56 protein-coding genes, 15 tRNA genes, 1 rRNA gene, 1 other RNA gene and 2 riboswitches (2 of these 75 running past the window's edge) are annotated in these 56,029 nt (G+C 48.6%); of the genes, 20 read left to right on the plus strand and 53 right to left on the minus strand.

From position 1 onward, the window contains the following. Window positions 1-532: the 3' portion of a class II fructose-1,6-bisphosphate aldolase gene (gene fba / locus SPTER_RS12210; protein WP_144350659.1), read on the plus strand. The gene continues 398 nt to the left of window position 1, outside the view; 532 of the gene's 930 nt are visible here — the last part of the coding sequence; its start codon lies off the left edge, out of view; its stop codon occupies window positions 530-532. A 74-nt stretch (window positions 533-606) separates the two neighbouring features. After that, window positions 607-738, plus strand: a complete 132-nt coding sequence (locus SPTER_RS25660) for a hypothetical protein (RefSeq protein WP_281289440.1) — start codon at window positions 607-609, stop codon at window positions 736-738. Window positions 739-881: 143 nt separating this feature from the next. Here the strand turns inward: SPTER_RS25660 and SPTER_RS12215 are convergent, their stop codons facing one another. From SPTER_RS12215 to SPTER_RS12225, 3 genes are all read right to left on the minus strand, one after another. Beyond that, complete coding sequence (locus SPTER_RS12215; protein ID WP_144350660.1) at window positions 882-1,943, minus strand: SIR2 family protein; 1,062 nt, start codon at window positions 1,941-1,943, stop codon at window positions 882-884. Window positions 1,944-2,009: 66 nt separating this feature from the next. Further along, entirely contained in the window at window positions 2,010-3,500 is a 1,491-nt protein-coding gene (locus tag SPTER_RS12220; RefSeq protein WP_144350661.1) for an AAA family ATPase, read from the minus strand. After that, complete coding sequence (locus SPTER_RS12225) at window positions 3,501-4,046, minus strand: hypothetical protein (protein WP_144350662.1); 546 nt, start codon at window positions 4,044-4,046, stop codon at window positions 3,501-3,503. It lies immediately after the preceding gene. A 210-nt stretch (window positions 4,047-4,256) separates the two neighbouring features. On the opposite strand from SPTER_RS12225, the gene SPTER_RS12230 reads away from it, so the two are divergent. After that, window positions 4,257-4,457: a DUF378 domain-containing protein gene (locus SPTER_RS12230; RefSeq protein ID WP_144350663.1), complete on the plus strand. Its 201-nt coding sequence runs from the start codon at window positions 4,257-4,259 to the stop codon at window positions 4,455-4,457. Between the two features lie 104 nt (window positions 4,458-4,561). Here SPTER_RS12230 and SPTER_RS12235 read toward each other — a convergent pair. The 14 genes from SPTER_RS12235 to SPTER_RS12300 form a co-directional block, all read right to left on the minus strand. Further along, window positions 4,562-4,638, minus strand: a tRNA-Pro gene (locus SPTER_RS12235). Between the two features lie 15 nt (window positions 4,639-4,653). Further along, window positions 4,654-4,727: transfer RNA gene (locus SPTER_RS12240), tRNA-Gly, on the minus strand. A 10-nt stretch (window positions 4,728-4,737) separates the two neighbouring features. Next, window positions 4,738-4,814 (minus strand) — tRNA-Met (locus tag SPTER_RS12245). A gap of 9 nt (window positions 4,815-4,823) precedes the next feature. Further along, window positions 4,824-4,899 (minus strand) — tRNA-Thr (locus SPTER_RS12250). Window positions 4,900-5,147: 248 nt separating this feature from the next. Then, window positions 5,148-5,223, minus strand: a tRNA-Met gene (locus SPTER_RS12255). An 18-nt stretch (window positions 5,224-5,241) separates the two neighbouring features. Continuing rightward, a tRNA-Tyr gene (locus SPTER_RS12260) sits at window positions 5,242-5,326 on the minus strand. Between the two features lie 9 nt (window positions 5,327-5,335). Continuing rightward, window positions 5,336-5,411, minus strand: a tRNA-Thr gene (locus SPTER_RS12265). A 7-nt stretch (window positions 5,412-5,418) separates the two neighbouring features. Further along, a tRNA-Phe gene (locus tag SPTER_RS12270) sits at window positions 5,419-5,494 on the minus strand. A gap of 143 nt (window positions 5,495-5,637) precedes the next feature. Continuing rightward, window positions 5,638-5,714, minus strand: a tRNA-Arg gene (locus SPTER_RS12275). A 27-nt stretch (window positions 5,715-5,741) separates the two neighbouring features. Next, window positions 5,742-6,070: RNase P RNA component class B (gene rnpB, locus SPTER_RS12280), an RNA gene on the minus strand. Window positions 6,071-6,090: 20 nt separating this feature from the next. After that, window positions 6,091-6,167: transfer RNA gene (locus SPTER_RS12285), tRNA-Asp, on the minus strand. 200 nt (window positions 6,168-6,367) lie between these two features. Then, window positions 6,368-6,443: transfer RNA gene (locus SPTER_RS12290), tRNA-Val, on the minus strand. An 80-nt stretch (window positions 6,444-6,523) separates the two neighbouring features. Beyond that, a tRNA-Glu gene (locus tag SPTER_RS12295) sits at window positions 6,524-6,598 on the minus strand. An 89-nt stretch (window positions 6,599-6,687) separates the two neighbouring features. Beyond that, window positions 6,688-6,763 (minus strand) — tRNA-Lys (locus SPTER_RS12300). Window positions 6,764-7,271: 508 nt separating this feature from the next. Here SPTER_RS12300 and SPTER_RS12305 point away from each other — a divergent pair. Next, window positions 7,272-7,622 carry an ASCH domain-containing protein gene (locus SPTER_RS12305; RefSeq protein ID WP_144350664.1) on the plus strand — a complete coding sequence of 117 codons (351 nt, stop codon included), beginning with the start codon at window positions 7,272-7,274 and terminating at the stop codon, window positions 7,620-7,622. Window positions 7,623-7,847: 225 nt separating this feature from the next. On the opposite strand, the gene SPTER_RS12310 is transcribed toward SPTER_RS12305, so the two are convergent. From SPTER_RS12310 to SPTER_RS12330, 6 genes are all read right to left on the minus strand, one after another. Next, a tRNA-Ala gene (locus SPTER_RS12310) sits at window positions 7,848-7,923 on the minus strand. A gap of 82 nt (window positions 7,924-8,005) precedes the next feature. Continuing rightward, a tRNA-Ile gene (locus SPTER_RS12315) sits at window positions 8,006-8,082 on the minus strand. Window positions 8,083-8,497: 415 nt separating this feature from the next. Then, window positions 8,498-10,138, minus strand: a 16S ribosomal RNA gene (locus tag SPTER_RS12320). 499 nt (window positions 10,139-10,637) lie between these two features. Continuing rightward, complete coding sequence (locus tag SPTER_RS24730) at window positions 10,638-10,793, minus strand: hypothetical protein (protein ID WP_170233243.1); 156 nt, start codon at window positions 10,791-10,793, stop codon at window positions 10,638-10,640. Between the two features lie 117 nt (window positions 10,794-10,910). Continuing rightward, window positions 10,911-11,876: a tRNA modification radical SAM protein MnmL/YtqA gene (mnmL, locus tag SPTER_RS12325; RefSeq protein ID WP_144352884.1), complete on the minus strand. Its 966-nt coding sequence runs from the start codon at window positions 11,874-11,876 to the stop codon at window positions 10,911-10,913. Then, the gene (locus tag SPTER_RS12330) at window positions 11,860-13,623 is read right to left on the minus strand and encodes a B12-binding domain-containing radical SAM protein (protein WP_144350665.1); all 1,764 of its coding nucleotides are present in this window, start codon (window positions 13,621-13,623) and stop codon (window positions 11,860-11,862) included. Before SPTER_RS12330 ends, mnmL begins: the two co-directional genes overlap by 17 nt. A gap of 178 nt (window positions 13,624-13,801) precedes the next feature. Here SPTER_RS12330 and SPTER_RS12335 point away from each other — a divergent pair, with 178 nt between their 5' ends. The 6 genes from SPTER_RS12335 (at window position 13,802) to ligD (SPTER_RS12360) (ending at window position 19,816) form a co-directional block, all read left to right on the plus strand. After that, window positions 13,802-14,584, plus strand: coding sequence for an N-acetylmuramoyl-L-alanine amidase family protein (locus SPTER_RS12335; RefSeq protein ID WP_144350666.1), 783 nt, complete (start codon window positions 13,802-13,804; stop codon window positions 14,582-14,584). Between the two features lie 96 nt (window positions 14,585-14,680). Continuing rightward, complete coding sequence (gene pepF / locus SPTER_RS12340) at window positions 14,681-16,492, plus strand: oligoendopeptidase F (protein ID WP_144350667.1); 1,812 nt, start codon at window positions 14,681-14,683, stop codon at window positions 16,490-16,492. Between the two features lie 131 nt (window positions 16,493-16,623). Beyond that, window positions 16,624-16,923: a zinc-ribbon domain containing protein gene (locus SPTER_RS12345; protein WP_144350668.1), complete on the plus strand. Its 300-nt coding sequence runs from the start codon at window positions 16,624-16,626 to the stop codon at window positions 16,921-16,923. 109 nt (window positions 16,924-17,032) lie between these two features. Beyond that, window positions 17,033-18,019 carry a non-homologous end-joining DNA ligase gene (ligD, locus tag SPTER_RS12350; protein ID WP_144350669.1) on the plus strand — a complete coding sequence of 329 codons (987 nt, stop codon included), beginning with the start codon at window positions 17,033-17,035 and terminating at the stop codon, window positions 18,017-18,019. Between the two features lie 17 nt (window positions 18,020-18,036). Then, window positions 18,037-18,903, plus strand: coding sequence for a non-homologous end joining protein Ku (gene ku / locus SPTER_RS12355; RefSeq protein WP_144350670.1), 867 nt, complete (start codon window positions 18,037-18,039; stop codon window positions 18,901-18,903). Then, entirely contained in the window at window positions 18,893-19,816 is a 924-nt protein-coding gene (ligD, locus tag SPTER_RS12360) for a non-homologous end-joining DNA ligase (RefSeq protein ID WP_246105283.1), read from the plus strand. Before ku ends, ligD (SPTER_RS12360) begins: the two co-directional genes overlap by 11 nt. A gap of 124 nt (window positions 19,817-19,940) precedes the next feature. Here the strand turns inward: ligD (SPTER_RS12360) and pckA are convergent, their stop codons facing one another. The 5 genes from pckA to SPTER_RS12385 all read right to left on the minus strand — a co-directional run bounded on the left by pckA (window position 19,941) and on the right by SPTER_RS12385 (window position 24,852). Beyond that, window positions 19,941-21,476, minus strand: coding sequence for a phosphoenolpyruvate carboxykinase (ATP) (gene pckA / locus SPTER_RS12365; protein WP_246105284.1), 1,536 nt, complete (start codon window positions 21,474-21,476; stop codon window positions 19,941-19,943). A 203-nt stretch (window positions 21,477-21,679) separates the two neighbouring features. Next, entirely contained in the window at window positions 21,680-23,179 is a 1,500-nt protein-coding gene (thrC, locus tag SPTER_RS12370) for a threonine synthase (protein ID WP_144350672.1), read from the minus strand. Window positions 23,180-23,216: 37 nt separating this feature from the next. Continuing rightward, a complete protein-coding gene (locus SPTER_RS12375; protein ID WP_144350673.1) occupies window positions 23,217-23,888 on the minus strand; it encodes a B3/B4 domain-containing protein in 672 nt (223 codons plus the stop codon). A gap of 44 nt (window positions 23,889-23,932) precedes the next feature. After that, window positions 23,933-24,403: a Cys-tRNA(Pro) deacylase gene (gene ybaK, locus SPTER_RS12380; RefSeq protein ID WP_144350674.1), complete on the minus strand. Its 471-nt coding sequence runs from the start codon at window positions 24,401-24,403 to the stop codon at window positions 23,933-23,935. A 191-nt stretch (window positions 24,404-24,594) separates the two neighbouring features. Next, window positions 24,595-24,852, minus strand: a complete 258-nt coding sequence (locus SPTER_RS12385) for a CPF_0552 family protein (protein ID WP_246105285.1) — start codon at window positions 24,850-24,852, stop codon at window positions 24,595-24,597. A gap of 264 nt (window positions 24,853-25,116) precedes the next feature. Between SPTER_RS12385 and SPTER_RS12390 the strand changes: the two genes are divergently transcribed. Both SPTER_RS12390 and nadE read left to right on the plus strand, forming a co-directional pair. After that, a complete protein-coding gene (locus tag SPTER_RS12390) occupies window positions 25,117-26,193 on the plus strand; it encodes an HD-GYP domain-containing protein (protein WP_144350676.1) in 1,077 nt (358 codons plus the stop codon). Between the two features lie 175 nt (window positions 26,194-26,368). Next, window positions 26,369-28,258 carry an NAD(+) synthase gene (gene nadE, locus SPTER_RS12395; protein ID WP_144350677.1) on the plus strand — a complete coding sequence of 630 codons (1,890 nt, stop codon included), beginning with the start codon at window positions 26,369-26,371 and terminating at the stop codon, window positions 28,256-28,258. A gap of 629 nt (window positions 28,259-28,887) precedes the next feature. Here nadE and SPTER_RS12400 read toward each other — a convergent pair. From SPTER_RS12400 to SPTER_RS12410, 3 genes are read right to left on the minus strand one after another with little or no spacing between them, the layout of a single operon-like run. After that, window positions 28,888-29,250, minus strand: a complete 363-nt coding sequence (locus SPTER_RS12400; protein ID WP_144350678.1) for a TFIIB-type zinc ribbon-containing protein — start codon at window positions 29,248-29,250, stop codon at window positions 28,888-28,890. A gap of 17 nt (window positions 29,251-29,267) precedes the next feature. Continuing rightward, entirely contained in the window at window positions 29,268-30,854 is a 1,587-nt protein-coding gene (locus SPTER_RS12405; protein ID WP_144350679.1) for a hypothetical protein, read from the minus strand. Between the two features lie 34 nt (window positions 30,855-30,888). Next, window positions 30,889-31,116: a hypothetical protein gene (locus SPTER_RS12410; RefSeq protein WP_170233244.1), complete on the minus strand. Its 228-nt coding sequence runs from the start codon at window positions 31,114-31,116 to the stop codon at window positions 30,889-30,891. A gap of 174 nt (window positions 31,117-31,290) precedes the next feature. On the opposite strand from SPTER_RS12410, the gene SPTER_RS12415 reads away from it, so the two are divergent. Next, entirely contained in the window at window positions 31,291-31,497 is a 207-nt protein-coding gene (locus SPTER_RS12415; RefSeq protein ID WP_246105286.1) for a hypothetical protein, read from the plus strand. Window positions 31,498-31,606: 109 nt separating this feature from the next. Here the strand turns inward: SPTER_RS12415 and SPTER_RS12420 are convergent, their stop codons facing one another. Then, entirely contained in the window at window positions 31,607-32,053 is a 447-nt protein-coding gene (locus SPTER_RS12420) for a hypothetical protein (protein ID WP_144350681.1), read from the minus strand. A 32-nt stretch (window positions 32,054-32,085) separates the two neighbouring features. On the opposite strand from SPTER_RS12420, the gene SPTER_RS24735 reads away from it, so the two are divergent. Then, window positions 32,086-32,295, plus strand: coding sequence for a hypothetical protein (locus SPTER_RS24735; RefSeq protein ID WP_170233245.1), 210 nt, complete (start codon window positions 32,086-32,088; stop codon window positions 32,293-32,295). 298 nt (window positions 32,296-32,593) lie between these two features. On the opposite strand, the gene SPTER_RS12430 is transcribed toward SPTER_RS24735, so the two are convergent. The 12 genes from SPTER_RS12430 to SPTER_RS12485 form a co-directional block, all read right to left on the minus strand. Beyond that, window positions 32,594-33,718: an ABC transporter permease gene (locus tag SPTER_RS12430; protein WP_144350682.1), complete on the minus strand. Its 1,125-nt coding sequence runs from the start codon at window positions 33,716-33,718 to the stop codon at window positions 32,594-32,596. Further along, window positions 33,715-34,620 (minus strand): ABC transporter ATP-binding protein, encoded by a 906-nt coding sequence (locus SPTER_RS12435; RefSeq protein WP_144350683.1) that lies wholly within the window; start codon window positions 34,618-34,620, stop codon window positions 33,715-33,717. Before SPTER_RS12435 ends, SPTER_RS12430 begins: the two co-directional genes overlap by 4 nt. Further along, complete coding sequence (locus SPTER_RS12440) at window positions 34,608-35,522, minus strand: ABC transporter ATP-binding protein (protein WP_144350684.1); 915 nt, start codon at window positions 35,520-35,522, stop codon at window positions 34,608-34,610. The genes SPTER_RS12435 and SPTER_RS12440 overlap by 13 nt, the downstream gene beginning before the upstream one ends. Then, complete coding sequence (locus SPTER_RS12445; protein ID WP_246105287.1) at window positions 35,519-36,502, minus strand: HlyD family secretion protein; 984 nt, start codon at window positions 36,500-36,502, stop codon at window positions 35,519-35,521. The genes SPTER_RS12440 and SPTER_RS12445 overlap by 4 nt, the downstream gene beginning before the upstream one ends. Continuing rightward, window positions 36,489-37,091, minus strand: a complete 603-nt coding sequence (locus tag SPTER_RS12450) for a TetR/AcrR family transcriptional regulator (protein WP_170233246.1) — start codon at window positions 37,089-37,091, stop codon at window positions 36,489-36,491. The genes SPTER_RS12445 and SPTER_RS12450 overlap by 14 nt, the downstream gene beginning before the upstream one ends. Window positions 37,092-37,375: 284 nt before the next feature. Next, window positions 37,376-38,362, minus strand: a complete 987-nt coding sequence (locus SPTER_RS12455; RefSeq protein ID WP_144350686.1) for an ADP-ribosylglycohydrolase family protein — start codon at window positions 38,360-38,362, stop codon at window positions 37,376-37,378. 5 nt (window positions 38,363-38,367) lie between these two features. Further along, the gene (locus SPTER_RS12460) at window positions 38,368-39,312 is read right to left on the minus strand and encodes a carbohydrate kinase family protein (protein ID WP_144350687.1); all 945 of its coding nucleotides are present in this window, start codon (window positions 39,310-39,312) and stop codon (window positions 38,368-38,370) included. 8 nt (window positions 39,313-39,320) lie between these two features. Continuing rightward, window positions 39,321-40,397, minus strand: a complete 1,077-nt coding sequence (locus SPTER_RS12465) for an ABC transporter ATP-binding protein (RefSeq protein WP_144350688.1) — start codon at window positions 40,395-40,397, stop codon at window positions 39,321-39,323. 6 nt (window positions 40,398-40,403) lie between these two features. Then, entirely contained in the window at window positions 40,404-41,192 is a 789-nt protein-coding gene (locus SPTER_RS12470; protein ID WP_144350689.1) for an ABC transporter permease, read from the minus strand. A 4-nt stretch (window positions 41,193-41,196) separates the two neighbouring features. Next, window positions 41,197-42,012, minus strand: coding sequence for an ABC transporter permease (locus tag SPTER_RS12475; protein WP_144350690.1), 816 nt, complete (start codon window positions 42,010-42,012; stop codon window positions 41,197-41,199). Between the two features lie 100 nt (window positions 42,013-42,112). After that, window positions 42,113-43,201 (minus strand): ABC transporter substrate-binding protein, encoded by a 1,089-nt coding sequence (locus SPTER_RS12480; protein ID WP_144350691.1) that lies wholly within the window; start codon window positions 43,199-43,201, stop codon window positions 42,113-42,115. A gap of 90 nt (window positions 43,202-43,291) precedes the next feature. Further along, window positions 43,292-44,020 (minus strand): GntR family transcriptional regulator, encoded by a 729-nt coding sequence (locus SPTER_RS12485; protein WP_211367269.1) that lies wholly within the window; start codon window positions 44,018-44,020, stop codon window positions 43,292-43,294. 335 nt (window positions 44,021-44,355) lie between these two features. Here SPTER_RS12485 and SPTER_RS12490 point away from each other — a divergent pair, with 335 nt between their 5' ends. Further along, the gene (locus tag SPTER_RS12490) at window positions 44,356-45,762 is read left to right on the plus strand and encodes a sigma-54 interaction domain-containing protein (protein WP_144350692.1); all 1,407 of its coding nucleotides are present in this window, start codon (window positions 44,356-44,358) and stop codon (window positions 45,760-45,762) included. 162 nt (window positions 45,763-45,924) lie between these two features. Here SPTER_RS12490 and SPTER_RS12495 read toward each other — a convergent pair whose 3' ends face one another. The 3 genes from SPTER_RS12495 to SPTER_RS12500 are packed head-to-tail and all read right to left on the minus strand — an operon-like array spanning window position 45,925 to window position 47,070. Beyond that, complete coding sequence (locus tag SPTER_RS12495; RefSeq protein ID WP_246105288.1) at window positions 45,925-46,509, minus strand: AAA family ATPase; 585 nt, start codon at window positions 46,507-46,509, stop codon at window positions 45,925-45,927. A gap of 38 nt (window positions 46,510-46,547) precedes the next feature. Continuing rightward, window positions 46,548-46,679, minus strand: a complete 132-nt coding sequence (locus SPTER_RS25785) for a hypothetical protein (protein ID WP_342787087.1) — start codon at window positions 46,677-46,679, stop codon at window positions 46,548-46,550. Between the two features lies 1 nt (window position 46,680). Then, window positions 46,681-47,070, minus strand: coding sequence for a secondary thiamine-phosphate synthase enzyme YjbQ (locus tag SPTER_RS12500; protein WP_144350693.1), 390 nt, complete (start codon window positions 47,068-47,070; stop codon window positions 46,681-46,683). 124 nt (window positions 47,071-47,194) lie between these two features. Here SPTER_RS12500 and SPTER_RS12505 point away from each other — a divergent pair, with 124 nt between their 5' ends. The 3 genes from SPTER_RS12505 (at window position 47,195) to SPTER_RS12515 (ending at window position 49,397) form a co-directional block, all read left to right on the plus strand. After that, on the plus strand, window positions 47,195-47,500 hold the full coding sequence (locus SPTER_RS12505) for an MGMT family protein (protein WP_246105289.1): 306 nt from the start codon (window positions 47,195-47,197) through the stop codon (window positions 47,498-47,500). A gap of 245 nt (window positions 47,501-47,745) precedes the next feature. Then, window positions 47,746-48,201 (plus strand): ferritin-like domain-containing protein, encoded by a 456-nt coding sequence (locus SPTER_RS12510; RefSeq protein WP_144350694.1) that lies wholly within the window; start codon window positions 47,746-47,748, stop codon window positions 48,199-48,201. A 253-nt stretch (window positions 48,202-48,454) separates the two neighbouring features. Beyond that, window positions 48,455-48,539: riboswitch (ZMP/ZTP riboswitch) on the plus strand. A gap of 168 nt (window positions 48,540-48,707) precedes the next feature. After that, the gene (locus SPTER_RS12515; protein ID WP_144350695.1) at window positions 48,708-49,397 is read left to right on the plus strand and encodes a redox-sensing transcriptional repressor Rex; all 690 of its coding nucleotides are present in this window, start codon (window positions 48,708-48,710) and stop codon (window positions 49,395-49,397) included. Here SPTER_RS12515 and SPTER_RS12520 read toward each other — a convergent pair. The 5 genes from SPTER_RS12520 to SPTER_RS25055 form a co-directional block, all read right to left on the minus strand. Further along, on the minus strand, window positions 49,392-49,673 hold the full coding sequence (locus tag SPTER_RS12520) for a hypothetical protein (RefSeq protein WP_144350696.1): 282 nt from the start codon (window positions 49,671-49,673) through the stop codon (window positions 49,392-49,394). The two genes, SPTER_RS12515 and SPTER_RS12520, sit on opposite strands and share 6 nt — an antisense overlap. A 166-nt stretch (window positions 49,674-49,839) precedes the next feature. Continuing rightward, window positions 49,840-49,998, minus strand: a complete 159-nt coding sequence (locus tag SPTER_RS24740; RefSeq protein WP_170233247.1) for a hypothetical protein — start codon at window positions 49,996-49,998, stop codon at window positions 49,840-49,842. Between the two features lie 279 nt (window positions 49,999-50,277). Then, complete coding sequence (locus tag SPTER_RS12525) at window positions 50,278-50,481, minus strand: hypothetical protein (protein WP_144350697.1); 204 nt, start codon at window positions 50,479-50,481, stop codon at window positions 50,278-50,280. A gap of 352 nt (window positions 50,482-50,833) precedes the next feature. Beyond that, window positions 50,834-51,016, minus strand: a riboswitch (cobalamin riboswitch). A gap of 131 nt (window positions 51,017-51,147) precedes the next feature. Continuing rightward, window positions 51,148-51,660 carry a GNAT family N-acetyltransferase gene (locus SPTER_RS12530; protein WP_144350698.1) on the minus strand — a complete coding sequence of 171 codons (513 nt, stop codon included), beginning with the start codon at window positions 51,658-51,660 and terminating at the stop codon, window positions 51,148-51,150. A 343-nt stretch (window positions 51,661-52,003) separates the two neighbouring features. Beyond that, on the minus strand, window positions 52,004-53,227 hold the full coding sequence (locus SPTER_RS25055; RefSeq protein ID WP_211367270.1) for a hypothetical protein: 1,224 nt from the start codon (window positions 53,225-53,227) through the stop codon (window positions 52,004-52,006). A gap of 242 nt (window positions 53,228-53,469) precedes the next feature. Between SPTER_RS25055 and SPTER_RS12540 the strand changes: the two genes are divergently transcribed. Together SPTER_RS12540 and SPTER_RS12545 are read left to right on the plus strand one after the other, a co-directional pair. Then, complete coding sequence (locus tag SPTER_RS12540) at window positions 53,470-53,844, plus strand: hypothetical protein (RefSeq protein WP_144350699.1); 375 nt, start codon at window positions 53,470-53,472, stop codon at window positions 53,842-53,844. 114 nt (window positions 53,845-53,958) lie between these two features. After that, window positions 53,959-54,771: a hypothetical protein gene (locus SPTER_RS12545; protein WP_211367271.1), complete on the plus strand. Its 813-nt coding sequence runs from the start codon at window positions 53,959-53,961 to the stop codon at window positions 54,769-54,771. 191 nt (window positions 54,772-54,962) lie between these two features. Here SPTER_RS12545 and SPTER_RS12550 read toward each other — a convergent pair whose 3' ends face one another. Then, window positions 54,963-56,029 carry the 3' portion of a nitrogenase component 1 gene (locus tag SPTER_RS12550; protein ID WP_144350700.1) on the minus strand. It continues 232 nt past the right edge of the window, so only the last 1,067 of its 1,299 coding nucleotides appear in the window; its start codon lies beyond the right edge, outside the window; its stop codon occupies window positions 54,963-54,965.

The following is a 56,029-nucleotide window of genomic DNA, read 5'->3' on the forward strand; positions in this document are numbered from 1 at the left end:
TGAACTTGGCCGCCTGGCGGGTATCGAAGACGCTGTTAATGTCAGTACTAAAGACGCTACATATACCGATCCGGATCAGGCTGTTGAGTTTGTGGAAAGAACCGGTGTGGATTCCTTGGCAATCGCTATCGGCACCAGCCATGGGGCCTATAAATTCAAAGGTGAGAGCAACCTCGATTTTGACCGCTTAGCAACTATCTCCAGACTGCTCCCCGCTTTTCCCCTGGTGCTGCACGGTGCCTCCACCGTACTGCCTGAGTTTGTGGAGAAATGCAATAATTATGGCGGTCAGTTAAAGGGTGCGCAAGGTGTACCTGAAGATATGCTGCGCCGAGCCGGCCAACTGGGCGTATGTAAAATTAATATTGATACTGATCTGCGTTTGGCTATGACGGCGTCAATCAGAGAACACCTGTCCAAGAATCCAGCCGACTTTGATCCTCGTCAGTATCTCAAACCTGCCCGTGCGGCCATTACAGGTATGGTTAAACACAAAATCCGCAATGTCTTAAACTGCAGCGGCCGTCTATAATAAGCACAGGCATATAATTTCTATAATGGGAAAAAGTAATGACAAATCATTCATTATAGAAAGGGGTTATTAGCATGTCTGCTGCCAACAAGGTAAACTTTGCCGCTTTATCTGCCGCGGAGCTTAACACCATTGAAAAATTCGAGAAAGAGTTTGCTGTTAAACATGGCAACAATGTTTTTTTGCTGGCCTTTAACAAAAAATAAGTAAATTCGCCGCAGCTTATGCCCGCATATTGTGCATAAGTCTGCGGCGAATTTTATTCTGTGTGAAAAAATTTGGCTTTCCGCCTGGCTACTGGCTAAAGGCACCAAGGCTTTCGCTGAGGCTCGGCGTAAGCCTTGTTTGCTTAGAGGAAGTTTTCCGGCTGCCTGCAGAAATCTTCAAAGGTATTATCAGTATAGCGGATACCGGTTCCCAAAAACCGGGTATACCGTTTCTGTTCCTCATCGATCTTCTCCTGCTTTTTTCCAGGATAATTATTAATTACCGTGATGCGCAGACGATCAGGGCGATTGGTTTGAATCCGCTTTAAGAGATATTTAATATGCATGTCTGCGTCAGGGAAGGAATAACCGCAGAAAATGATATGACTGACATCACGCAGGCAGGTTTCAGTTTTATGCCAGACTATATTTATGAAATTATTGGACATATTTTTAAAAAATGTCGGTGGTACAATCACCGGCATTTTTATGGACTGGCAGTTTGCACACAGCGCCTGTGACGGCTCTGTATGCAAGCGCAGAAGTCCCTGCTGGCAGTTAAGTAACTTTAATGTATTGCAAGTGGGGCAATAGGACCAATTAAGTGAACCATGTACTTTATACAGGTTAATAACAGGTTTATGCTGGTGGGCGGAGCAGGCCGGACTTTGATAATTACTAAAGTCTATACCATAATCAACCGCAATATCATTTCTGCCGATCAGCGCCTGATCGATTAATACATCATAATTAGTAGATAGAAATACGGTGTCCGCCAGACAGCCAAGTTCGCTCAGCCGGTCTACTAAAACACGGTGCAGCCCCTTTACGGCTGCGGTCCTATCTTCCAGTACCTCAGCCATTAACAACACCAGATATTGCCTAATAAACCCGATGCGATTACTGCTCTTGGCAATGTTTTCAAGATCAAACTCTTTAAAAGACTGCCGTTTCCGAACCGCTAAGTCCAAGAGGCCAATCGCCTCTTCAAAGGTTGGAAACTCAATGGCATCCAGATCATCCTGAAGCACATCAATAAAAAACATTTGCTTAAAATAGTCACAAAGCTCGCTTACCCGCTTGCGATCGCTGTAGTTTTTCTTTTCCCGGAGGGCTTTAAAATATTTCTTAAACAGCAGGTTTTGTACCGGTGCGCCCTCGGCGGCAGATGCACCACCGCCTAATAGAATTGTTGTGTTTATCATATCAAAGATTATTCTCCCCAAGGGGCAGGAATATGCAGAAAAAAGCACCCCGCCGGCGGCGGCCGTCTATGCAGCTTGTTCATCCCCCTGTATAAAAGCCCGAACCTCCGCCCCGGAGATGACTTCTTTAGCAAGCAAGGTATCTACAATCCGGGTAAAAGGTGTCTGCTGATCAGTCAGTACAGTTCTTACCTCCGCTTCAACCTGCTTAAAAATAGCAGTGATTGTATTATGCAGTAATTCCTGGGGTATATCAGCAGGTGATACAATGCCAAGCTCAGACATACCGCCAAATACTATTTGTTTAGCCATATCGGCAGCCTGCTTAAAGTCATTGGCCGCCCCGGTGCTGCGCGTGCCAAGAAAAAGCTCTTCAGCAAGCGCACCGGCTATAGCAACTGCTATTTTGCTATTAATATAATCAGCAGTATATAAATAGATGTCATCCTGCTGAGTCTGCCTGACATAGCCCAGGGCATTGCCACGAGCGGCCACATTGACGCTGGCTACTGAGCCTGGCAAAGTATACTCACTCACCAGGGCATGCCCAGCCTCATGAATGGCTATCCGCTTTTTTTCCTCTGCATTTGGTATTCGGTCAAGCTTCTCGCCCATAATTACTTTTTCCACAGCGCTGCGCAAATGTTGAGCAGTAATAACCCCGGAGCTTTCCCTAAAAGCCAGAATAGCCGCTTCATTAGTCACACTTTCCAGATGAGCACCGGAAAAGCCAAAGGTGTCATTAGCCACATCGGCAAGGGAGACATCGTCAGCCAGCGGTTTGTTGCGGGTATGCAATTGGAGAACCTTTAGCCGGCCTTTTTTATCAGGTAAGTCAACCTTAACCTGACGATCAAAGCGCCCCGGTCGCAGAAGCGCCGAGTCAAGAATATCAATTCGATTCGTTGCGCCAATCACTAAAACGCGTATGGCATCATTCTCCGATATACCGTCCATTTGTACCAAAAGCTCATTTAAAGTCTGGTCATATTCCATGTGCCCGGCATTTTGACCGCGTTTGCCGCCTAATACTTCAATCTCATCAATAAAAATAACCGCATTGGTCTTATCGTTACGTTTGGCGACATCACGGGCCTGCTTAAATAGCTGACGCACCCGCTGGGCACCAACACCAACATACATTTCAACAAACTCAGAGCCACTGACTGCTAAAAAAGCTGAGCCGGTAAACTGGGCTGCTGCTTTGGCAAGCAGCGTTTTGCCTGTGCCTGGCGGGCCATTAAGTAAGATACCTTTAAGCGGACGAATTCCTAATGTCTTAATACGTTCAACATCTTTAACAAATTCCAGAGCTTCACAAAGTTCACCTTTGGCCATATCTTGCCCGCCAATATCATCAAAGCTTACCAGTTGTTCTTCCGCCGTCCTTTTGGCAGCGCTGATAAAAGATTTATTGCCGGTACGCCTGTTATGCACGATCCAAAATGCAGCCGCTAAGCCGGCCAAAAAAAATACCGGTAACAGATCAATCCCTTGTATTGCCAGGAATATCAGGATAGCAGCACCTATGCCACAAATTATCTCAGGATATTGCATTTATTGCACCCCCGCTCTATTACTGTCACGGGTAACCACCACATACATTTCATTTGTTCCTTTGGTCATTTGTAAGTAAATATTTTTGGTGTCTACATAGGTCTGCGCTTCTACACCGGCACTGCCTGCCTTAGCTGCAATACTCCCGGCCATTGCTGTAAAATTGCCGGTAAAAACAGCTTCCTGCACCGAATAATGAATAGAATGGTAAAATTGCTCCAGCTCCGGTGTCCGGCTATCCTGGATAACAAGCTCATATCGCTGGGGCCTGTGTACCTGTTTTAATGCCTCCTCCAACTCAGCATACAACTTCTGTAAATTCGCTACCTGAGCAAGTTTTACATATATTTTAATATTTTTACTATCTCCCTGTTCATTTAGACGGCTTACAGCAACAGATTCAACGCCCTTAATACTTTGCACTGCATTGTTAATTGGATTAACTACCGCATATTTATTCCATAACAATTGTCCGCCAAACAAGCTAGCAAGGGTGAGCATCAGTGTCAGACCACCAACAACCCAGTTAATATTTTTTCTCGCCATTTCCTAATGCGCCCTTTCTTATTTATTTTTATATATATTTTTATACTTTATTTCAATACTATTATAGAATAAAATTATATCATAATTCAGCTATATGGTACAGCGTAAAAAAAAGGCAAACTCACCAGCATTTGTGGGATGTATTATTAAATAATTTGGTCATAATAGGTATAGAAGACTATAATTCGAGCTTTAAAAAGGAGGAGTTATATGGATAGGATTGCCTTAATCCTTGTCATTGTCGGAGCATTGAACTGGCTGCTAGTCGGCTTATTCAGTTTTGATCTGGTAGCAACCATTTTTGGTGGACAGCAATCTTTCTTAAGCCGCATTGTGTACAGCCTTGTCGGCCTAGCCGGTATTTACTCTATGTCGCTCCTATTCCGGGACCGCAGCCGCTCTCAGCAATAAATAAACCATCAACAACCAAACCCCCTGCACAGCTCACCGGCTGTACAGGGGGTTTGGCCATACCAAACAATGTAAACGACGCGCGCAGGGATGCGCTAGTGAACTGGTCGGAGCGGCAGGATTCGAACCTGCGACCCCCTGGTCCCAAGCCAGGTACTCTACCAAACTGAGCCACGCCCCGAAAAAAATAAATAAATGGAGCGGGTGAAGGGAATCGAACCCTCGTAGCTAGCTTGGAAGGCTAGTGCTCTACCATTGAGCTACACCCGCATACTAGAGTTGGTGGCGGCGCAGGGATTTGAACCCCGGACACTTCGGGTATGAACCGAATGCTCTAGCCAGCTGAGCTACGCCGCCATATTAAGCTGGAGCTAGTGACCGGGATTGAACCGGTGGCCTTATCCTTACCAAGGATACGCTCTACCGACTGAGCTACACCAGCAAATAGCGCAAACGACTTATTAGCGCCCATCTGCTTCGTTGCTCCTCAAAGCGTTTGCTTACGCACTTCCCAGTGCGCCGCGCTGCACGCTTTTCCGGTGCGCCTCGCATCTGGACACTACTAAGCCGTTTGCGGCTGCGTGGCAGATAGTTGGCTTGTCGCAGATGGCGGGGTTAATGGAGTTCGTTTCTTTATAAAGCTGTGCTTTATAAATTCAGGTTAGAACCTATAAAGCACGTAAATTACTTTGGTTGCGGGGACAGGACTTGAACCTGTGACCTTCGGGTTATGAGCCCGACGAGCTACCAACTGCTCCACCCCGCGATGTTATAAGATTGTGATTGGTGGAGGGAGGTGGATTCGAACCACCGAAGTCAAAGACGGCAGATTTACAGTCTGCTCCCTTTAGCCACTCGGGAATCCCTCCATATTTGGATGGAGCTGGCGAGAGGAATTGAACCCCCAACCTGCTGATTACAAGTCAGCTGCTCTACCAATTGAGCTACGCCAGCATAAATATGGTGCCTCAGGACAGAATCGAACTGTCGACACGAGGATTTTCAGTCCTCTGCTCTACCGACTGAGCTACCGAGGCATGTGCAGCTGTCTATAAACGCCCATCTGCGTTGTTGCTCCTGCGATCCGTTGCTCAACGTACTCCGTGTACGCCGCCGCTACGGTTCTCGTCGCGCCTAGCATATGGACATTTCTAGCCACCCGCAGGAGATTAAGGAAAGGTGGCGACCCCGGCAGGATTCGAACCTGCGGCCTTTTGATTCGTAGTCAAACGCTCTATCCAGCTGAGCTACGGAGTCATCTTATATATTACAGCCTTCATTAAAAACCGTAAGCCAGTTTCTGTTTTAGGAAATTATTTATCTAACGCAGCTGCTGCGTTCTTCCCTTCGGTTCAATTCCCTACAGGAAGTTCCCCTACCAAAATTTGGGTTTCTGCCTCGTGGAGTTTACCACTTTTCACTAGACTGTCGCCAGTCTACTCATTCTCTGTGCACTTTATGGCTACTTTCGGCTGCGTGAGTCGATTTCGCCGTCGTCAGAGCTTAGCTCTGCCTCATCTTGCGATGAGCACGAACATTACAACCATCTCAGGTTGTGGCAGTCTGGACTTTCCTCAATACTGCAATAAGCAGTACCGCAATTTCCCGTTTTTAAAAAAGGCTGGAATTGTAATGGCGACCCTGAACGGATTTGAACCGTCGGTCTCCGCCGTGACAGGGCGGCATGTTAGACCGCTACACCACAGGGCCAAAAAGTTGATAATAGGATTGTTGATAACCGGATTTAAGGAGGTTCTTCGCTACCGCTCAGAACTAAGCGATTCACACCAATCAGCCTTCGCCTCACGGCTCGCCTTCTTGGATTCTCTGCTTATCGCTACCGCTCAGAACTAAGCGATTCACCCAATCAGGCTTCGCCTAACAGCTCGCCTTCTTGGGTTCTCTGCTTATGGTGGGCGATGACGGGATCGAACCGCCGACATCCTGCTTGTAAGGCAGGCGCTCTCCCGGCTGAGCTAATCGCCCGTGTTTTGGATTTTGGATAGTAGACGTTGGATTTTAGATGTAGCTTCCACTATCCAACGTCTAACATCTACTATCCAGCATGGTGACCCGTAAGGGAATCGAACCCTTGATACCGCCGTGAAAGGGCGGTGTCTTAACCGCTTGACCAACGGGCCATGAACAATTCTAACAAGGCTCGGAAGTAAGCGACTCACTCAAGTTCTCATTTCGCCTATCGGCTCGTGAGAACTTGGTTCGCTGCTTATGGTGACCCACCCGCGACTCGAACGCGGGACACCCTGATTAAAAGTCAGGTGCTCTACCAACTGAGCTAGTAGGTCGACGTCTAAATAGCTGCTAAATTATTATAATGTTTTGTTTTTGGGACGGAACTATATAATATCATAATTACTCGCTGTTTGCAACTTGTAACTTTTAACAGTTTATTGTACCGAAGGCTTTTGTGCTGGCACTTTACAACAGCCCACAGACGGGCATATCCCGGACGATTCGTTTTGGCACTCGCAGCAGCTTTATACTATTCACACTATCGGGAATTTGACAGCTTTTATATGCTATCATGTTTATCCTATATTGTCAACATAATATTTCATGTTCCTTTGTTGTCGAAAAACTGACAGCTTTACTATAGTATCATTTACTTGATACTACGTCAACAATATTTAAGAAAAACATTGTTAAATATGACTACTCTTAGCACTCAAGTCCAGCAAACAGCTTCTGAAATTAGTTTTTTTTGTCGGTTAATTATTTTTTCTTTGATAAACTCTTAACTAAGGAATATAATGTTATATAAAAGTAATGATTAGCTATCAAGGAGGCGACTCTATGTTTGCACTTAACTTTCAATCACCAAATCATGAAAAGTTATTAATCAGCCGTCAAAAAAACTGTACTATACGCCCGGGAGATATGAGAAATACTTATCCGGAAAATTCTATAGTTTGGATAACTGTGGGTGAAAAATTTAAAACAAAAAGAAAATTATATTCTGCTATGATTGACCGGGTATTAATAAAAAAATTTTCCGACCTCACCACACACGACTTAGATCATCAGAACCCTGAAATAAAAACCAAAGAAGAATTGCTGAATTTTTTTGAGAAAATTTATCAAAAATCAATTCATTCCGATGATATTGTCACTGTAATCTATTTCTCAGAAATAATTGAACAGTAGTTAAATTCCTGTGGGGCTGGCTTGTTCCGTCACTTTTCCCTAGTCCTAGTGCCGTTGCCTCTGACCCTTACCTTTGAACGGCCTAAGCCTTGCCTCCTACATGGCAGAAAAAACACTCACGACAAGTGAGTGTTTTTTCTTTCTACTCTCCCGGGCCGTTTCCAGCCAAGTAGCTTCGGCGTTGTGCGCTTAACTGCTTTCCCACAGCTATCGTCACTGGATATATGGTGGAGACGAGCGGGATCGAACCGCTGACCCCCTGCTTGCAAGGCAGGTGCTCTCCCAGCTGAGCTACGCCCCCGTATTAGATGTTAGATGTTGGATTTAGATATTAGACAGGTTTTTCACTCCAATGTCCAAAGTCTAATATCCAATATCTAAAATGGTGGGCCTAAGTGGACTTGAACCACTGACCTCACGCTTATCAGGCGTGCGCTCTAACCAGCTGAGCTATAGGCCCAAAAAAATTCAGCTGTATAAAAACTCGCCCTCGCTGTGTTGCTTAGCGATACTCGCTTATGACAGCCTCAAGAGAATTATAGCGCTCTCTACCTTTGGACCCCCATCGCGAACGATGCAACCCGTTAACGCGATTTTGCCAAAGAAATATTTAATGAGCATTCCCTCAAAACCAAACAATGTAAATGGTCTGCATCTGCCAGGATGTACCGACCTGGAATTGAGCTCGCTTAGATAATAAGGTTCTTCGCTTGCGCTAAGAACTAAGCGATTCACACCAATCAGACTTCGCCTCGCGGCTCGCCCTCTTGGGTTCTCTGCTTATCGCTTACGCTCAGAACTAAGCGATTCGCACGAGTTTCCGCGTCGCTTTCGCTCCTAAAAACTCGGCTCTCTGCTTATGCTTATATCCCTAGAAAGGAGGTGATCCAGCCGCACCTTCCGATACGGCTACCTTGTTACGACTTCACCCCAATCATCGGCCCCACCTTAGACGGCTAGTTCCTTGCGGTTACCCCACCGGCTTCGGGTGTGACTGACTTTCGTGGTGTGACGGGCGGTGTGTACAAGGCCCGGGAACGTATTCACCGCAGTATGCTGACCTGCGATTACTAGCGATTCCGACTTCACGGAGGCGAGTTGCAGCCTCCGATCCGAACTGAGAGCTTATTTCTGCGTTTTGCTTACCTTCGCAGGCTTGCTTCGCTTTGTTTAAGCCCATTGTAGTACGTGTGTAGCCCAGGACATTAGGGGCATGATGACTTGACGTCATCCCCGCCTTCCTCCGCATTCTCTGCGGCAGTCTCCCTTGAGTTCCCGCCTTTACGCGCTGGCAACAAAGGATAAGGGTTGCGCTCGTTGCGGGACTTAACCCAACATCTCACGACACGAGCTGACGACAGCCATGCACCACCTGTTTTCGCGTATCCGTAGATAGGGATTCATCTCTGAACCTTTCGCTCAATGTCAAGCCCTGGTAAGGTTCTTCGCGTTGCGTCGAATTAAACCACATACTCCACCGCTTGTGCGGGCCCCCGTCAATTCCTTTGAGTTTCAACCTTGCGGCCGTACTCCCCAGGCGGGGTACTTATTGCGTTAACTCCGGCACAGAAGGGGTCGATACCCTCTACACCTAGTACCCATCGTTTACGGCCAGGACTACCGGGGTATCTAATCCCGTTCGCTCCCCTGGCTTTCGCGCCTCAGTGTCAGACACAGTCCAGAAAGTCGCCTTCGCCACTGGTGTTCCTCCCAATATCTACGCATTTCACCGCTACACTGGGAATTCCACTTTCCTCTCCTGCACTCAAGCCTGACAGTTTCCTGCGCCCATACGAAGTTAAGCTTCGCACTTAGACACACGACTTACCAGGCCACCTACACGCCCTTTACGCCCAATAATTCCGGACAACGCTTGCCACCTACGTATTACCGCGGCTGCTGGCACGTAGTTAGCCGTGGCTTCCTCCTTTGGTACCGTCATTAGTCTACATTATTCACATAGACCACGTTCGTCCCAAACGACAGAGCTTTACGACCCGAAGGCCTTCTTCACTCACGCGGCGTTGCTCCGTCAGACTTTCGTCCATTGCGGAAGATTCCCCACTGCTGCCTCCCGTAGGAGTCTGGGCCGTGTCTCAGTCCCAGTGTGGCCGTTCATCCTCTCAGACCGGCTACTGATCGTCGCCTTGGTGAGCCGTTACCTCACCAACCAGCTAATCAGACGCAGACCCATCTCTTAGCGATAGCTTCTTCAGAGTGGCCATCTTTCTTAACTCTGTTATGCAACCGAGTTACCACATTCGGTATTAGCACCACTTTCGCGGTGTTGTCCCCAGCTAAGAGGCAGGTTGTCTACGCGTTACTCACCCGTTCGCCACTAACTTCTGGATGTTGGACTTTAGACGCTGGATTTTGGATAAGCAACCAGGGTTACCCCCGTTCTCTCTTTCCAATTTCCAATATCCAAAGTCCAACATCCAAACCGTCCGTTCGACTTGCATGTGTTAGGCACGCCGCCAGCGTTCGTCCTGAGCCAGGATCAAACTCTCCAATAAAGTGCATAGTCGGTTACGACTATATATATTGAAGCCGTTTTATCGGCTCAATTAAATCAAAATTTGTTTTGCTTGTGCTGCAAGCAGCACACCGCACATCTGGCATTTTGTATGATGCATTTCTTTACATTGTTCAGTTTTCAGGGAACGACGTGCATGGATGCGCTAGTGTCACGGGCGTATCAGGACGATACGCTTTGCCCGGGACCGACGCGCATGGATGCGCTAGGATCACGGGCGTATCATGGCTGCTGTAAGAACAATAGCTCAGTTATGTTAACACATCGTATTTCATGTGTCAATATAACTATTTTTGGAAGTTATTGTCGTTATCTGCATAGCCGACCTTCATATATTAACATGCACAAACGCGGGTGTCAACCATCCTATTGGGTTATTTATCTCAGTATCGCTGTCAGGCGAAAATCAGCAAGCCGCCATACGCTCTGATCCTGGAAAAAAATAAGAAACATCGTATGAAAGCGATGTTTCTTGCTGGTTAGCAGTAGCATTGAATATATTCATCGGTCAGAATATCCAGTTTCTGACGAATTTCATTAACTGTTCCTTTAGTAAGGTTAAGGTCTTTTAAATCATGACTATGAAGTAATGCTGCCAGTTTATCAATCTGTTCCAGTAACTGAAGCTTTCTCATTTCTAAATACTACACACTCCTTAATTTTTAACTGCAGTTATAATATTAACAACTCTTGTTATCTTTGTAAACAACTTTAGCAAATAACAGAAAAGAAAGTTTTTTCTAACAAATCGGTCATATGGTTCCCAGTTCCATATTTCTTACGGCCGGTCCGTTTAAATAAAGGCATTTTTTCCCTTGCCAGGTATCCTGTGTAAGTAATTGTTCTTCAATAGCATCACGTATTTTCCACCAGCCTGTTTGCCAGTTAGTAAACAGCGTATTGGCTGCCGGGGCCCGCCCGATTAAACGCTGGATCACTATGTCAGGGTGAAGGTGTTCCAGAAAAGCAACCACTCTTGTGACGTATTCCTCTTTACTAATCAGCGTAATTGCGCCGTTTTGATACCAGTCGGCCATTACCGTGTTTTTTACAATATATAAAGCATGCAGCTTGACCTGATCAACCCTCAGTGCGGAAACAATTTTAGCACTTTCAATGGCATCAGTCATGTCGTCCCAGGGGAGGTTGAGGATCAGATGGGCACACACCTCTATCGGCCAGCATTTGATTCGCTGGGCCGCATCAATAAACTCGGCCAGAGTATGGCCCCGGTTAATTTTGGCCAGAGTATGATAATTTACAGTCTGCAGACCCAGCTCAATGCTAATATCAATACCGTACTTCTCCCTGACCTCAGCCAGCATCGCCAAATACCGGTCACTAATACAGTCCGGCCTGGTAGCTAACGCAATCGCCACAATATCTTCCTGACAGGCTTCGATGACATGCCGCTTTAACTGTTCAACAGGCAAATAGGTATTGCTGAAATTTTGAAAATAAGGAATAAATTTTTTAGCTTTATATTTAGGGGCAATATGCGCTTTATTCGCGGACAGCTGGTCACTGACAGTCAGCCAGGCCGGCAGGTTTTCATAGCCGGCACCAATCTCACCGCAGAACACACAGCCATCGTGCCCGCACTGACCGTCACGGTTGGGACAGGTCACCGGCAGGCTGACCGGCAGTTTGTACACTTTTTCACCATATCTTTGGCGCAGGTATTCAGAATAGGCATTATATCTAAGTCCAGAAATCATCATCATTAATCACCTGATAGGTTGGTTTAGTATGTTTGTAAGAAAAAAGCACCGCCGCTTTGCGGTCTGCCGGATGCTCCGCCCCGTTCAGGCAGGCTGGTATATCTATACTAAACACCTCAACGTGAAAAGTCTTCTTAAGCTCCCGCCACGTAGTAAATGTAAAGTCAGGCAAATACCGCCGGACCCGAATGGTATCCCGCCAAAATGAGTTTTTATATTCCGCCCATTGGTCGGTTGCCGCCTGATTCAGCTGATTCCAGGGCAAAAATTCCGGGCGTACCGCACCGTTTTCACTCATAAGGGCATCAAATTTTAATAACTCCAGATAGTTCTGCCTGGCCTCAGGGTACAAGGCCGCACAAAATTCGGCCATATACTTATAAAGTGTTTTGCCGCTGTGAGCAACAAGCTGATAACCATGCTGTTCCCAATAACACGCTAATTTATAATAGAAATTAAAGGCGCCATCACCGGCCAGAGCAATAAGCCACGGCAAACTATAAATAAAGCGGGCACTGTTATAAACCTGTTCAAATACCTCTGCCAACAGCTTGAGCCGTCTGATTTGTCCATAGTCCAGATAGTTGTTGCCAAGCACTTCATAGGGCGCATGCTCCATGTAAATGTAACCATGAGCCGCGGCCTTGCGCCTGATGCCTGATCCCTTAAGCAATTTAAGAAAACCTAGCTGCAGCATCTCAGGCTGCAGACTATACGCCTCGTCAAAGGATTTGGCAAATACGGCCATATTCTCATAGGGTAAGCCCACAATTAAGTCCAAATGCAAATGGATATTGCCATAACTGCGGACCTTGCTTACATGTTCAGCAATTCTAGGCCAGTTATTATGCCGCTTGATTGCAGCCAGCGTCTGTTCGTTTGTTGATTGAATACCAATTTCAAACTGAAACCGTCCGGGCGGAACGTGCTGTAAAAACTCCACTACTTCCTGATCCCAGATATCGGCCGCTATCTCAAAGTGGAAATTGGTCCGGCAGGTTTGCCCGGCCAGGAACTGCAGGATCGGAAAGTAGTGTTCTTTGCGGGCATTAAAAGTACGGTCAACAAATTTAACCTGCCGCACATCCTGTTTAATAAAAAATCCCAAATCACTGATTACTCGCTCCTGACTCAAAAAGCGCACCCCCGTAGTTGCGCTTGATAAACAATACTGGCAGGAAAATGGGCAGCCCCGTGAACTTTCATAATAGATAATTTTATTGTTGAAGCGTGTCATTTCTGCTGCTATATAAGGAAAGGGAATATCGTCTAACCGGGCAACTATCTGAGGCTGCCCTGCAACAATTGCTCCCTGGCAGCGATAGGCCAAGCCGGTACTATTGTTCACTGCCTGGTTGTTAAACAACAGGGCCAGTAATCTTTTAAGCGTGTGTTCGCCTTCACCCAAAACGATATAGTCAACAGCAGCATTGCCGGCTAATATGTCCTCAGGCTGATAGGATACCTCCGGCCCGCCCAGCACAATAACGGCCTGCGGCTGCACCTGCTTGATTAAAGCGGCCAGCGCCAGACTGGCTTCAATATTCCAGATATAGCAGGCCAGTCCAACTATATCTGCCTGACAAGTATAGATATCACTTAATATTTCCAGCAGTCCGTTATTTACAGTATATTCACGGACAGCAATATCCCATTCCGGAGTCTGGCAATAAGCCGCTAAGTCCTGCAGAGCCAGTGATGAATGAATATATTTAGCATTTAATGTTGCTAGCAGAACCTTCATATGTCCTCTCCCGATGCCATAATCTCCCTGCAAGTATAGTAGTTTCGGGCGGGCTTGTCAAATATCCTCTCTAACTTTAAGAGAATGATAGTCACCATCAAAATAAGCTGCGCATAAAATAAAATAAGGTAAACATACCCCGTAGCTCACTTATACTTTTGTGAGGATGGTGAACAGTATGCGGATAATGATCGATGGGCGCTATCTGCCTGATAACGCCCGCGTCAACCGTGATTTATTAATAACGCTCCGTAATATGGCCAAGGTTCTTAACTGGGGAATCCGCTATGATGCACAACGGGAACTGGTGCTTATTAACTCGAAAGATTCATCCATGCCGCGGCTGCCAGCCGATAATCATGCTGATGAAAGAAGTGAAGAGGAAAACGCCCGCCTGGCCGGCAAGGTTATTTGCCTGGACCCGGGGCATGGCGGCAGCGACCTGGGAACACTCGGGCCGACCGGTACGATGGAAAAGGATAATACCTTGGCAATTGCCCTGCTGCTCAAGGAAAAACTGGAAAAAAGCGGGGCCACCATAGTAATGACCCGGGATACAGATGCCGATGTGGCCTACACAGATGCAACAGCCAATGAAGAACTGGGAGCAAGAGTCGAAGCGGCTAATCAGGCGGACGCCGACTTATTTATCAGTATCCATAACGACGCCTTTGCCAGTAATACAGCATCTGGCACAACAACCTTTCACTATGGTGATAAAGACTCGGTAAACCTCGCTAATGCCGTACAACGATGCCTGGCGGAAAAACTGGGCACCAAAAACAGGGGCGCCCGCTTTGCCAGTTTTTATGTGCTACGCTATACCAACATGCCGTCTATCCTGATTGAAGTAGCGTTTATCTCCAATGCGGTGGAAGAAATGCTCCTGTCCAGTGTGGATGGCCGGGACAATGCGGCCGAAAGCATTTGTGAAGGCATTCTGAAATACTTTAAAGTATAGAAAATAATTTGTTCAGGCATGCTATACCAGGAAATACCACCACCTGCAGCCAATATATAGTATAGATTATTTTATTTCCTGAAAGGACGTGTTCTCATGTCGCAAACCGCCACAGCATTGCCAGCCCGTGATGAAATACAAAGTGAGTATAAATGGCAGATTGAAGATATTTATGCCAGTGAACAGTTATGGCGAGCCGATTTCGCTAAGGTAAAAAGCGCTATCCCCACTGTGGCTAACTATAAAGGGACCCTGGCCCAGTCGCCGGCAACCCTGGCCGCTTGCTTACAACTGCGGGATGAAATCAATATCCTGGCCGGCAAACTGTTTGCCTATGCCCGCCTGCAGCGGGATGAGAACTCAGCCAACGCCAAATATCAGGCCCTTGTTGGCAAAACCGAAAGCCTGCTGGCAGAAACAGGGGCGGCCGCCGCCTTTATCAAACCGGAAATCCTGGCTATGCCGGCGGCGGTACTGGCAACCTACCGGCAAGACCAGGCGCTAGCCGAATACAGCTTTTATTTTGACAATCTGATCCGCCAAAAACAGCATATCTTATCTCCGGGCGAGGAAGAAATCCTGGCCCGTTCTGTCGAAATCACCCAAGCGGCCGAGACAGCCTTTAATATGCTGGCCCATGCCGATATGACATTTCCGGAGATAAAAGGCGAAGACGGCAAAATCCTCACCCTAAGTGAGGGCCGTTATCGCGCCCTTATTATGTCGGCCGACCGGCGCGTGCGTAAAGATGCTTTTACCGGCTTATTCGGCGCTTACCATGCGTTCCGCAATACCTTTGCCGCTACCTTGTCAGGCTGTGTCAAAAAGAATATTTTTTATGCCCGGACCCGCAAATATAACACAACACTGGAATCCTCCCTGGCTGATGACAATATCGCGGTAGGCGTCTATGACAACCTGCTTACCACCGTGAATAACAATCTGGCCCCCCTGCACCGCTATATTGATCTTAAAAAAAAGGCGTTAAAGCTTGATAAGCTTCATATGTATGACTTATACACCCCGCTGGCCCCAGCCGTAACATTTACGGTAACCTACCAGGAGGGACAAAAATTAGTACAGGACAGCCTGGCGCCACTGGGGCCCGAATATACCGGTATTTTACAGCAGGGGTTAACGTCAGGCTGGATTGATGTTTATGAGAATAAAGGCAAGCAATCCGGTGCCTATTGCTGGGGTGTGTACGGCGTCCACCCGTTTGTGCTCCTCAACTATAATGACCGCCTTGAGGATGTAAGCACATTAGCCCATGAAATGGGTCATGCCATTCACAGTTATTACAGCCAGGCTACCCAGCCTTACGCTACTTCCCAGTACACCATCTTTACGGCCGAGGTAGCTTCCACAACCAATGAAATTTTATTGAACGATTTCCTGTTAAAAACAACTAAGGATCCCCGCAAGAAATTGTATTTGATCAATCAATACCTGGAGATGGTACGGGCAACCGTGTATCGGCAAACGATGTTTGCCGAGTTTGAAAAACTCATTTATGACCAAGCGGAAAATGGTGAAACCCTGACAGCTGATTTGCTTGAGGAATTATGGCACGCCCTGAATGTTAAATATTACGGGCCTGCTATCGTTATTGATCCTGAAATTGATATTGAATGGGCCAGAATCCCCCATTTTTATGCCAATTTTTATGTTTATCAATATGTTACCGGCTTCTCGGCCGCCACAACCCTGGCTGAACAAATGTTGACTAAAAGCGACGGTGCCCAGGAACGTTATCTAAATTTTTTAAAAAGCGGCGGCTCAGATTATCCGCTTACTATCCTTAAAAATGCAGGTGTTGACATGTTTACACCTCAGCCGGTTGAGCTTACACTGAACAAGTTCGCCAATATGCTGGATGAACTGGAAAAAACAATAACCAACTCTTGACAATTTTCCGGGTACGCGTTATATTGATTACATGACAAAATATAATTGCTTTCGATGGCTAGCAGTTTTAATCTTGACCAACCGACCAGCAATTGTTTGAGTCAAACACATATTACGGAGGTTGGTTAGAGATGGATTTTCAAGACAAAGACCTTTCCTGTAAAGAATGCGGTTCCGCTTTTACGTTCACTGCATCAGAACAATCTTTTTACGCTGAGAAGGGTTTTCAGAACGATCCTTCCCGTTGCCCGGATTGTCGTGCAGCTAGAAAACGTCAAAATGGTGGTCGCATGGGTGGCGGCAATGTTCGTCCTCAACGGGAAATGTTCGATGCTACCTGCAGTGCCTGTGGCATTCAGACTCAGGTTCCTTTCCGGCCTACTGCCGGAAAACCTGTATATTGCCGCGATTGCTTTCAAGCTAACAGATAAATTACTTATTGCCTTTGACAGACCGGTTATGCCGGTCTGTTTTTATTTTTGTGTAATATATTTGTCTGTCCGGTAAAAACTAAGGTCAAATTAACCTGACGAGGATAATATGCCGATAATTAAACCGATGCTGGCAAAACCTGGTTTATTGCCTGACGAACAAGACAAATGCAGCTTTGAAATCAAATGGGACGGTATCAGGGCCCTCTTCTATCTGGAGCAAAACAACTACAAGCTGCTAAGCCGCAACCTTAAGGATATAACCGGCCAGTATCCCGAATTACACACATTGGCTAAAGAAGCAGGCAGCAGCTATACTGATCTCATTCTCGACGGCGAAATTGTGGCTTTTGATTCGTCTGGCCTCCCCTCTTTTTCCCGCCTGCAGCACCGCATGGGACTCACCCAGGCGCAAACGATCCGGGAAATGATGGCGAAGGTGCCGGCACATTATATGATCTTTGACATTTTGTTGCTTAATGGCCATTCGCTCCTGCATAAAACCTACAGCGAGCGGCGGGCTTTACTGGAAAGCCTGCGTCTAGACGGTGCTCACTGGCAGACCCCTGGCTATAAAACAGGGGACGGCCGTGAGATCCTGGCTGCCAGCCGCAAACTTGGTCTGGAAGGAATTATCGCCAAACGTCTTGACAGCAGCTATCAACCGGGCAAACGCAGCGGCGCCTGGCTCAAAATAAAAAACCAGCACCGCCAGGAATTGCTGATCTGCGGCTGGGTTCCCGGACAGGGAACGCGCGCCGGGACAATTGGGGCCTTACTTATTGGTTATTATGACGTCTTGCCGCAAATCGCCGCCGCCAGAGGTGTTCCCCAGCAGTTATTGTACGCCGGCAAGGCCGGCACGGGTTTTACCCTGGATTTCCTGGCAATACTAAGCCAGCGTCTGGAATTGATAAAAAGACAAACCAATCCGTTTGCCCAGGATCCGGCTGTCAAAAACGCTCACTTTGTCGAGCCGGTCTTAATCGGCGAGTTTGAATTTACAGAATGGACCCCGAATCACACCCTGCGCCATCCGTCTTTTAAAGGTTTGAGAGAAGATAAAGATCCTCGCCAGGTAATTCGCGAAGACTAATCACCGGAGGTGTGTCTATGCCCCGCCCGATGTGGAGTGGCTCAATCAGTTTTGGCCTTGTCAATATTCCTGTTAAGTTATACAGCGCCGTTAAAAAGAAATCCATTCACTTCAATCAACTGCGCAAATCTGATGGCTGCCGTATCCGCCTAAAAAAAATCTGCCCCTCCGACGGGGCGGAAGTTCCCGCTGAAAATATTGTTAAAGGCTATGAAATCGCCCCTGACCAGTATGTAGTGGTGACCAGCAATGAACTGGAAGCCATTCAGCCGAAAAATGCCCGGACGATAGCAATTGAGGATTTTGTCGACCTTGGTCAAATTGACCCCCTGTACTATGACAGCTGTTATTATCTTACGCCGGACAAGGGGGCGGGTAAAGCCTACACCCTGCTGCTGGCCGCTATGATAAAAACAGGTAAAGTGGCAATTGCCCGGGTCGTTATGCGCAACAAAGAATATCTTACTGCCATCCGGCCGGCAGGAAAAGCATTGGCCCTATCGACAATGCATTTTGCCGACGAGATCATTGCGGCCGGGCAATTAGAAGAACTGGCTATAGATGTGCCTGAACCTGATACAAGAGAGCTGGCCATGGCCGAACAACTCATAGAATCATTGGCTACCGGATTTCAACCAGATAAATACCATAACCAATATTATCAGCAAGTCCTGGAAATGCTGGAGAAAAAGGCCGAAGGCCAAACCGTAACCAGTCAGCCGGAGGTTAAGGAAGGCGGTAAAGTAATTGACCTGATGGCTGCGCTCGAGGCCAGCATCTCCGCAATTAAGAATAAAAATGACAGCGGCGGCAAAGGGGCCAAGCAAAATAAGGCCGCCAAGCCCATAGCGGCCCCCAGAAGGAAAAAAGCCAGTGCCCAGTAACAACAAGACCAAAACTATGATCGATATAGGCGGGCACAAATTAAAAATCAGTAATCTTGATAAGGTATTTTACCCGGCCACAGGCTTCACTAAGGGTCAGATGCTGGATTACTATATTCGTATCGCGCCCGTTCTGCTGCCTCATCTTAACAACCGCCCGCTGACAGTTAAGCGTTATCCCAATGGTGCGCAGGGTAAATTCTTTTATCAAAAAGAGTGTCCGGTCCATCACCCGGACTGGGTCAAGACAATTCCGGTATGGAGCGGCAGTAATAACCGCAACATAAACTTTTGTAATGCCGCCGACTTGCCGACCTTAGTATGGGCGGCCAACCTTGCGGCCCTTGAACTCCATACCTCACTGTCTGTGGCCCCGGCGGTTCACCAGCCTTCTTTTCTTGTTTTTGACCTTGACCCGGGCCCGCCGGCAACCATTGTGGACTGTGCCCAGGTGGGCCTGCTCCTGAAAGAGTATTTTGACAGGCACAAACTGCAAAGCTTTCCCAAGACTTCAGGCTCGAAAGGTCTTCAGCTTTACATTCCCCTTAATACGGCGGTAAGTTATGAGCACACGAAACATTTTGCCCGGGTACTTGCCGGCCGCTTCCAGGGAAAATACCCCGGCCTGATTGTTGCCAATATGAAAAAATCCCTGCGCAGCGGTAAAGTATTTATTGATTGGAGCCAAAATGATGAACACAAAACTACCGTTTGTGTCTATTCGCTCCGCGCCAAAGAACACCCCACCGTCTCAACCCCCATAACCTGGGAAGAAGTTGTCACCCTGGTCGATCAGAAAAAGCCTGAGTTATTATCCTTTGCTGCGGACCAGGTACTCCAACGGACGGCTAAATTAGGGGACTTATTCGCCCCGGTTCTACAAATTAAACAAAAGCTGCCGGCGATAGAATAAAGCAAACACGGCTGGCGCCGAGCCTTGGGCAAAAGCGTAAGCCGCTGTTGCCCTTAGCCGGGGCAAGTTATACTTGCCAGCAGATAGGAAAAGACTTGGCTTGTGCCAAGTCTTTTAGCTTTAATTACCCTCTGGGCCCGGCGGCGCTAATTTCAGGTGCGGTATCAGCAGTAAACCTGCTAAAATTTTCCGCAAACAAGCGGGCTAGTTTCCCGGCCTGGCGGTCATAGGCTTCCTTATCAGCCCAGGTAGCACGGGGCGTTAGAATTTCAACAGGCACACCGGGGCAACTGTTGGGAACATAGATATTAAATACTGGATCAAGCTGATAAGCCACGTCTTCCAGCCGGCCTTCAATAGCCGCAGTTACCATCGCTCTGGTAAAGGCTAGCTTCATACGCTGGCCAACACCATAGGGGCCTCCCGACCAGCCGGTATTAATTAAAAATACATTCGTTTGATGAGACTTTAGTTTTTCGCCCAGGAGTTCGGCATAGCGCAAAGCAGGCAAGGGCAAAAACGGGGCGCCAAAGCAAGCCGAAAATGTAGCCTGCGGTTCGGTGATGCCCCGTTCGGTACCGGCCAGCTTGCTGGTATAGCCTGACAAGAAATGATACATCGCCTGATCAGCATTCAACCGGGCAATCGGCGGTAAAACGCCAAAGGCGTCGGCTGTCAGGAACACAATTGTCCGCGGATGGCCGGCCACGCCGGGTATTACAGCATCCGGAATATAATCGACCGGATAAGCAACTCTTGTGTTTTCAGTGATGGAGTCATCAGCAAAATCCGGCCGGCCGGTTACCGGGTCAACCACTACATTCTCTAAGACAGACCCAAACCGGATAGCCTCCCAAATCTGTGGTTCAGTCTCATACGTAAGACCGATACACTTGGCGTAACAACCACCTTCGATATTAAAAATACCCTCATTACTCCAGCCATGCTCATCATCGCCAAGCAAACGGCGCTCCGGATCGGCTGACAAAGTGGTTTTGCCGGTACCGCTCAACCCGAAAAACAGGGCTGTATCCCCCTTGGCCCCCAGGTTGGCCGAGCAGTGCATAGACAAAATATTTTTTTCCGGCAGGATAAAATTTATAACCGAAAATATTGATTTTTTCATTTCCCCGGCATAATGAGTACCGCCGATTAACACTAACCGCTGTTCCAGATTAAGGATAATAAAAGCCTCGGAAGCAGTCCCGTCCAACTCAGGATCAGCCTTGAAACCGGGGAGGCAAATCACTTTGTAATCTGGCGTCAGCTCCGGTTGGACCAATTCCGGACGGATAAACAACTGCCGGACAAACAGATTCTGCCAGGCGAATTCATTCACGAACTGAACACTAATACGGTTGCCGGCATCGGCACCGGCAAAACCGGTAAAGACAAATAGTTCCCGGTTTTGCATATAAGCTAAGAGCCGGTGATATAACTGATTAAATTTATCAGGGGAAAACGCCTTATTATTTTTCCAGTCAATCTTGTCATGCACACCGGCTGAGTCAACAATAAATTTGTCATTAGGTGAACGGCCTGTATATTTACCGGTGGTAACCTGCAGCGCACCGCTGGCCGTTAATCGCCCTTCCCCGCGCCTTATCGCCGTTTCTACCAATTGGGCCGAATTTAAATTATTGCATATATTTCCGTTCACACTCCAACTCCCTTTCCTATATATCGCGGCTTTTTGGGCTAGCCTTATCTGATTATAACATATTATAACATAGGTATTTTGCAGGCAGCATGACTTTTTTATTCAATATCTGTATTTTTTTTGATATAGTATCTATTATTTATATCAATAGTATAAGTTAGTAAAACTGCCACATAACCTGAGCTTATGCGGCAATTCTTGCTTTACCTGAGCTGCAGCTGCGCTTTGACGATTGCAGGCATATCCTGTTTATCGCATACGACAGTATGACGCACCGGCTTACTCTCCAGCTCAGCAAGAGCGGGCGGCACCGGCCTGTTGATGATTTTGGCGAGCTCTTGCAAGGCGGCAAATTCGGTTTGACCGGCAAGACTGTCGCTGCCGGTCAAGGCAGCAAGCACGGTTTCGTTAAACTTAAATGGACTCGCTGTCGAAACAATGACAACCGGGGTCGTGTCACCTGATTGACGACGATAGTTTTCAGCAACCTGCCAGGCCACTGCTGTATGGGGGTCAAGCGGGTAGTCATGCTCTTTATGGACCTGACTGATGGTTGCAGCCGTTACCTCATCGCTTACCCAGGCGGCCGGAAACAGGGCGTGAATAGCGGCTAGGCAATCATCGGCAATTTTATATTGCCCGGTAGTATTCAGTTCTGTCATCCACTGCTTAACCTGGGCCGAATCACCGCCTGTTAAATGATATAACAACCGTTCCAGATTGCTGGAAATAAGAATATCCATAGAGGGCGAAAAGGTTTTATGGAACTGTCGGTTGCGATTATAAAGGCCTGTTGTCAGAAATTCTGTAAGCACATTATTACTATTAGAGGCGCATATTAGCTTGTTAATAGGCAAGCCCATCTGTTTGGCATAATACCCGGCCAGAATATTACCAAAATTACCGGTGGGAACCACAAAATTAACAGGTACACCCTGCCGGATGTGCTTAGCTTTTACCAAATCGGCATAAGCACTAAAATAATAGACAATTTGCGGCACCAGCCGGCCCCAGTTTATAGAATTGGCTGATGACAGCTTGCAACCATGCTCGGTAAGCGCAGCATTATAAGCAGCATCATTAAAGATCTGTTTAACACCGGTCTGGGCATCGTCAAAATTGCCTTTTACCGCTATTACCTGGAGATTATCGCCTTCCTGCGTAATCATCTGCAAGCGTTGAATCCGGCTGACGCCAGCCTCCGGATAAAATACAATGACCTGGGTCTGCTCCACATCTTTAAACCCTTCGAGCGCCGCTTTGCCGGTATCGCCTGAGGTCGCAACCAAAATAACAATCTTGGCCTGTTCACCGATTTTTTTGAGCGCACAAACCAGGAGTTGGGGCAGTAACTGCAGGGCCATATCCTTAAAAGCACTGGTTGGCCCGTGCCATAATTCCAGCGCAAAGGTCCCCTCCTTCACCTTAATAACCGGAGCGACAGCCGCAGCGTCAAACTTACCGCTGCCATACGCACCGGCCACACAGGCGGCGACTTCCGCATTGGTATAATCGGTCAGGAATAAATCCAATACGGCGGCTGCCCGCTGCTGATAAGTAAGCGGAACCAGCCTGTCCAAAAACAATCCCTCGATCGACGGTATCGCCGCCGGCACAAACAGGCCGCCGTCCGGCGCAATCCCCTGAGCAATAGCCTGGGCGGCCGTTAATTGTGCGGCTGCCCCGCGTGAACTAACATACATAATCAATATCCTCCCCGCTAACCAGATCTAGCCTTGCTTACTTGGTATGAGCAATATTCTTCTCGGTGACCGTGCCGCCATTATAACAAACAAACATGTCCCCGGCAAAATCAAGTATCGCCTGCAGCTCATCAGTGCCGGCGCTTTCATCTGCATAGACAACGGCCAGGAGATTCCGGGTTGCCAGCGTGACGGCTGTCCGGCGCGCATCCGAGGTTGGGTTGCCAAATACGCCGCTGCCGTCGGTTAGAAACGGTTTATTTTCAGTGGAAACCTCGTGGCCGGCTATATTAATATAACTGCCCTCACTGGCCCGCCGATAAACAATGTCACTGCTTATCTGGTCTAAATCATACAGGCCGAAAGGCAATAAATATTTAATGGAACAGTAATTATTGACATCCACCGCACTATTGACAAAATACAGATCTTTCTTTTGCAGCACCCGCCGCACCAGGGCTTCCGATGCCGGCCGGTAGCGTGACGGATCAAAATCAAGTTTTTTATACATATTGCGGACTGCCAGCACCCGGGGAAGCTTCGGTAGTATCTCCAGATTATAGGCCTTGGCCACTTCTGCCTGCAGCTGAGCAAACTCCTGGCTCAAGCCTGGCGGTGTCCCCCGGACAACAACGTTCTTGACAGTTAGATAACCTAACCGGCCATTGGGAACAGCATTGCTGATACTGTTATGAATAGTAATCTCCATAATAAAGAACTCCTCCCCCGGACATTTGAAAATTATAATCTTTATCAGTTACGGGCAATCTGACATAAGGAAGCATTTACAGCCTGGGCCAGTTCAGCGGGAGCAACGACCAGCTGGCAGCCCCGGATACCGGCACTGACGGCAATAACCGGCCACATACCGGCGCTCTCATCCAGGAATACAGGATACCGTTTCCTGGGTCCCAGCGGCGACACACCACCTCTGACATAGCCAGTCAGCGGCTGCACCTCTTTTAACGGCACCATCTCCACTTTTTTATTGCCGCTGGCGGCGGCCAAAGCCTTAAGGTCAAGTTCGGCAGCACCGGGAATACAGGCCATAATTATACCGGTCTTATCACCGCTGGCCACCAAGGTTTTAAAAACCTGCGCCGGCGGCATCCCGACCTTTTCAGCCACATTGTGGGCACTTAAATCGTCTTCATCCACTTTGTATTCTTTTAGTTCATAGGCAATCTTAAGACTATCCAGTATTCTGGCGGCATTCGTCTTCATAAACAACCTCCGATCTCCCCCAACCTATTTAAAGCCTGTAGGTAGCCGCCCGGGGCAAGCTGCCTGTCACGTATTTACAGTTATTAGTAAAGAAGCATTTTTCCGGTTTTTGCATTATTTCACAGTATATAATTGTTGCCTCAATTTGTCAATAAACAGTACGAGCGCGGATATCCGCGCTCGTACATTCCCTATTCTAATGACATATACTTTACTCTTACATCAGGTATTACATTGAGTTCCTGTTCAATCAGGTCAACCGGCACATCCTCGCCACACAGCTGCAGCAAGATTATACCACTGTTCGTACAGCCGCCGACAGCCGCGTCATGCAGACCCAGCCGCACCCGGATATGGCAGCCATATTTGGTAAGTACGTCCTGAACCTTGACAGCAGTCTCTACCCGGTTGGCCTGGATAATTGCCATTATTGTCGAACAATTGGACACGGTAACACCTCCAAAATATATTTATAGTATACTTAGCCACTAAATTATTAAATCCCTGCTATTTCCAAAGCAAATCAGTAAATTTTCCTGCCGGTCGCGGTGTCGGCAGTGGAGGATTTTCCCATAATAATGTGGAATTATAGCTCCAATGAGTCTGTTCATAAATATGCAAGTCGCGCCAGGGCTCCTCTGCGGACCCTGGGGGGGCAGAGCGACTAAGTTTATCCTCAGCCCTTGATACGCAACACTGACTGAGAGGTGCTTATGAGTGTAACCGCCGACGAAAAACGCAAAATTATTGAGCATCGGACTGAGTTTCTTGTGCCGGGAATGGAGTTAGCCCACGACATCTGTTCAGATGACGGCAAGGTACTGTTTGCCAAAAGCAGTATCCTCAGCCAGCATACTATTCAAAAACTGGGTAACTGGCAGATTCCCAAAGTTTTTATTTATAGTGAGGTATCCACAGCTAATCCGCTGGTAAATCCCAGGCTGCAGAAATTCCTTAATACCTATAACCAGTCTGTCCTGGTGGTCCAACAGGCCTTTGCTGATATCAGAGCCACACAGGAAATTCCGCTGGCGACCTTTACGGCCGCCGCTGCTGATATTACGGCCACGGTTACTGAGGCCGGCAATGTAATTGACCGTCTCTATAATCTGCCGCCCTGCGATGATTATACAATGTATCATAGTGTAAATGTCAGCGCCATCTCAGCCCTTATTGCCACCTGGCTCAAATATCCGCCGGAGCAGGTTAACGCCATCTCCCTGGCCGGCTTATTGCACGATGTCGGCAAATCCCGCTTAAAGCCAGAATTGCTGCATAAGCCTTTTAAACTGCCACCGGCAGCTTACGAGGAATACAAGCAACATGTCGCCTATGGCTATGAGCTTGTCAGCAAAGTCCCCGCTATATCCCAAAGCATCACTGCCGCCGTCTTTCAGCATCATGAGCGCCGGGACGGCAGTGGCTATCCCGGTGGAATTACGGATTATCATATTCATCCCTATGCAAAAATTATCGCCGTAGCCGATTTCTATGACGAATGCCTCACCCTTAACCGGGAAGACCCGCCGGCAAGATTAAGCCCTTACCTGAGTTTGCAAAAACTGCGTGATGACGTCTATAAACTTGATCCCAAAGTTTGCATCATCTTCATTGACAATATGTCAAACTTTCTGTCCGGCAACAGGGTAGCGCTCACTGACGGCCGCGAAGGCCGGGTGGTATTTATCAACAAGGACAAACCCTCCCTGTCCATGGTCCAGCTTGATGACGGATCAGTGCTTGATCTCTCGGAACAGCAGGACGTCAGTATTCATTATGTACTGCGTTAGTTAGTGAGCCGCCTAAAGGCGGCTTTTAGCATTCTCCCAGCATAAAAACAGGCCAGACGTCTAAAGCTGACAAAGTTACAAATAATACACATAGGAACAGGGTTGGGAAGGACAAGTGCCGCCAGGCAGCGAAAAGTACATTTTATGTTATTTGTACGATTGGAGGTGAAGATTTTTGCTCAGAATTGCTTTAGGCCAGATGGAGGTAATCCCCGGCAGGCCGGACTTAAATACCGCCAAAATGCTAACGATGATCAATGCGGCCTGCAATCACCAGGCAGATATCATTATCTTCCCGGAAATGGCCATCCCGGGTTATCTGCTGGGCGATACCTGGGAACAGCAGGCCTATTTACGGGATTGCGAGGCCTTTGGCCGCCAGATCATTGCCGCCGCCGGCAACATCTGCGTCATCTTTGGCAATGTGGCGGTGCAATGGGACAGGCACGGCGATGATGGACGGGTACGCAAACATAATGCTTGTTTTGTTGCCCATAATAGCCGGTTAATTGCCACCCGCATCAAAACCCTCCATCCTAATTACCGGGAATTTGATGATACCCGGCATTTTGTCAGCTTACGTAAATTAGCATTTGAAGAAAAACAGGATATTGAGACATTATTAACACCGGTAAAAATTTCACTCCAGGGCAGAGAGTATACCCTTGGCTGTATTATCTGCGAAGATGGCTGGAATGACGATTACAGTACGGACCCGATTGCCGCTTTACATGCCAACGGCCCGTTAGACTTACTTATTAATATTTCCAGCTCACCCTTTACACTGGGCAAAAACAATAAGCGCAACCGGGTATTTTCCCGCCAGGCCCGGGAAACCGGCACACCCCTGCTGTATGTTAATAATACAGGCTTGCAAAATAACGGCAAAACTGTCTATACCTTTGACGGCTTCAGCACCGTCTACAGCAGTTCCGGCCAAATTATCACCTATTGCCAGCCCTTCACGGAAACACTTGCTTATCTTGAGCTTGACGTTGACACAGGCGGCCGGCACCGCCCCCCGGTAGAGGTGCCTAATGACTTTACTATCAGCAGCCTGTACCAGGCTATCCATTATGGCGTTAAGCAATTCCTGCAGTCTGTTGGCATAACAAAGGTAGTTATCGGGGTATCCGGCGGCATCGACTCGGCCGTAGCTGCGGCCTTATACGCCAGTATCATAAGCCCTGACAACATTTTATTGGTAAATATGCCCAGTAAATTCAATTCACAAACAACCAGAGACCTGGCTGAGCAATTATCCCGTAATCTTGGTTGTCTGTACACCGTTATGCCGATCGGGCAAGCAGTGGAACATACGGCTGCGCAAATAACCGGCACCCCTGTAACCAATCTTGGCAGCGGCGAGCAAAGCCATTTGTCTGTTTCGCCTTTTGTGTTGGAAAATATCCAGGCCCGCGACCGGTCAGCGCGGCTGCTCGGAGGTATAGCCGCTGCTTTTGGCGGCGTCTTCACCTGCAATGCCAACAAGAGTGAGCTTACGGTGGGCTACTCTACTCTGTACGGCGATCAGGCCGGCTTCCTGGCCGCCCTGGCTGATTTATGGAAACATCAGGTTTATCAACTGGCAGATTATTTAAATACTCAGATTTTTAACCGGGAAGTGATCCCGCAGGCGGCAATTGAGCTGGTGCCAAGCGCCGAGCTGTCCTGGGAGCAATCGGTTGACGAAGGTAAGGGCGATCCCATCATCTATCCTTATCACGACTTTTTATTCCGGGCTTTTATGGAATTTTGGAACCGGGCCACCCCGGAAGATATTGTACTGTGGTATAGCCAGGGCCCCGCTGTGCTTGAACAGAAACTGGGCTGCGAACCGGGTTTAGTAAGCAGGCTCTTCCCGGGGCCGCGTGAGTTTATCGAAGATCTGGAACGTTGGTGGCGCCTCTATACCGGTATGGGTGTGGCCAAACGGATTCAAGCCCCGCCTGTCTTAGCCGTCAGCCGCCGGGCCTACGGCTTTGATCATCGCGAAGCCCAAAACAACGTGTATTTTACCCAGGAATATCAGCGTTTAAAAAATCAGTTATTACCTGTACCTTGATTGTTCTATTCCCTAAGCCACAACACAAGCTTTAAAAAGTCTTCTGTCAAATAATGCCGAAAACGCGGATGCGATTGCACCCGCGTTTTTCTTAATCCTGATAGAAAGTATAACCTTCCCTGGATAGGGCAACATCGGCTTCCGCCTTCGCTAAGGCTCGGCGCAAGCCGTGTCTTCTTTATAAGATCAGAAAGTATAAGTTGAGAGGCTGAAAGTACTTATAAAACAAGGGGAGCTAAGGTCAATGCCCGGCTTGGGCAAGGAGGCGGCGGTCCCGCAACCCCGGTAACCCCCCGGCCATTGCCGGAAAAAGCGTTCCGCAGGAGCAAAGCCGGGCGGTATTCCGTTAAGAAATCCGTACTGTTTGAGCGCAGCGAGTTGCGGATTTTAGGAATACCGCCCGGCTTTTCAGCTTTTGGAGGCTTCGGGCCTAGACTTTTTGTTACTTTTGGGTCGATGCCAAAAGTAAGCTCAAGCCCTTGTTTGCCAGCATTACCTGCCAGGCGCAAGCCCAAAGACCGCGCCGGCGATTTTTTATCCTGATAGAAAGTATAACCTTCCCTGGATAAGGGCAACATCGGCTTCCGCTTTCGCCAAAGGCTCGGCACAAGCCGTGTTTTCTTTATATCTTATCTTCTAAACAGCCGTAACAGCCACACGGTAACAAGCACCGCCCCCACTGCCAGCAGAATAAACAACAGCAACGGCAGGAAAAAGAATATCAATAGCGCAAAAATAGCTGCAACAATCAATTTTCCTGTCCAGCCGGAAGATTCGAAGGCAATATTAACGCCCTTAACCTTGTTCCTGTTCCCGGCGTCATAATCAGTATACCGGCTCCGGCCTTCGCTATAGGCTCTATCTTCGATAGTAATGCCAGCAAAATTATCACGTTCCTGACGGCTGAGCACTTTAACTGCCAGTTCGTGACCGCAATGCGGGCAGGAACCGGCTTCGGCTTCTATTTGTGCACTGCAATTAGGACATTCCATTTTCCACCCTCCTGACCTTACTGCAAATCATATAACAAAGCAACCATGCCCTCTTCACTTAAATAACGGAGATCATAACGTTCCAGTTTTAACACGTTAAACATCTTGGCCCGGTTTACGCTGATGCTGGATTTGCTTACAGCCATTTCCTCAGCCAGCGTCTCGGCCGGCACCTCGGCATCACCGGTATTAATCTGAGAATAGGCATAAATAACGGCAGAGGCCCAGGCAGCCGGCTTGCGTACATTTACAGTCCCCATACCGGCAAAATCTTGCCACAATTTTCGGGCCAGCACGGCATCATGGCAGGAATAACCAAATTTAGGCATAAACTGATCAATGAGTTCGGAGACCTCACTATTAGCAGCACTGGCTTTATCCGGGCTGACAGGCCGGGGAAATACCCGCTCCACCTGGGCATAGGAAGTAACATTAACCCTGGCCCAGGTAGCTAATAAATCAATCGTATGCCGAACCGCATTAGCATGACGCTCGACAAAATCATTCCAGGTCGCATCCGGCTGTTGAACCTGGAGCATAACCTTCTGCCGGATAAGCTCTTCTTTAATCCGCCGGCGTAAATTACTGCTTATCTCCACACTGGTAATAAAATTAATCATAACCAGTTCTCTTTCCTCTTGTTGCAGGAAAACATGACCATAAAACAATAACTTTTTTACAAGCTTATAGTCAAAGTTAGGGTTGGGAAGACGAAATTTCTCGTCTGTCAGCAGGTTGACACACTCAACCCAATCCTGGTTTAGCACACTTTCCACATAAAACACCGTGAATTTTGCCCCCATAAGCTCTTGCAGTATCTTGCGCTCTTCACTGGCCAGCCGGTCACTGCAATCAATATTAAACTGGACCAGCGGCGTTCTGTCATTGGCCAGCAAATGATAGTCAAAGAGAAAGTAATCCCAAAATCCCAGCCAGAACTCATCGTCAGTTTCATCGTCCGGCATTTGGTTTAAAGGGCCAAGGTACAGCATTAATGCGCGATCAAAGTCATCAACAAAGTTTTCCTGCTGAAAATAGGCACTAAACTTAATCATCAGGCGTTCTACCGCCTCGCCGACAATTCGCCCGATATCCCGGGGCATGGTCAACAACGATTTGGCTGATAGACCGGTTTCGTCATCAGACTGCTGCAACTCATTTTGTCCGGTATCAATTTCAATAAATTTGAGCCGTTTGCCGCCAGTCATATACTCCATTGCCTGTTTCAGCCCGGCTGTTTCCACAATGATTCTTTTGGTAGCCAAATAGCCGTAAAAATCCTGCAGCACCGCCAACAGATGGCGGACTTTCTTGATAGTGGGTTTAAAATCCTCTATTTGGACAATCATCCATTCGACAGCCAAACTATACTCAGAAGCCGACATCTCATCGACAACAGACTCACCCGAATAGGCCAAATACAGCACGAACATCTGCAGATTGCGCCAGGCATCCTTGAGTTCCTCGTCATTGGCTCCCTGCCAGGCTTTTTGCCGCAGAAAACCTTCGATCCATTCCCGCTTTATCGCTATATCCCATTCGGATTCTTCATCAAAAAAAACACGAACTTCCTCATAGACATTTTTCATGTTAGTCATGGTCACCCTTTTAGCTCCTTTAAACACGTTAACGCACCTATTATAACATGGTTCCCCCCTCAAAACCAATAGTATGCCAGGTTACCGGAATTGTTTCACAGATCAGGACCGCATAATAGATCGCCCCGCACCAGACCGGGGGGATCCGGGCAAACCTTAAAATTACCGGCCCGTACCGGCGCATTGCCGGTGGCTGCCCCGCCGGGGCCCAGAACAGCCAATAAACCATCCTGGTAATGCGGATTATTTTCTTGACTAAAATCCCCATTTATTATATAATGTAAAAGATTATTGACCATCTGGTTTAAAACCCCTATTTAGAAAAAGTAATTCTCCGGATTTCTCTTGTTCTAATAGTAATTGGTAATAGTCGAAGGTAATTGCGGCTGATTGCGTTTACAAACGTGATAGATTACCAATATTTTTAAAGGAGGAATCAGGTATGAACCTGAAACAGCGCATTTTGCAACTCATAAAACGCTTAACGTTTTTAGGCTATTGCAGCTTTGAGATTGAAAGCATCGTTAAAGAAGCGATTGGCAGCACATTTGTCAATAACTTAAATAAATCCCAAGAACTTGCGGTCGTTCAGCAGTTAGAGTTGTATGAGCAATTAGGACAAAACTATCTACAAACCTATAGTAAATAAGTGAATGAGCAAGGCTGACGCCAAGAGGTCAAAACAACCTGTTTGGCGCCAGCCTTTTTTCCCCCGCCCCCGGCCTTGGCCGGAAAAAGCGTTCCGCAGGAGAAATTTGTTATGCATCCATTGGCGGCAGCAAGGCCATAAACGCCTGGCGCACCTGGCTGCTGTCCCGCAGCCCCTGCCGGTAGGCAATTTCCGCCGCCTGGCCGGACTCCAGCGCCGCCCAAGCCTCGAAATCCATGACCAAACCGGTCATTTCCGGCTGCTGGTCCTTCAGGGCCCGGGCCAGGGCCAGCAGCCGGTCCAGGGCGGCACTGACTTCCGCGGCCGTTTTTCTGTAGCCGGCATCGTTGGTACCGGCCAGCCTGAGGATATGATCGACTCTGGTAAAAACATATTGGTCAAACGCTTCGTGTAACAGCCTTTGGAATTCAACCCGGCCCTCCCGGTCGGCTCCCGGCCGCCGGCGCCGCAAGCCCGGCCGGCAGAGTAGCCGCCGGCGGCCGCTTCTGGCCGCGCGGACAGCCGGAGTAAGGCGGGTGCTGTTGGTGTGAGACACATGTATACCCCCTATATTAAGGCTGGGGCAGGATGCTGCCAGGCAGCCCTGCCGCCAGCTTTTTACAGGGGAAATCAAAAAGCGCCTGCGAGGTTGTTAACCTACACATGCGCTTTGCTTCGACGGTTGCTAAAGCCTCAATACCCATAGCCGGACATACCCGGCCCGGTCAGCAAAAGCGGTCAACCCGGCAGCCCCGGGTGGCCCGTCTGCTGACTGTCTGGTTAGTGAGGCGAGGCTGAATGGTCTGCTGCGTCCAGTCGCACTCCCAGCCCGGCGCCGGCGGCAACAAAGTCTGTTATCCCGCGCGCCCTCCCGCTTGTGCGGTGGAGGATGCCCGGTGTATAATAGAAATGTCGTCGTGGACAGCTTGGCTGTTACGTGTAGGTGTTACGGCACCTTGCGCGGGCCTGAAAGTGCGCCTACACTTTCAGGTCACGTCGACTTTTTAATTTCCACCTATTTCTAATTATAGCCTGTTTTTGATAAATTGCAAGTAAGTTCAGCCGGCCGGCGGGATTTTTCCGGCCCGTCTGCGCCTCAGGCAATTTTCTTCTGAAATTTCAGGATACTGATCGCCAGGGCCGCCACAATATAGACGATTAAAGCAAAGACCTGGGACCATAAAAAATTAATGCCAATCCCTTTCAGCACAATCCCCCGCAGGATCTCCAGATAAAAAGTCAGCGGCAGCAAATGCCCCAGTTGATAAAAAAGCTGCGGCATTGCCTCCCGGGGAAACATAAAACCAGATAATAATACACTGGGGAGAAAAACGAAAAAAGACATCTGCATTGCCTGCATCTGGGTTTTGGCTATTGTGGAAATGAGAACCCCTAAGGAAAGGGAGGCAATGATAAACAGAGTGGTTAAGCCGTAAAGCAGGCCAATACTGCCCCGCAGCGGCACATCAAAGACAAGGACCCCGACAGCCAGCGCCAGTGTCGCCTGAACATAGCCGACAAAGATATAGGGAATAATTTTGCCCAGCATCAGTTCATGGGATTTCATCGGGGTAACAATGAGCTGTTCCAGCGTGCCCCGCTCCCGTTCCCGGACAATGGCCATCGAGGTGATCATAACCATTGTCATGGTGAGTACAATCCCTAAAATTCCGGGGACCATATAAAAAGGAGCGATAAAGTCCGGATTATACCAGGGCCGGATGCGAATATCAATCGGCAGCTCGACCTGCCGGCCCTGCAGGCCCTGCAGCCGTTGCGCCAGGATTTCCTGGGACCGGATCTGACCGATCAACTGGGCCGAGGTGATGGCCGAAGATGCGGTCATGGAGTCGGAGGCATCAACAATAACCTGGACGGCCGCACTGCGGCCATGTTTAATACTTTCTGTATAATCCGGCGGGATAATAATCCCCACTTTGGTTTTGCCGCTGGCGACGGCTTCTGTCACCTCCTGGTAATTGGTGGCGACATATTTAATATTAAAATATTCACTGGCCTGAAAAGCCGACAGCAAATCCCGCCCCTCCTGCTGCAGCGACTGGTCAAACACGATGGTTGAGAGATGCTTGACATCGGTGTTGATGGCAAAGCCAAACAACAGGAGCTGGATGATCGGCAGCCCCACCATCATCCCGAAAGTCAGACGGTCACGGCGCATCTGGATAAACTCTTTAACCAGCAAGGCCCTTAGACGAATCACACCACCATCTCCTTACGCTTCGTTTTGACATAATACACAAAAACATCTTCAAGCGACGGTTTTATTATTTGATAGGCAAACTCCTGATAGTCTGCCAGCCGGTCGGCCCGAATAAGAACATGGACATTGGTCCCATAGGGGTAAATGTCCATAACCTCCAGCTGGCGCGCCGTCAGGGCATTAAACAGCCCCATTGGGTCCGGGGCGGGAATTGCCAGCAGCAGCCCGGGCAGGTTTTTTTTCAGATTAGCCGGTGTATCGTCGGCAATCAGTGTCCCTTCATAAATGAAACCGATTGCATCACAGTGCTCCGCCTCATCCATAAAATGAGTCGTCACCATCACCGTGGTTCCCTGCTGGGACAGTTGGTAGATAATATCCCAGAAGAGGCGGCGGGACATCGGGTCAACCCCGCCGGTGGGTTCGTCCAGAAACAGCAGCGGCGGGCTGTGGAGAATGGAACACCCCAGCGCCAGCCGCTGCTTCCACCCGCCGGACAGGGTAGCCGTGAGGTCATTTTGGCGCGCCGCCAAGCCGGCCATAGCCAGCATGGCTTGGATCCGTTCCTGCCGCCGGGAGCCTGTCAGGCTATACAGGCCGGCATAAAACTCAAGGTTTTGCCGCACGGTAAGATCCTCATATAAACTGAATTTCTGGGACATATAACCGATCTTAGCCTTGATGACTTCGCCCTGACTCGCCAGGTCCAGCCCCAGCAGGCGGCCTTTGCCCCGCGAAGGGGAAAGGATGCCGCACAGCATCCGGATTGTGGTCGATTTGCCTGAACCATTGGGGCCGAGGAAGCCGTAGATACCGCCTTGAGGAATTCGCAGACTCACCTGATTAACAGCAATAAAATCACCGAATACCCGGGTAAGATTTTCTGTTTCTATGGCGTACATGGGCCCTCTCCCTCCCCGGCAAAATATACAAAAATATCTTCTAGTGTCGGTGCGATCACCTGCAGCGAATACTCCCTAATCCCGGCGGTGTGCAGGGCTGCTTCAATCCGGGGAACCACCGCCGGGCTGTGCTCGGTAACCAGATGGTAGCGATCACCAAAAGAGTTTACAGCAAGTACCGGACACCTGGCCAGTACAGCCTTAACGGCCTTGCTCTCAACCGTTAACTCCAGCAAGCGGAAAGGATAGCCGGCTTTCAGGTTAGGCGGCGTATCACAGGCAACAATCCGGCCCTGATTCATAAAGGCCACAGACGTACACAGCTCCGCTTCATCCATATAGGGAGTGGAAACAAATATTGTCGTGCCTTCCTGATTCAGACGATATAGCATTTGCCAGAATTCCCGCCGGGAAACAGGATCAACACCGGTAGTCGGTTCATCCAGAAAGAATATCTGCGGCCGGTGCATCAGCCCGGCGGCCAGGGCCAGCTTCTGTTTCATCCCCCCGGACAGGTTATCGGCCAGACGGTCTTTAAACGGCAGCAGGTTGGTAAAGGCCAGGATTTCCGTGCCCAGCTGCTCTACCCGCTGTTTACCGGCCCCGTATAATGCGCCAATGACCCGAATGTTTTCCATAACGGTGAGATCACCGTACAGACTGAATTTCTGGGGTACGTAGCCGATCTGATCTTTTACGGCTTCCGGATTGTCACTGCCCAGCAGGGTTATCTGACCGGAGGAGGGAGCCATAATACCGGTAATCATCCGGATTGTGGTCGTCTTGCCGGCCCCATCCGGGCCTACCAGGCCAAAGATGCTGCCGGCTTTAATCGCCAGGCTAAGATTGTCCACTGCCGTCAGCCGGCCAAACTGCCGGGTCACATTTGTTAAACAAATCATTGCAGCACCACATCGGCCGGCATCCCCGGTTTTAGAATACCTTCCGTATTATCAATCTTTACTTTAACCGCAAACACCAGATTGGCCCGTTCGCTTTGGGTAATGCTCTGGCGCGGGGTAAATTCCGCATTTTGGCTGATTTCCCTGATTTCACCGCTGAATATGCGCCGGGGGAAAGAGTCGACCTTAACCTGAGCCCCCTGGCCAACGGCAATCAGCCCCAGCTGGGTTGACGGCACATATACCTTAAGCCAGCAGTCACTCATATCGCCCACGGTAAGAACCGCCGCCCCGGGATTGACATACTCGCCGTTCTCATAGTTTTTCGAAAGAACCAGGCCGTTAATCGGACTCAGCACCGCCGTGTCTTCTACCAGCATCTTGCTGGCCGCCAAAACGGCCCGGCTGCGTTCTACCTCCAGCCGCTGAGCCTCAATGGTTTCCGGGCGGCTGCCCTCGACCCCCAGAGCATAGCGCTGCCTGGCTGCCACCATTGCATTATAAGCCACATCGGCATTGGCACCGGCTGTGTCCAGTTGCTGGGCGGAGACAGCCCCGGCCTGGTATAGACTTTGGTAGCGTGCATAGTCTTGTCTGGCTTGCTCATATACCGAGCGGGCCGAAGCCAGCGCCGCCTCCAGCTCTTGCAATTCCTGACTGCGCGGACCGGCCTCCAGGTCCCGGAGCTGAGCCACCGCTTTGGCTAACGCCGCTTCATCCCGCAGCACCTGGGCGGCTAAGTCGGTTCTGGTTACCTGGGCAATTTTTTGTCCGGCCTGTACCGTGTCGCCAACCTGGCTGTCCAAACCGGTCAAATAACCATTGACCTTGGGCATAATATCGGCTCTGGTGACCTCGATCGTGCCGGTAGCCGTAATACCGGTTTCGGCCGGCCTGAGATATTGGTAAGCGGCCCCGCCGGCGGCGATGGCGATAATGATAATAAAGACGCCTGCCAGCAGCTTTTTATTGACCATCATGATTTTTCACCCCGTTCAAAAAAATCTCTATGGCATTAACGGCATACTGGGCATCCTGGTCAGAATCGTTTTCGACAAAATGACGGTTTATCGGCCTGGTAATAAAATAGAAATTCATGATTCCGGCCAAAGCCAGCGTTGCCGTCTTAACATCCAGATCGCTGCGGAACTCACCGGCAGCAATCCCTTCACGCAGCGTTTCAGTAATAAACAGATAGATGCGTTCAATATGTTTGTGAATAACAGGTTTAAAGAAGCGGGAGGGATTTAATAATTCGCCCATAAGGAACTTGGTTAAAAAGGGCATCTTTTGGTGGACAATGACGACATTATGGGCATAACCCATGATTTTTTCCGTAGCCGAGGCTCTGATCCCCTTTACCCTGTCCAGCAGTTCATGGATCGGCGCAAACTGGTTTTCCAGAATTGCCGCATACAGGCCCTCCTTACTGCCGAAATGATAGGAAATTAAGGCGCTGTTGGTGCCGGCCTCTTTAGCCAGCTGCCTAATCGACACACCGGCCAGCCCTTTTGCGGCAAACAGTCTTTCTCCAGCGGCAATCAGTTTTTCTTTGGCATCTTTTTCCACAAATTTATTCCTCCGGTATTTAATCAATCGATTGATTAAATTGTAGGCCACCCCGGTTCATTTGTCAAGAAAATTCAAGCAAGGACTGTAGGCCACCCTCCCTAAACACCGGGCCAGCACGAAAATTCAGCCTCTACCGAGGTCATGCCTCTTTCAGAAAAATCTGCTGCCGAATACAACAGGGACCTTGTGCCCTTAACCCATACCTTTTTTAAGACAAAACCACCGTCCCCATGTCTTTGTTTTTTAAACCGGCCAGTGGCCGGTTTAGCTGCTAAGCTGTTTTAGGCCCGGCGGATGAGCTGGGCTGCCAATTGCGTCAGATCAATGTTGTTAACCGCCTGAATATGTTCCTTCCACTCGGCATTAATGGCGGCTGCGCCGCCAAAGGCGCCGCATAAGGCACCGACAATGGCGCCGTTGGTGTCGGCATCGTCGCCAATATTAATAATAGTGAGCAGGGATTCTGCAAACTGCCCCTGGCCGGCATAAAAAACCCCCAGGCTGAGTGGGATTGATTCATAGCTTTTCATGCCGGCACCAAGCAGCCGGTATAACAGGTTGCCAACCGCGGTCAGACTTTTACCGGCATGACGGTCCACCGTTTCTATCGCCAGCCTGATTCGCGCCTCTACGGACGGAGCCGGAATATCATACCCCTGCTCCTCGCCGAACCGGGCCCCATACAAAGCCGCCTCCATAACCTCAGTAATATTTCTATCGCCGGCCATGGCGCAGGCGACTGCCGCTGCGACCGCACAGGTTGAGCTAACGCCGGGTTTACTGCCATGAGACACAAGGGCCGACTCACAAGCCGCCCGGACTGCCTGCTGAATGTCGCCCTGATAATAAATACCGATAGGGGCAACCCGCATAGCCCCGCCGTTCGTATCACCGATTTTAGCCGCTTCCAGATAGTCGGCGCCTGTGGTAATCGCGGTCAGAAATCTTCTGGTACTGGGCCCAATCACGGTCGAAGCCAGCATGTTATTGTTGACTGCCCATTCTTTCATTTTCGCGACAAACAGCGCCCGGCTGAAACCGGCATGCTCAATTAAAACTGAGGCAATAATCAGGCTTTCTTCCGTGTCATCGGTTATAGCCCCCTCTGATAACATGCCATGGGCGACCTGGGCTGCCGACGGCTTATTAAAGCCGCTGATCCGCCCATAAGACTTTTCAATCTGCTGCGGCGTCATAAACGAGGCCGGCATGCCCATTGCATCCCCAATAGCTGCGCCAATTAAACATCCATAAGCACGATCTAACATTATCATTAATCCCCTTTGATTAATTTTTTAATATCGTCAAGGCCAAAATTGCCGTTGGGGCCAATAAAAGTCGTATTCAAGGCACCACAGGCTGACCCAATTTTTAATATCTCTTCTATAGCAAGGCCTTGCAAAAAACCATAGATACAACCAGCGGCAAAACAATCGCCGGCACCGGTTGTATCTACCGCCTTGACCGCAAATGCCGGGAGTTCATATCTTTTCCGGCCCGTATAGGCGGTTACCCCTTTACTGCCATTCTTAATAATGACATAGCTAATCCCCTGCGCAGTTGCCCATTCTATAAAATCACCGGTAATAGCCAGCCGTTCTCTGAGCCTGTTAATTTCTGTTGTATTAGGTACCAGAATATCGCTCAGGCCCAGTACGGCCAGCAAGATGCTGCCGTTAATCGCCTGCACCAGCGGCCCGGGATCAAACATGACCGCCGCACCCCGGGCTTTTATCTCCCGGACAAAATCAACAATTTCACCGGCGTTTTCGGCCAGAAGGTAATAACCGGTCAGATAAACAAATGCAGTTGACGCCATTAACGGCGCTGCGATTAAGGCGGTCGAAAACTTGCTCTCACAGCCTTTAAAGGTCATAAATGTCCTTTCCGAAGCAGCGTCCACAATGACCAGGGAATACCCGGTACGCTGACCGGCCTGTACCCGGGCACAGTCCCGGGGAATATTGGCTGCTTGTAAATAAGCTTCGATCACCTGGCCGTCAGGATCGTCGCCTACGGTTGAAACCGGGTAGGCAGTAATCCCCAGATTCTTCAGGGTGCAGGCCACATTAATTGTCGACCCGCCCACCCGCTCAAACGATTCATTAATCAGTACATCCTCGCCTTTAGCCGGATACTCTCCCACCAGCAGGTATTTATCGATAATCAGCCCGCCCAGCACCAGTACTTTATTCCTTATAAGGTTATCACTCCCCATATGGTCACCTACTCATCAAGCAGGACGCTGCCTGCCGGGTCCCAGGTTAAATACACTTCATCGCCGGTTTTAAAACGCTCACCGCTGAAAGAGTTTTGCAGCTGAACAATGACTTCTGACCCCATCACCTCTACCCGGAAATTGGAAATATTGCCGGCATAGGTGATAAACTTGACTCGCCCGCACAAACAATCCTTACCGGCCGGACGCTCAGCCGCCAGACTGATGCGCTCCGGCCGCACGGCCAGAATGCAGGCGGCTCCCGGCTGCCGGCCGGCAGCCGCTCCGGCCGGTAGCCGGATTTGCTCCCCGTTACCCAGTTCCAGACAATAACGGCCCTGATCAAGCGCTTTGACAACCACCTGAAAAAAATTGGATTGGCCCAAAAAGCCGGCAACAAAAGTACTCCCCGGTTTTTCATAGATAGCATGCGGTGTGTCCAGCTGAATAATATTGCCATTTTTCATAACCGCGATTTTGTCGGACAGGGTTAACGCTTCCTCCTGATCATGGGTCACAAAGATAGTGGTAATGCCCAGGTATTTTTGAATCTGCCGCAGTTCGACCTGCATATCCACCCGCAATTTTTTATCCAGAGCGCTCAGGCTTTCATCCAGTAGCAACAACCGCGGTCTGATGACCAGCGCCCTGGCTAACGCAACCCGCTGCTGTTGTCCGCCGGACAACTGACTGGGCTTCCTTTTTTCAAACCCCGTCAGTTGTACCATATCAATAGCTTCGGCCACCTGTTTTTTTATCAGCCCCGGGTCAAGCTGCCGCTGCTCCAGGCCAAAAGCAATATTTTGGGCGACAGTCATGTGGGGAAACAGGGCATAGCTTTGAAAAACCATGCCTACGTTGCGGCGATACACCGGCAGCTGGTTATAGACCTCGCCGGCCACCACTACTTCCCCGGCGTCCGGGCTTTCAAAGCCGGCGACAATTTTGAGGGTTGTTGTCTTGCCACAGCCGGAAGGCCCCAGCAGCGACAAAAAAGTACCCTGTTCAATACTAAGATTAATATTATTCAGGACCAGGTTGGAATCATAGCGCTTAGTCAGATTATTGAGCAAAAAATAAGACATTTGCCATTACCTCCCAAAGACATTCTTAATTGAGGACTGCATTAAGGCTGCAATCAATAGGATCATCGCCATCGTCACCACCAGGATAATGGTTGCCGCAGCATTAATCTCCGGGGTAAAGCCGAACTTTATGGAAGAATAAATCTCAATTGGCAGGGTACTGCTCCCGGAAGGGATCAGAAAATAGGAAATGACAAAATTATCAAAGGAAATCATAAAAGCCAGGAACCCGCCGGCAATCAGCGCCGGCCAGATATTAGGCAGAACAATCCGGTAAAAGGTTGTCCACTCATTGGCCCCCAGACTATAGGCAGCTTCCTCAATCGATTTATCCATGTCGGCAAGTCTGGCCCCGATAACCAGCACGGCATAAGGCAGGGAGATAATAATATGGCCGCTTAACAGCATGAACAGATTTTTACTGAATCCCAGTTCCGTGAGCAGCAGCAATAAGGATAAGCCCATAATCAGCCAGGGAATGGTCAGTGGCATAAGCACCAGGGAATTCACAAGACTCCTGATCCGGCTGCGTCCTGCCGGCAGGCCAAGCACCAGCGCAGTTGCCAGCACAACACAGATAACGGCTGTGATTGCGGCAATATAGACACTGTTGATGACAGCAGCCATCAGCTTGGTATTGGCAAGCAGTAAACTGTACCAGTGGGTGCTGAAAGCAAAGGGCAGCGTATTATAACGGGACTGATTGAAGGACATCAGCGCCAGCACAAAAACCGGAATGTACAAAAAGGAAAAAATCAGAGCCGCATACAGCCAGGCTAATCCTTGTTTTTTCATACTGTTAACCCTCCTTGTTAAATCTCGCTGCCAGCCCCATCGACGCCAATACCATCGCGAGCAGAATAAAAGCAATGGCTGCCCCGAAATTCCAGCCATAGATTTCAAAAAACTGATCTTCGATAATCGTACCGATGACCGAGCCATTAACGCCCCCCAGGATTCTCGGTTCGACAAAGCTGCCCAGACAGGGTATAAACACCAGAATTGAACCTGTCAGTATTCCCACTTTACTCAAAGGCAGGGTAATTTTCCGGAAGGTGGTAAAGGGTGTAGCCCCTAAACTTTGGGCGGCATCCAGGATCGCATCATCCAGCTTCTCCAACGACATGAAAATAGTAATTACCATATACGGAAAATAGATATGCACCAGCCCGATAATAACCGCGGTCTGGGTAAATAAAAGCCCCAGACTGCCCTCAATCAGGTTCAGATTGCGTAAAAAAATTTCCAGCAGCCCGCCGTCACGCAGCAGATTGACCCACGAATAAGCCCGGACCAGGGCGCTTGTCCAGAAGGGAATAATAATCAGCAGCAGTAGCAGCCCTTTACCCTTGCGGATAATCTTGGCCATAATGTACGCCATGGGATAGGCGACGAGCAGGCAAATCAGGGTAACGCTCAGGCTCAGCTGGACAGTTTTGGCGGTTAACTTCAGATATAGCTCTTTTGAAAAAAAATCAGTATAGTTTTGTAAAGTAAAACTGCCGTGCGGGCCATTACTTAAAAAGCTGAAATAAAACATAATAAAAAGCGGGACAACGCCAAAGGCAATGAGCATAAATACTGCCGGACTCATCAGCATAATTTTTCTTTTCATTTTTTCCTCCAGTCAACGCTGCTCGGCTGCGACGTTCCTTACACAAGTGAAAAAAGCAAGCCCAAAATACTTTGGGCTTGTATTTTTTACGGGCAATAGGTTACTGGGCTTTTACTTCCTGCCATAATTCATTCCAAGCCTTTTTCACTTCGTCTGTCTGGTATGAGATAAAATACAGTTTATTGAGGGATGCTTCATCCATGCAATTATCCTTTACCAGCTGCGGGTCCAGGGCTGCTGTCGCCAGGCTGTTGACCGGGGCAGGACCGCCGGATTTAGCCCAGTTTTCCTGAAATTCCTTGCTTATCATAAAATCAATAAACTTATAAGCCAGGTCTTCGTTGGGGGCATTCCTGACAATGGCCCAGTTATCCACCCAGCCAATGGCACCCTCGCGCGGGATGACAAATGTAATCGGCTGGCCTTCCTTTTTCATTAAAGCTGCCTGTCCACTCCACATAACACCAATGGCAATTTGATTATTGGCAAAAAGCTTAGACCACTCATCCCCTGTTTTCCAATAGGTCTTATTAAGCGGTTTTTGCTCCAGCAGCTTCGCTTTAACAGCCTTTAAATCAGACGGCTTATGGGGATTCTGCCCTAAAGCGATGGCAGCAGTCATGACCGCATCATTAAAATCATCCCGGAAACCAATCTGACCTTTATATTTTTCATCCCATAACACATGAATACTGGCCACATTTTCCTTGATCATATTGCTGTTGTAGGCAATAGCCGTTGACCCCCAAACCCAGGGAATCGCGTAAGTTTTGCCATCCAGGCTGTTCTCCGGCAATGTTTTAAACTTATCGGCTATGTACTGATAGTTTTCCAATTTGCCGGTATCAATCGCCGCCAGCAGATTTTCTTTTTCAGCAACCGGCAGCACGGAAGCATTAGGCAGTACTACATCAATTTTGCCCACACCGTCGGTTCTTAGTTTTGTCAACAATTCCTCTTCCGAAGACATATAAATATGGACTACCTTGCATTGATACTTGTCTTCAAATTGTTTAACAACCTCGGCTTTGTCGGAACCATAATCTTTCCAGTTGACCACCACCAGGGTTTTAGTCTCTTTACCCGCTTCCGGCTGGCTTGACCTCAGGCCGCAGCCGGCAACCCCCACGGCCATAATCCCGGCCAGCAGCGTTACCATCGCTTTGCGCAAAAAACCTTTTTTGTTCATTGAATCCTCTTCCCCCTCATTACTTCCTTATATTTCCATTTATCCCCTTATCCGGTGACCCACCGCGCTAAGGCCTGCTCTGCAACCTGCCTATACTTCCATATTGGCAACCACTTTAAACTGCATATTAGGTCCATAAACAACCCGCAGCCTCTCAATCTCACGGTTTTCCCTGTCATAGATCTGACCGGAAGCCAGCAACAGGGGAATATCCTTTTTTATGGTAAAGGTCTCTTTCATAACGGTGTCGCCTAATATTGCATTCATTGACAACTCGGCCCGTTTAGGAAAAATATGATATTGTGTGCGCATAAGATGGTAAAGGGAGCTGTCACTAAAGTCATACTGCTCCAGTCCGGGAAATAAAGCCAAAGGAATCTGCGAGTAATCAATGGTTAAAAAGATAAGCTTTGCGCCTTGCTGTACCCCTCTTACTCTGTCCAGCGCCAAGTATTTTTGATTATCGACGGTAATGATATCTTTGCGCAATACTATGGAATACGGGGTTTCAGCCCGGCTCGCAATATAGTCGGTAAAACCGCCGAAGTTCCAAACATTATAGGTTACTTCTTTAAAGCACACATAGGTGCCTTTGCCATGTACCTGGCTTAATAACCCTTCATTAACAAGATCAGCGATAGCCCGGCGGATTGTTGTTCTGGTTATTTTATACTTTTGGGCCATCCGGGCTTCCGACGGTATGAGATCGCCCTCTTTATATACCCCGCTTACAATATCGTCACGCACTATTTTCGCCAGTTGCATATATAGCGGAATTGCACTGTTTTTTTGCAACATCATCTCATCAACTTCTCTCATGCGGTTGTCTGCTTGTCCGTATCAGTATATATGCTATTTCGTCAAAAGATTGATTACTCCTGCTACTACCGGCATAAACAGCAACTAAATAATAACTATTTTTTATCGCCCGTATTTTCCGAGAATCGAGCAGCCCGGCCAGGATTGCAGCTCACTGAATCAACATTCCTGGTTTATTGTCGTAAAAATCTCCTTTATCTATACGGTGAGACGTAAAATACAAAAACACCAGCTTAAAATTTCAAAATAATTTGAATTATAGGAGGTATTTGTCTATACAACGTCGTACTATTAGAAAAACCGCATTATCAATTGCTTTGGAGGGGAGGTTGCCTATGCCGCAAAATTCAATTACCTCAATCCAGCCGGGGTATGAAAGAACATCTGCATTTCCCAAACCCAAAATCATCTTTGTTACCGATCAGAATGGGAATCTACTTATCGCCAATACCGAGGCCGCCTTAACGGTTGGCGTACCGATGGAGCAGCTTCTGAATCTAAATCTTAGCGAACTTATACATAACGGTACACTTAATACTTCTTACACCTTACGTGCCGCCAAAAATAAATGCGTTGAACAAGGCCTGGTTAAAACAAAATTTAAAATCGAAACCCATGCTATCAGCCAGCCTGTTTTTAGTCCTAACGGCGAATTGCTATATCTGGTAACAACCTGTGTTGCAACCTCAGCTGACAGGAAGAACCCCCGTGCCGGCTTAAACTTAAGAAACAGCCCGGCTCTGAAGCATAATATACATATTGCCGGCTCCACGGCAGAGGATATTGTTGCTGAAAGCAGTACTATGAAAAACATTTTGAATCAGGCTGGAAATGTGGCCAGATTAGACAGTCCGGCCATTCTTTACGGCGAATCAGGCACCGGCAAAGAGGTGCTGGCCCGCTATATCCACCGCCACAGCAATCGCGCCGGCGGCGCTTTTATGGCCGTAAACTGTGCGGCCTTATCGGAATCACTGGCCGAAGCCGAGCTGTTTGGCTATAATAAAGGCGCCTTTACCGGTGCCAATACCCAGGGCAATATCGGCGTAGTAGAGGCTGCCGACGGGGGAACTTTATTCCTGGACGAAATTGCTGAATTACCCCTGCCGTTGCAGTCCAAATTGTTGCGGGTACTGGAGACAGGCGAAATCCGCCGGTTAGGCAGTTGTGTTAATCTCACCAGCGATTTCCGGCTGATTGCCGCCACAAACAAGAATTTAAAAAAGATGACCGAGGATGGATCATTCCGCAAAGACCTTTATTACCGCCTGCATGTCGTAGATTTAGTGCTGCCGCCGTTACGGGAAAGACCGGAAGACATCCCGGTGCTGGCTTTGCACTTTTTAAAAAAGTTTAATGCAAAATATAATTTTAACATCGCCCTGGACAACGGTGTGCTGGCCGCCTTCCAGAGCTATGACTGGCCGGGAAATGTAAGAGAGCTGCGTAATGCTGTAGAAAAATACATCGTTTTGGGCCTGCAGGATAAGCCGGCTCAGATTCCGCTAACCTTGTCAGCTGCCGGCCGGCAGCTGAAGCAGTCCCAGTTTGCCATAGCCGCTGAAGGCCAGGGCTCACTAAAACAAGCCATGCATCAGTTTGAGGAACAATATATTTACAGCATTTTAAAAGCCTGCAACTTCCGTACAGGCGAAGCCGCCAACCGCCTCGGTATTTGCCGCACGGTGCTCTACCGGAAACTGAAAACATTTACAGGCTGCACCAAGCTGAAAGATGGCTAATCATACAGTCTCACAAACCGTCGTGCTGCTATATACTGTCATGCTCTGCCGTAAGAAAACCCTGCGAGGCATTTGCTCCGCAGGGTTTTCTTGGGCCGGGAAACGCTGTTTTTCCCTTAATAAAATACTGCCGAGAATAAACTGAGCAGTTCTTTTATCTACTTACTCGTCCAATAAGATCTTTAGCATTTTACTACGGTTATTCGTAAACTCTTTCATAATGGAATAATGCTCTGTTTGCTCATACTCCAGCCGGCAGATGCCGGACTGCGTAAGCTGTATAATCTGGCTGTAGGGATAGGCCATAATAATCGGCGAATGGGTGGCAATAATAAGCTGCGAATTCTGCCGAACCAGTTCGTGCATACGCGTAAGCAGCGCCATTTGCCGCACCGGGGACAAGGCCGCTTCCGGTTCATCCAGAATGTACAGCCCGTTGCCGCCCAATCTGTTTTGAAACACCGCAAAAAAGGATTCGCCATGTGACATCTGATGCAGCGATTTGCCACCATAGGCAGCAATGATCCGCCCTCCCGGTCCGCCGGCCGAATCCAGTTGTTCAATCGTTGTCGCTAAATTATAAAAGCTCTCGGCCCGGAGAAAAAAGCCGTCCCGGGGGCGTTTCGTGCCTTTAACCAGCCGGATGTATTCATGGAGCTCAGAGTGAGAAGCCTGGGTAGTAAAATTAAAATTAACGGTTCCGCCTTCGGCGTTAAAACCCCAGGCAACCGCGATAGCCTCAAGCAAGGTTGATTTGCCGGTGCCATTGTCGCCGACAATAAAGGTTATCTGGGGTGAAAGCCCAGTTCCTGCAGATCAGCAACAGCGGGCAAACAAAACGGATATACATCAAAGCGTGCGACCTTATGCCGCAGCAGCTGGACACTGCGAATGTATTGCTGGCTTGTATGCAGCATGCTATCCCCCTATCAGCTGCACCCAAACACAACGCCGGCGCGGCCCGTCAAATTCGCAGAAATAAATTCCCTGCCAGGTCCCCAGGCGCAAATTATTATCCAGAACCGGCACCGTGATCGAACAACCCACCAGTGAGCTTTTAACATGAGCAGGGGAATTGCCTTCGCGGTGGCGATAGGCCAGCTTAGGAACCATTTGCGCCAAGGCTGCCAGCATGTCGGCGGCCACATCCGGATCGGCATTCTCATTAACAGTTACGCCGGCTGTAGTATGAGGAACAAATATCTGGCAAAGGCCTGCTGTAATCCGGCTTTGCCGGACAAGGGACCTCACCTTGCCGGTAATATCGATAAACCCTTCTTGGGGGGTGTCCAGGCTAAATTGTTCCATAGTTGCCTCCTCTTGACAGAGTATTGTTATCAGATTCTAACTACGGTTATAGATCAATTTTACATTGGCCGGGGTATTATGGTGGTATATAATAGAAGAGATAATAAATATACAGGGTGATTTTATGAGTTTTAATGCTAAGGTTTATGAACTTGTTCGTTTAATTCCGGAAGGAAAAGTAGCCTCTTATGGCCAAATTGCTTTTATGGCCGGGAGCTGGCGGGCTTCCCGGGCGGTTGGTTATGCACTGCACCGCAATCCGTACCAGGGCAAGGTCCCCTGCCACCGGGTGGTTTTTAAAGATGGCCGGCTTGCTGCCGGCTTTATATTTGGCGGCCAGGATGTGCAACGGCTGCTGCTGGAGGGCGAAGGTGTCGAATTTACCGCCGATGGCCGGGTGGATATGACTAAATGCTGCTGGCAGTCCTGAAACGGTCCGGCCGGCAGTCGTTTTCTGTAAATATTTTACACGAACAGCTCCGGTTAAGTCAATGCGCCTTAGGTCTGAGTAGCTAACGGCGGCGGCGGCAGCCAACGCCAAGGTTTTACATTTACAAAAATAAATTGAACTACTGTTAAACCCAGTTGCTAAAAAAACAGGCAACATGATAGAATAACAGTAGCTTTGGTAATATTTAACTATACTATCTAAATTCAGAAGGGTGGTTTTTTAGCATGACACAGGAAGAATATGCGGCAATATTAAAACTGGCTATCGCCAATGAAGCGGATGCTTACGAGTTTTACAAAGGCGTCTCGGAAAGAGCAGCCGACACTGTCATTCAAAAAATGTTCAGCCAATTGGCAGCCGAAGAGCAGGGCCATCAAAAACTTCTGGCCGGTTTTCTGGCCGGAAACTGTACCAGCCTGCATTTTCACGAGTCTGCTGACTACAAGATCTCCGAAACGGTAGACAAACCAAAACTTTCCCTGTCTATGAAACCGGCGGATGCGATTGCTTTGGCAATGAAAAATGAAGAAGAGGCAATGAACATGTATGCCGATTTTGCCAATGCCAGTGCCGACCCGGGTCAGAAAAAAATATTTCAGGAATTGTCCGCAATGGAGAAAAACCACAAAACTAAATTGGAAGAATACTATGTGAATATTGCTTATGCTGAGGTATGGTAAGGTAATACTATAGCAAATCCGGTAGCCCAAGACCGGTGCCATGCGCTGTGGTTGTCAAAAACGGCGTGCCTAGCTTGGCCAGCATATCTGCGGGATCCCGCAGCCTGCATCAGTAACGGCCAGAACCGGACAGCCCCTGCTCATAAGTTTTGATGGTCAGGCGTCCATATTCGCGCATTGCTGCTAAGCCGTTTTAGGCAAAACATAGATTTGACCAAATTCAGTTAATATGTTATAGTTGATATAGTATAATATAAAATTACGCGACTGACGGATTAGTGGAGTTTACCACATGAAGCGTAGTTTTCAGATCACAGTCGACCGTCTGGACAATAATTGTTGTTCAGACGTTTTTTTTGTTTAGTAACGTTTTATTATGCATTGGTTGCTTGGCTGGCTTTATAGCCAACATACCACTTAAAATCGTCCAAATATTGTGAAGTATATTTTTCTGATAAGCGGGCTTATTCTTAGCTGTTGTAATTAGATCAAGGAGGCTGTGTAAAATGCGATTTGCCAAAAATGAAATACCGAAAAGCACCATTAATAGGATAGCAAAATATTATGCAATTTTGCTGCAACTGCGTAGTGAAGATAAAATCATCTGTACCTCCGAAGACCTGGGACGACGCATGAGTGTTCCCTCTTCGCTTGTCCGCAAAGATCTTGGTAACTTTGGAGAGTTCGGCACAAAAGGAGTCGGTTACCGGGTTCACTACATGATATGGCGGATTGAACAGATCCTGGGTTACAGAGCTGCGTGGAATGCAGTAATCATCGGGTCGTGCATGCCGGCCTTAACCCTGCTCACAGCCAGCAGTATCTTCCCGCCGGGAATTCATATTGCCGCAGTTTGTGATCTGGAAAAAGACAATCCGGGAGTACCTGTCGGCGGCGGTTCGGAATTGGCAACCGAATCATTTGCTAATATTAACGCTATTGTTCAGCAGCGAAATATTATTATGGGTATTATGGCGGTGGAGCAAAGCAAAAGCCAGCAGGTTGCCAACAAGCTGGTAGAAGCGGGGGTTACCGGTATTGCCAATCTTTCGTCTATCCCCGTTTTAGTTCCGAAGCATATCCTGCTGGTGGAAGTGAATATTGCTTCCTGGCTAAGCCAGATTACCTATAGCTTGAATGGTATTATAAAAAACGATTTTTTGGCAGGAAAACCCTACATAGAATCTTTTTCATAATAACTTTAAATATGCAGGCTCACCTAAAATAGCTTCTTTAATTTGCTTTTTTTTATCTATATGGTGTCCACTGGATATATCAATCGAAGTACTGCCATTGGCTTTGAAATGAAAATCAACATAAAAGGCCATACCATCAGCTTCTATTTCCACGCGGTGCCGGTGCCCCCCTTTGTGAAGCAAATCCGAAACCGTAACGTCTTTGTAATGCACCGAACAAAACTTTTTAATAGCAGGAACAAGTATTTCTCTATTCAGCATTTTTTCTCTGCTCATGGTTAAATCCTCCTACTGCTCACCAGCACCCGATTCATTGCAAGAAATTCCCCGCAAATTGTACCAAAATACCTGATTGAAGTCAATGACTGCCTCTGATTTTTTCTTCGGCACTGATTGTTGATAAATGGTCGCAGACTGTCCTGTCCGGACGGTCTGCGACCATTTATTCAATATTTACCATAAGCTTGCTTTGGGCGAACTCTTTAAAAAATTCCTCAGAAACAGCCATTTGTTTGGCATCCCTGACAAGTTGGATTCTTTTCCCCATATCGGCGCAGGTACAGTCAAACGGCATAGCTTTATTACAGATCAGACATTTCATCTACCTACCTCCCCTGAAGATGTAATTCTACAATAAATTAACAAATTCCTGTACATGAAGACGTACCTTCATCTTAGCATCGAAGCGCACCCGCCCGGCAGGCGTTTTTTTGTTCCCGGTCTTATCCAGGCCGGAAACGTAGTAAAGCCCAAAGAAAAAACTGACGTGCTCGTACACGTCAGCCTCAGAGTCTGTCGCCAACCCGGACTTTGACTCACACGCTCTCGCGCCCTATCTAAAGCGAATTGCTTTACCGGCGATGCGCGTTATGGGGTCCGATTATTTACGGTTTCCCGTCCTTTTGCACTTGCTGCCAAATTCCACATAGCTTTCAAGGGCCTCGATAATCAATTGCTCCTGTGAACTGCCAGTGTCCGCTGTACCACTCTCCACAGCCTCGCTGATGATGTGCCTGATCTGGGAGGAATGATAGCCGCAAGCCAAAAGTTTCTGAGTTAACTGTTTAATTTGTTCTTGTTTCATAAATCCACTCCTATACTGCCGGACAGTGACAAGTCGCTCCTGCCTGATTGTTTTCTTGCCTTCTTTTCCTTTGCTGCCTATTCCCGTGTAAGGATAAAGCTCACAGGCGCCTGTACCCGCTATGGCAAAGCACCTGTCGGCGTTGCCTTAAGACACAATCGTGTCGTAAGGCAACTTATACAGGTATTAAAAAAAGTCCGCTATACCTTTAAAAGTCTCTATTGTACGCTCACAACCGGCAAAATAAAAAGAAGCCTCCTGTGATGACAACAATAGGAGGCTTCTGCTTTTATCCCGGAAAACTGCCGGCACAAAACATACACGTAATCCCCTCCCTATCGCTCGCAGGTCAACGGTGATTGTTGTACAGGCAGTTCTCCTGGCTCTGGATCATCGCTCCTCCAAACCTTCCCGGAACAATTATGTTCCAGTGGCATATCTTGGACTCACTCCCCATTACAGTGGCGGGACCGCGCCGGTCTTGAACCGGCTTTTCTATTATGCCCTTGCGGGCACCTGCACCGAAAATCAATTTATTTAATTTTTCTTTTAATTTATTATTTTCTAAAGCATAGCACAGACACTAAGGCTTGTCGAGAGTTTTTCTTCTGCTTATTTCGACATTTTCCACTTTACTCCGGTTAAGCTCTTACTCCCCGCTAAGTTTTATTCCTCTGTCGGTTTGTCCGGACCTGCCAGCTTATATTGATAAAAACTTAAATCCAGCCATCTGCCAAATTTATAACCGGCTTTGTGGATCGTGCCGGAAAAACAGAAGCCCATTTTTTCATGCATGGTTCTGCTGCCCAAGTTGCTGGCGTCGATGCCGGCCACCATCGTCGCATACCCCTGAGCGTTGGCAAGCTTTATCAATTCCTGCATGAGAATAGTGCCGATATGTTTTCCCCGGTGCTTATTATGGACATAGACCGAATGTTCTATTGTATACTTATAGGCCGGTTTAGCCCTAAACGGCCCAAAGGTTGCAAAGCCGACAACAAGATTGCCTTCTTCGTACACAAGCACAGGCAAACCGGCATTCACCTTATCCTCATACCATAATGTTCTCGCTGCCATGGTATAAGGTTTATAATCATAAACTGCCGTCGTATTAATGATCGCCTCATTATAAATTTCCTGGATAGCAGCTAAATCACCAGGCCCGGCACTACGAATCATAAGCACACATCCTTTTATGATAAATCTTGTTTATGGGTAAAAGTCAACCCTTAAAACCTAACCCACCCTTTTACAGGCGGTCAAAAGTTTTATGTCTTAATAATTCGCCCGGGGTCGTAAGTTTCCTGCTTATAGAGATATTTTGCGTCGATTTCCGGTCTTTTCGATCTGTATTGTATAGAGGAAACAGAAAAAAGGCCCTCAGCATCACTGGCAGGTGAAGAGGGCCGTCTATTTCGCTGTTTACCTTTCCCATAGTTCTTGAAAACACAAAACAGCAGCAGGCTGCCTTGGCCTCGTATGGATTGCGGCGATTGTCCTCCCAAGCATAGCCGTGCTTCGTTTATTTCATGGCTGCCAGCCAGGGCGTTCGCCATAGGTTTACATCACTGATATTAATAGTTTGCCCAATGGTAAAGCCGGCAAGATTCTGCGCTCTAAAATTGATCGGCGGCGCATCCTGCACAGTATTCGTTCCCGCGATCACACCGCCGATTTGCGAAGCATTGACCTGATTGTAGACCGCCAAATAATAAATAGTTCCTCCCGCCACGTTTACCGTGTCGGTAAGCGGCAATACAAACAGGCCGCCGGAAATCGTTGTTACGATATCGGTTACGCCGACCACCAAGGCGGTGGATGTTGACGTTGCCTGTAAAACAGCCATTTGAAACTGCCCAGTACCGGCACCGACCTGGATGATGTAGGCCGCTACACGCGAAAGCTCTCTCGTGTCCAAATCGCCGCCAAAAGCGATGCCCCCCAGCGCTTGATTATTGCCGCCGCCTTCATTAGGGGCAATGACTACATCAATATTTCCCAAACTAGTAGTCATAATACTTAAATCCATATCCTGCGGGCCTGAAGGTCCGGTGGGCCCGATATCGCCCGTGGCGCCGGTTGCTCCAGTGGCACCGGTTGGCCCCGTGGCCCCGGTTGCTCCGATATCACCAGTCGGACCCGTAGTGCCGGTTGCTCCCGTGGTACCAGTTGCTCCGGTAGCACCGGTTGGCCCCGTGGCCCCGGTTGCTCCGGTATCACCAGTCGGACCCGTGGCGCCGGTTGCTCCCGTGGCACCGGTTGCCCCGGTATCACCAGTCGGACCCGTGGCGCCGGTGGCGCCGGTTGCTCCCGTAGAACCGGTCGATCCGATTATGTCTGTACTAGATTCCCCGATCACAGCCAATACAGACTTGACCGGAACAAGGGCGGAATAAGCAACGCCTGCGTTGCTGTTGTTCCTTAGTTCTACAGTCACAGGCGCAACGGTAACCTCAATTATGCCGATGCCGACAACCTCGCCTGTTTTGATTGGTGAATTACCAATGATAACATCCCCCTGCGAGGAAACCAGCGCAAAGCCAACTCCATCCGTGGCGAGGGAGGACTGTGTTGCCACCCACCAGTCAAATTCATAGCGGCCCGCCTCCTGCAAGGTAATAACACCGGTGGCGTTATCGTAGCTGATATTCCCTGTTGCCACCGTCGTTGAGTCAAATAAAACCGTTGCATTTGTCGCAACTATACCTGCGGTTAAACGTTCTACTTGTAGCAATATATTACTCATACGATATTCCTTTCTTTATTTATAGAGTCCTATAGCAGTTTATGCAGGTTTAGAGCAATTTGTTTAGTGTAACGAAAGCATAGCGGCATTTAAACCGATGGCATGCGAGTAAATATATGCTATTGATCTTAAGAAACAGGAAGTACTATCCTGAATAACCTCTAAGCTTTATTTAATTCGCACCTTAAAATAACAGTTTCATATATTAAAATATAACAATAAAAATCAGGAGTTTCCAGGTAATGAAAAATAAAACGCGAACCAATTATAATGTTTTTAATTACGCAACAAGACCCTTGTTTACCCAGGAACATGCATCAGATATTATTTTGTTTAATGCTTTTTCCGCAATTCAGACAAATAATCCACTATGGATACCGGCTACCGGCAAAAAAATCTGTCTAACAGCAGTGCAGACTTCCGCCCCTGCCGGCTTAACTGTTACATTAAGCAGGACCGGTAATCAGCCCTTCCTGTCAATTGTTTTAACGGCTGCTCTTGCCACTTATAGTGAAAGCTTTCCCTCCCCGGTTAGATTTGCACCGGACGAAATCATCTCACTTACGACCGACACGGCGGGAACAATGTACATTACCCTTGTGGGCTATGAAGTTTGACCTGCCGGCAAAACGCTGTAAAGGGAGTGGTTAGCGACGAATAGCACAAGAATTAACAACAATGTATTTACCGCTGGGCAGCACCCTCTGTTCATCAACAGAATTACTGCTGATATGATCAAAGATTACTCTTTTAGCGCTTTGCCGGCAGCAATACCGGTCTGGACTCCTTCGCCGCAAAAATCTATTAATCTGACAGCCGCACAGGTATCAAATCCGTTGGCCGCAACAATAATCTTAAGCAGTAATGGCGACAAAAGCTTCCTGGCGTTAAGGACAACAGAATCCTCACCAACAATAGTTCAGTCTTTTCCCTCCGCCTACCGGCTTAGTAGCGGTGACACTATCTTTGCCCGCACTGCCGATGAAGGTGAAAGATGTGAGAATTTTGGCGCCGCAACGGCTACGCAAGTCGCCTTTAACAGCCGGAGCGATTTTTCGAATGTAAACAATGCCGCCGGGATGGCTGACGGCCAGGTTGCCGCCTTGAGCTCAGGGCTGCTTATTGGGACCAGGGGCCGAATCGTATTAAGCTATAACATGTCGCTGGCGGCACTTGAACAGTTACAGCTTGAAAGTGTTATAATCAAATTCTATTGCCGTCTTGCACTGACGCTTGCCGTCGGCACCAGTACGATGATCTTCTACTGGCGGCCAAATTCTGCCGATAATTGGATTGAACTGCAGCAGGCCAGCCTTTCCCTGCTGGGGACACTTGATTATTTGACAAGCCCGCTTGAACAGGATATAACCGCGCAGATACTGACAGCGGCAAATCCCTGGGAAGTAATCAACAACCTGCAGACATCTTTTGTAGGCTCTCATACCGGGCTGGGAATCGGCAACACAATCCAGTTGGATGCTGTAGAGGTTGAAATTTGCGTAACCGGCCTCAACCAGCTCACCCTGTTTGGGTTTGAAACCTAATCGATAAAAATAAACGGGGGGACCTTACGTTAACGCAAGACAAAAAAGCACCTGTCATAAACAGCTGCTCAATGTTAACCGATTTTATAGCCAAAACTAGCAGGCATTACAGCCGGCCTGTAGCAAGATAAATATCCATACAAATCTATCCGCCGGCCGACGCGGTGGCAATCAGCAACTCCCGGCACTTTTCACTTCCCGCCCAGACAACAACGAATATACTGATTCCACAATCGCTCGGTCATGTGACAGGCGCCGCGCAGGCCCATAAACGGCAGCTCCGTCAAAATAACTTCATCGTACACGGGCAGGGCGATGTTCTGACAAATCACAGCCGGCGCCGCCCGCTGCTGCAGAATGGCTGTTTCATTGCTGCTGGCCAGCAGCAGTCCGGCCCTCATTGCGGCCAGCTGCCGGGCGACGGCCGGGCTGTCGGTTTGCCCGTCCAGAAGGGTATCGAGGCCGGTCGGCGCAGGATAAGACGGTATCCCGCCCTGCGCCACAACGGTAAGCGGGCCGGTGTCCGCCCACTCGGTGTAGAGCGCCTGGGCCAGGCCAAAAGCCACCGAAGAAGGGGCGGCAATCAGGGTGCGTTCAAACCACAGTTCGCCCCACTGCCGCTGCAGCTCCCGCGTAGCCGGGCGGAGCCGGCCATACAGGCTGTCTATTTCCCGTTGCACGGCGGGGAGGCTCTGTTCGCCCCGCCCCAGCGTCTGGCCGATTGTTTTCAGCCAGAGCCGAGAGCCTTCCAGGCCATAAGGCGGCAGCAGCGCCAAATAGGGCATGCCGTATTCCCGCTGCAAAAATAGCGCCATATCCTGTCCCAGTTCTTGGTGAATGACAAGGTTTAATTCGGCCCGCGTCATCGCGGCTATTTCTTCCGTGCTGCTTCCCGCTCCCGGACAGGCCAGTACTTGGTACCCGGCCAGTTCCAGTATCCGCTGTAGTTCCTGTATATCATTGGCCGCGTTATAATAACCGGCGGTGCCCCCCAGCAAATTCACGGTGTGCGGCTCTACTTGCCCGCGTGATTTAAGCGGCATTGCGGCTAGGTACGCCTTGGCGGCTGTCCGGTAGCCCTCCCAGAAACCGCCTATCAAACCACCGCTGTCCATGCATACCACCGGGCAGGGCATATCCGCCTGCGCAGCAATCCCGGCGAGATCGTCACCAATGAGACTGACGGCGCAGCTATTTTCAATTAGCAGTACCGCTGGGCGGGATGACTGACGCAGAGACTGCAATACCTCCAGCAGAT

The organism is Sporomusa termitida, assembly GCF_007641255.1.
GTDB lineage: Bacteria > Bacillota > Negativicutes > Sporomusales > Sporomusaceae > Sporomusa > Sporomusa termitida.

Excerpts from the sequence above, each read along its gene's own strand:
- SPTER_RS25055 (WP_211367270.1), bottom strand. The coding sequence starts at position 53,227 with ATGAGTAATATATTGCTACAAGTAGAACGTTTAACCGCAGGTATAGTT.
- ybaK (WP_144350674.1), bottom strand. The coding sequence starts at position 24,403 with ATGAAGACGAATGCCGCCAGAATACTGGATAGTCTTAAGATTGCCTAT.
- SPTER_RS12505 (WP_246105289.1), top strand. The coding sequence starts at position 47,195 with ATGAGTTTTAATGCTAAGGTTTATGAACTTGTTCGTTTAATTCCGGAA.
- SPTER_RS24740 (WP_170233247.1), bottom strand. The coding sequence starts at position 49,998 with ATGAAATGTCTGATCTGTAATAAAGCTATGCCGTTTGACTGTACCTGC.
- SPTER_RS12445 (WP_246105287.1), bottom strand. The coding sequence starts at position 36,502 with ATGATGGTCAATAAAAAGCTGCTGGCAGGCGTCTTTATTATCATTATC.
- SPTER_RS12540 (WP_144350699.1), top strand. The coding sequence starts at position 53,470 with ATGAAAAATAAAACGCGAACCAATTATAATGTTTTTAATTACGCAACA.
- SPTER_RS12375 (WP_144350673.1), bottom strand. The coding sequence starts at position 23,888 with ATGGAGATTACTATTCATAACAGTATCAGCAATGCTGTTCCCAATGGC.
- ku (WP_144350670.1), top strand. The coding sequence starts at position 18,037 with ATGCCCCGCCCGATGTGGAGTGGCTCAATCAGTTTTGGCCTTGTCAAT.
- SPTER_RS24730 (WP_170233243.1), bottom strand. The coding sequence starts at position 10,793 with ATGAGAAAGCTTCAGTTACTGGAACAGATTGATAAACTGGCAGCATTA.
- SPTER_RS25660 (WP_281289440.1), top strand. The coding sequence starts at position 607 with ATGTCTGCTGCCAACAAGGTAAACTTTGCCGCTTTATCTGCCGCGGAG.
- SPTER_RS12330 (WP_144350665.1), bottom strand. The coding sequence starts at position 13,623 with ATGAAGGTTCTGCTAGCAACATTAAATGCTAAATATATTCATTCATCA.
- SPTER_RS12390 (WP_144350676.1), top strand. The coding sequence starts at position 25,117 with ATGAGTGTAACCGCCGACGAAAAACGCAAAATTATTGAGCATCGGACT.
- mnmL (WP_144352884.1), bottom strand. The coding sequence starts at position 11,876 with ATGATTTCTGGACTTAGATATAATGCCTATTCTGAATACCTGCGCCAA.
- SPTER_RS12335 (WP_144350666.1), top strand. The coding sequence starts at position 13,802 with ATGCGGATAATGATCGATGGGCGCTATCTGCCTGATAACGCCCGCGTC.
- SPTER_RS12485 (WP_211367269.1), bottom strand. The coding sequence starts at position 44,020 with ATGAGAGAAGTTGATGAGATGATGTTGCAAAAAAACAGTGCAATTCCG.
- SPTER_RS12530 (WP_144350698.1), bottom strand. The coding sequence starts at position 51,660 with ATGATTCGTAGTGCCGGGCCTGGTGATTTAGCTGCTATCCAGGAAATT.
- SPTER_RS12545 (WP_211367271.1), top strand. The coding sequence starts at position 53,959 with ATGATCAAAGATTACTCTTTTAGCGCTTTGCCGGCAGCAATACCGGTC.
- SPTER_RS12520 (WP_144350696.1), bottom strand. The coding sequence starts at position 49,673 with ATGAGCAGAGAAAAAATGCTGAATAGAGAAATACTTGTTCCTGCTATT.
- SPTER_RS12525 (WP_144350697.1), bottom strand. The coding sequence starts at position 50,481 with ATGAAACAAGAACAAATTAAACAGTTAACTCAGAAACTTTTGGCTTGC.
- SPTER_RS12460 (WP_144350687.1), bottom strand. The coding sequence starts at position 39,312 with ATGGGGAGTGATAACCTTATAAGGAATAAAGTACTGGTGCTGGGCGGG.
- SPTER_RS12230 (WP_144350663.1), top strand. The coding sequence starts at position 4,257 with ATGGATAGGATTGCCTTAATCCTTGTCATTGTCGGAGCATTGAACTGG.
- pepF (WP_144350667.1), top strand. The coding sequence starts at position 14,681 with ATGTCGCAAACCGCCACAGCATTGCCAGCCCGTGATGAAATACAAAGT.
- SPTER_RS12440 (WP_144350684.1), bottom strand. The coding sequence starts at position 35,522 with ATGATTTGTTTAACAAATGTGACCCGGCAGTTTGGCCGGCTGACGGCA.
- SPTER_RS12220 (WP_144350661.1), bottom strand. The coding sequence starts at position 3,500 with ATGCAATATCCTGAGATAATTTGTGGCATAGGTGCTGCTATCCTGATA.
- SPTER_RS12345 (WP_144350668.1), top strand. The coding sequence starts at position 16,624 with ATGGATTTTCAAGACAAAGACCTTTCCTGTAAAGAATGCGGTTCCGCT.
- SPTER_RS25785 (WP_342787087.1), bottom strand. The coding sequence starts at position 46,679 with ATGCTGCATACAAGCCAGCAATACATTCGCAGTGTCCAGCTGCTGCGG.
- ligD (WP_144350669.1), top strand. The coding sequence starts at position 17,033 with ATGCCGATAATTAAACCGATGCTGGCAAAACCTGGTTTATTGCCTGAC.
- SPTER_RS12515 (WP_144350695.1), top strand. The coding sequence starts at position 48,708 with ATGCGATTTGCCAAAAATGAAATACCGAAAAGCACCATTAATAGGATA.
- SPTER_RS12400 (WP_144350678.1), bottom strand. The coding sequence starts at position 29,250 with ATGGAATGTCCTAATTGCAGTGCACAAATAGAAGCCGAAGCCGGTTCC.
- SPTER_RS12470 (WP_144350689.1), bottom strand. The coding sequence starts at position 41,192 with ATGAAAAAACAAGGATTAGCCTGGCTGTATGCGGCTCTGATTTTTTCC.
- SPTER_RS24735 (WP_170233245.1), top strand. The coding sequence starts at position 32,086 with ATGCTGCCAGGCAGCCCTGCCGCCAGCTTTTTACAGGGGAAATCAAAA.
- SPTER_RS12215 (WP_144350660.1), bottom strand. The coding sequence starts at position 1,943 with ATGATAAACACAACAATTCTATTAGGCGGTGGTGCATCTGCCGCCGAG.
- SPTER_RS12305 (WP_144350664.1), top strand. The coding sequence starts at position 7,272 with ATGTTTGCACTTAACTTTCAATCACCAAATCATGAAAAGTTATTAATC.
- SPTER_RS12490 (WP_144350692.1), top strand. The coding sequence starts at position 44,356 with ATGCCGCAAAATTCAATTACCTCAATCCAGCCGGGGTATGAAAGAACA.
- SPTER_RS12435 (WP_144350683.1), bottom strand. The coding sequence starts at position 34,620 with ATGTACGCCATAGAAACAGAAAATCTTACCCGGGTATTCGGTGATTTT.
- thrC (WP_144350672.1), bottom strand. The coding sequence starts at position 23,179 with ATGTATGTTAGTTCACGCGGGGCAGCCGCACAATTAACGGCCGCCCAG.
- SPTER_RS12225 (WP_144350662.1), bottom strand. The coding sequence starts at position 4,046 with ATGGCGAGAAAAAATATTAACTGGGTTGTTGGTGGTCTGACACTGATG.
- SPTER_RS12480 (WP_144350691.1), bottom strand. The coding sequence starts at position 43,201 with ATGAACAAAAAAGGTTTTTTGCGCAAAGCGATGGTAACGCTGCTGGCC.
- SPTER_RS12500 (WP_144350693.1), bottom strand. The coding sequence starts at position 47,070 with ATGGAACAATTTAGCCTGGACACCCCCCAAGAAGGGTTTATCGATATT.
- SPTER_RS12465 (WP_144350688.1), bottom strand. The coding sequence starts at position 40,397 with ATGTCTTATTTTTTGCTCAATAATCTGACTAAGCGCTATGATTCCAAC.
- SPTER_RS12475 (WP_144350690.1), bottom strand. The coding sequence starts at position 42,012 with ATGAAAAGAAAAATTATGCTGATGAGTCCGGCAGTATTTATGCTCATT.
- SPTER_RS12415 (WP_246105286.1), top strand. The coding sequence starts at position 31,291 with ATGAACCTGAAACAGCGCATTTTGCAACTCATAAAACGCTTAACGTTT.
- SPTER_RS12455 (WP_144350686.1), bottom strand. The coding sequence starts at position 38,362 with ATGTTAGATCGTGCTTATGGATGTTTAATTGGCGCAGCTATTGGGGAT.
- SPTER_RS12410 (WP_170233244.1), bottom strand. The coding sequence starts at position 31,116 with ATGGGGATTTTAGTCAAGAAAATAATCCGCATTACCAGGATGGTTTAT.
- SPTER_RS12510 (WP_144350694.1), top strand. The coding sequence starts at position 47,746 with ATGACACAGGAAGAATATGCGGCAATATTAAAACTGGCTATCGCCAAT.